Source organism: Propionivibrio pelophilus DSM 12018 (assembly GCF_059569095.1).
The window spans coordinates 225,427-283,097 of sequence record NZ_JCANUT010000001.1; the positions used below are offsets into that span (position 1 = coordinate 225,427).

Consider the following 57,671-nt stretch of genomic DNA (forward strand, 5'->3'; position numbering starts at 1 on the left):
TGCGCGCGGAATCACCCAGCGCGAAGGCGGCACGGGCCGCGACCAGCGCCGCAGGCATTTCGACCGCAGACGACGCGGCGTGAGCCCTCGCAGCAGATTTGATGGCTCGCTCATAGCGGCCCTCGAACAACAGGCGAACACTGTCGCCGAGGAGCGCCAGCGCCTTGTCACGCGCCCTTCGCGCCCTGAACTCACCGACTTTCCGGGGCAACGACAGGGTCACTGCGGCAGCGCGAACCAGCGCATAAATGACGAAGAAGGCCAGGAACAGGACAACGATCGCCAGATTCAGCGAAACTTCCCCGCGATAAGGCGGCACGATCAGCAGGAGGTAACCGTCGTTGACGTTGGCGGCCAATGAAATGCCCACCGCCAGCGCGAACAGTCCGAGCACCCAGAGCAGCCCTCTCATGGCCGTTCCTTCTCCGAACGGGCGGCCTTGATCGCCGAGAGGCTGTCGTTGAGGCTCGGCAACGCGATGTTGAGTTCGGTGGCCGACAACTGCCCGAGCACGTCCATGCCCCGCCGGACGGCGGGGGCCTGACCGTCGAAGTAGCGCCCGATCAGGGCCAGACATTGCTTGAGCTCGTTGCGATAGGTCCATTGATCCCGCGAGAGCAGCGCCAGCCGGGCCGTCAGCAGGCGCAGCTTGAGGTTTTCGCGCAGGAAGAAAATCTGGCTGGGCGCGAGCAGTGCAGGTTCCTCACGGTCAAAACGCTGTATCCGCACCAGACTGCGGACTTCCCGCCAGAGGTCGCGGGCGAGCAGTTCCCAATAGCCGAAAGTAAATGCCGACGACGCTGCCGCCTCCGCCGGCGCCGGGGGCCGTTCTTCCCGCAGCCGCCCGTCCACGGCCAGCGGGAGCGTGTCGACCGAGGTGATGACGTTTTCGATGCGCAGGTACATGCCCGGCAGATCGAGTTCCGGAACGGCGCGCAGGCGGTCGAGGTCACGCACCAGCACCTTGCGCAGGCCGATGAACTGCGGCCGGCTGCTGGCAGCGAGGCGCGCTTCGGCCGCCTGCAGCGCCAGCACCGCGCCCTGGACATTACCCGCCAGCTGCAGCTGCTGCGAAGCGAGGGTCACGCTGTGCTCGATCTCGGCCAGCGCCGATTCCTCGCTGTTGCGCGCCAGATTCTGATACAGCGCCTCCAGGACTTCCTGCTGGCTCTTCGAATCAGCCAATCGCCCCTCGAGTTCGCCCAACTTGGCATGCACGGACGCCAGTTGCTCTTGGGCCTGTTTCGCCAAGGAGCGGCTCTCGTTGGCGGTGGCGTCGCTCTCGGACAGCCGCCGGGCCAGTTCCTGCTGCGTTTCAGCCAGGCGCGCGCGGGTCTCGAACCATTGCCAGCCGGCAAGGCCAAGCGCCAGCACGGCGACGATCAACCACGGGCTGAACCAGTGTCCCCGGTTCGGGTTGTCAGGTGACGACGAGGGCGGCGACATGGTGTTCGCCTCCTTCGCTTCGGAGTCGGAAACAGCCGCCGCGTTCGGCGGTGAGGTATCAACGTTATCGTTCATGTTCAGGCCAATGGTAATTGCACAAGCCCTCGACGAGTCCGGCATCGGCGGGGCCGGTCAGCACCACGCAGGGCAATCCCAGACGTTCCGCCTCTTCGGCGATGCGCGGGTGCGGGACGAACAGCGGCAGGGCGCGGAGCCTGTCGAGGCTGTCAGTATCGAGCAGTTCCAGCAGGTTGCGCAAACCCTCGCTGGACGAAACGGTTATTGCGTCCAAGGCAGCGTCGCGCAACAGCGACACTACCGGCGCAGCATCGCGCGGCGCCGAACGGCGGTAGCAGGTCACGCAATCGACCACCGCTCCGCGCGCGCGCAGGGTTTCAGCGAGCAGTTCACGACCGCCGTTGCCGCGCAGGATCAGCACGCGCTTGCCGGCGACGGCAGCTGTCTGAAGCGGCGACAGCGCCAGCAGCGCCTCGGAATCGAAGCGGGCGGCGGGCACGATGACGCCGGAAATGCCGAAATCGGCCACCCGGCACACCGTGCCCGGCCCGATCGCCGCCGCTTGCAGCGCTTGAGGCCACGGGCGAGCGGCCAGCAGCCGCGGCAGGGAAAAATCGACGGCGTTCGGGCTGATGAAGACGACCAGCGCCACGTCATCAAGCCGTGCCATTGCGGCATCGAAGGCCGACCAGTCATCGACCGGAGAAATCCCGATCAGCGGAAAACACACCGCCTCGCCACCATGCGCAGCGAGTTGCGCCGCCAGGCCGGCGGCCTGCGCCTCCGGCCGGGTGACCAGAATCCGGCGTCCGGCGAGCGGCAGAGTCATTGGTGGGTGTTGCCCGGCAGCAACTTGTCGGCACCCCGGGCGCACAACTGCGCCGCCAGCTCGCGGCCGATGGCCTCATCGTCGCCCGCCGGGCCGCGCAGTTCGCCACTGACAACCGCGCTGCCGTCGGCCGCGGCAACGAAACCACGGAGCCAGAGTTCGCCACCATCGATCAACGCGTGGCCGCCCAGCGGCACCTGGCAACTGCCGCCCAGCGCCCGCGAGAAAGCCCGTTCAGCGCGCACGCAATGCGCGGTGCGCGGATCGTGCAGCGGCGCGATCCAGGCGGCGAGGTCGTCGCGTCCGGCCAGAATCTCGATGCCCAGCGCGCCCTGCCCCGGCGCCGGCAGCGACTGCTCCGGCGTAAGCACGGTACGGACCCGCTCCGTGAGTCCGAGACGGATCAGCCCGGCCGCCGCCAGAATGATCGCGTCGTACAGCCCCTCGTCGAGCTTGCGCAGGCGTGTGTCGAGGTTGCCGCGCAGCGGCTGGATCGTCAGATGCGGGTAGCGCGCCCGCAGTGTCGCCTCGCGGCGCAGACTGGAGGTCCCGACGACGGCCCCAGCCGGCAGTGCATCGAGGCCGGCGAAACGGTTGGAGACGAAGGCGTCGCACGGATTCTCGCGCGCGGTGATCGCCGTCAGCGCGAAGCCCTCCGGCATCTCCATCGGCACGTCCTTCAGCGAATGCACCGCCAGATCCGCCCGCCCTTCCTGCATGGCGACCTCGAGTTCCTTGATGAACAGCCCCTTGCCGCCGATCTGCGACAGCGGCCGGTCAAGGATCTGGTCGCCGCGGGTCGTCATTCCGAGGATCGCGATTTCAGCGTCAGGGTAGAGTCCCTGCAGCCGCGACTGGACATGCAGCGCCTGCCACATGGCCAGACGGGACTCGCGCGTGGCGATGACGATGCGTAAGGGAGCAGAAGGCGAACGGACCACGGCGACATCCTGATGTGCGGTAGGGAAGCGCGCGGATTCTAGCACGCCCCCTCCTCACCCCTTCTCGCCACCTGGCCTGTCAGCCTTGGCCGTAATACGCCCCGGGGCCGTGCTTGCGCAGGAAGTGCTTGTCGAGGAGATGCTGCGGCATCGGCGGCAGCCCCGGCGCCATCTGCAGGCTGAGCAGCGCCATGCGCGCGACGAGTTCGAGCACCGCGGCGTTGTGCACGGCGTCATGCGGCGTCGGCCCCCAGGCGAACGGCCCGTGGTTGGCCACCAGCACCACCGGCATGTTCTTGGGATCGATCCCGCGCTCGCGGAAACACTCGACGATGGCCAGTCCGGTTTCGGCTTCGTACGCCCCGGCGGTCTGCCGTTCGGTCAGTTGCCGCGTACAGGGCACCTCGCCATAGAAATAGTCGGCATGCGTCGTGCCCAGCGCGGGGATGCCCCGGCAGGCCTGTGCCCACACCGTCGCCCACGACGAGTGGGTGTGCACGATGCCGCCGAGCGACGGGAAGTGCCGGTACAACTCGACGTGGGTCGGCAGATCCGACGACGGCCTCAGGCTGCCTTCGATGACCCGCCCGTCGGCGTCGACAACAACCATGTCTTCGACTTTCATGGTTTCGTAGGGAACGCCGCTCGGCTTGATGACGATGGCGCCGGTTTCCGCGTCCTTGCCGCTGACGTTGCCCCAGGTGAAATCGACGAGGCCGAGCTTCGGCAAATCGAGATTGGCTTCGAGGACTTCTCTTTTCAGGTTTTCCAGCATCAGGCATAGCCTCCTTGTTTGAGTCGCTCACCGACCCATTGCCTTGCGTGGGCGATTTCCGCGAGGGGGTCGGCGGCTTTCTCGGTCCACATTTCGATCAGGAACGGCCCCGCGTAATTGAGGTCGCGCAGGGTCTTGAAGCAGTGCACGAAATCGACGGTGCCCTGCCCGAAGGGAATGTCGCGGAAGGCACCGGGAGAGTTCGGGCCGACCGGCAGCGTTTCCTTGACATGGATGCCGACGATGTCGTGAATGCCGAGACGCAGTTCGTGCTCGACATCGTTGCCCCAGGCGGTAAGGTTGCCGAGATCAGGGTAGACCTGCAGCCACGGCGAGGGCAGGCGCTCCTTGAGTGCCATGTACCGGGTGATCGAGTTCATGAACGGCGTGTCCATGATCTCCAGCGCCAAGGTCACCTGAAGGCGCGCGGCCTCCTCCAGCGCGCATTCCATTCCCTCGTAATAGCGCTCGCGCGAGTCTCGCGTCGTCGGTTCGTAATACACGTCATAGCCGGCCAGCTGGATCACCCGGATACCCGTGTCGCTGGCGAAGCGGATGGCTTTGGCCATGAACTCGGCGGCCTGGGCGCGGATCGCCGGGTCGGCGCTGCCGAAGGGTATCTTGCGGTGGCCGGAAAGGCACATCGTCGGCACGGGTACGCCGCATTCGCGCGAGACACGGAAAAAGTCGAGCCGCTCGGCGAGGCTCCAGTCAAGACGCGCCATGCGCTCGGGCGTTTCATCGACGGAGAGTTCCAGGAAGTCGTAACCGGCTGCCCGTGCCGCCTCGAACCGCTCCCGCCAGCCCAGCGCTTTCGGCAGCGCCTTTTCGTAAATACCGATCGGATTTTTCATCGTCGTCATCTGCCAGTTCATGCCACCGCCGGCATTGTATCCAGCCTCCGGGCCAGTTCGCGGAAGGTCGCATATTTCTCGCGATAGCGTGGCGCGGCATGACGATCGGGCTCAAGCCGATCGCCGCTCGGGCACATCGCCGCCATGGCGTCCACGAAGGTCGGATAGACGCCCGAGCCGACCGCCGCCGCCACAGCAGCCCCAAGACAACCGGATTCCTTGACGTTCATCACCTCGACCGGCATCTCGCTGATGTCGGCAACCATCTGCATCCACACCTTGGAGCGCGCCGGCCCGCCGGTCAGGCGCAACACCCGGTCGCGTCCGGACAGGGCCAGGATGCGTTCGAGATGCGCATGCTGTGCGAAACAGATGCCCTCATAGACCGCCTGCACGAGATCCGGCAGGCCATGCGCGTTGGCCAGGCCATAGAACCCCGAAGAAAGGTTATCGCCGAGATTCGAGGCGAACAGATACGGCAGGAACTGGACGGCACTCCCGCCCTTCTTCAGCGACGCCACCATCTCGTCGCAACGGCGGAAGGGTTGCTCGGTCCCGGCCATGAAATTGCGCACGAACCAGTCGAGGTTCGACGCCGACGTCGGACTGCCCTCATGCACGAAGTAGCGCTCCGGGATGCAGTAGCGCCCCCACGTATACGGGTAGTTGTCCCCGACGATCTGCTCGGTTACCCAGGTCGAAATGGTCCAGGTGCCCATCACCACGTTGATCTGGCGCGAATCGGCCAGTCCGGCGCAGACCGCCGCCGAGACCACGTCGAAGAAGCCGCCATAGACCGGCGTCCCCGGCAACAGGCCGGTTTCCTCCGCGGCACGCGGAGAGACGCCAGCGATGCTTTCGGTGGAACCGATCACCGGCGCCGTGCAGGCGGACATTTCCTCGATGCCGAACAGGCGGAGCAACTCGGGCTCGTACGCGCCGCGGTCGACGTTGAAGAGATTGCTGCCGGAAATGTTGGTCACCTCGGCGCCGAACTCGCCGGTAAATTTGTAGCGAATCCAGTCATGCGCCATCAGGACGCGATGGATCCGGCCATAGGACTCGGCCTCGTTCTCCTTCAGCCAGGCCAGCAGGGAGACCGGGTGCCCGGCCCACACTTGCTGGAAGGCGTACGGATACGCGGCCTTGTCGTTCCCTGCCTCCTTCCAGCGTCGGACGATCGGCAACGCCCGATTGTCCGACGAAATGATCCCGTTGCGCACCGGCTCGCCGTCCCGGTCGACGGCGTAGAGCCCCTTGCCGTGCGCGGAGAAGCTGACTCCGCGCACATCCGCCGGTGAAACACCGCTGTCGGCCAGCACCTTGCGCACGGTGGCGCACACGGACTGCCACATCGCCCGCATGTCGCGCTCGCTCCAGCCGATCTGCGGCACGATCGCCGCCTCGGACTGTGCCGCGACTGCCTTCTCCTGTCCATGCTCATCGTACAGCCCGCTCTTGATGACCGTGCCGCCGATATCCACCCCGATGAAATGTGCCACAAACTTCTCCTGTTCCAGTTCCGGATCACTCCGCATCCGGCACGATCAACACCTTGATCGACTCGACTGAATGCGCGCATTCAAACGCAGCCTTCCAGTCGGAGAGTTTATAGCTGTTCGTCACGATGCCCTTGGACGTCGCCAGGCCGCGCTCGAGGAGGTCGATCGCCACCGGGTAGGTGTAGGGCGAGAGGTGCGCGCCCCGGATGTCGAGTTCCTTGCGGTCGCCGACGACAGACCAGTCGGTCGTCGTTTCCTTGCCGAAGACGGAGAACTCGACGAAGCGGCCGAGCTTGCGGATCATTTCCAGGCCCTGCGTGACGCCGACCGGGTTGCCGGTGGCTTCGATATACACGTCGCAGCCGTAGCCGCCGGTGAGCGCCTTGACCTTGGCGATGGCGTCTTCCTTGGCCGGGTTGATGACGATGTCGGCACCGTAGCTCTTGGCGAGTTCAAGACGCTCATCGACCGGATCGACGACGATCAGCTTCTTCGGCGTCTTGAGGTGAGCGACCTGCACCATGAACAGGCCGAGCGGGCCGGCGCCGGCGATGACGACGACGTCCTCGAGACCGATATCGCCACGATTGACCGTGTGGATCGCGCAGGCCAGCGGCTCGATGATCGCTGCATCTTCAGCGGAGAGGCTGTCCGGGATCTTGTGCACGAGCGAGGTGGGCGGGAAGAGCATGTATTCGGACATGCCGCCCTCGGCAACCGTGTTCTGGAAACCGAAGATGTTATGCACTTCGCACATCCAGTACTTGCCGCTCTTGCAGAAGCGGCACTTGCCGCAGGGAACGATCTGTTCGGCGATGACGCGGTCGCCGAGCTTGACGTCGAAGTGTTCGAGCGCGCCTTCACCGGCTTCGACGACCGTGCCGAAGAATTCGTGACCCGGCACGACCGGGGTCTTGACCCACGGATCGATGCCTTCCGGCCCGCCCCAGAACATCGCGGCACCGGCGTGACACTTGTCGTCACCGGCGCAGATGCCGCAGGCGCCGATCGAGATGAGGATTTCGTTGGCCTTGGGTTTCGGGCGGGCGACGGTTTCGAGGCGATAGTCCTGCGGACCGTGGTTGATCAGTGCACGCATTTGGTCGTTGTTGGCACCCATGAGGTTTCTCCTAGTCAATTGGGTAAGTCGTGAATGTGTCGGGGCGTTCGTGGCATGGCACCGCTCCGTGGGGGGTTACGGCGCGGTGACTGCAAATCAGGGTTAGCGACGCTTGTTCCGTTCGCGGCTGATGTAGATCGCGAAGAGGATGATCAAGCCCTTGATGATGTTCTGGACGTAAGGCGACACCCCCATCATGTTCAGGCCGTTGTTCAGTACGCCGAGCATCAAAGCGCCGATGAAGGTGCCGATGATCGAGCCACGGCCGCCGGCGATCGACGTACCGCCCATGACCACCGCCGCGATGGCATCCATCTCGAAACCAACGCCTGAATTCGGCTGGCCGCTCATCAGACGCGAGCTGAGCACCAGGCCGGCCAGCGCACAGGTGAAGCCGCTCAGCGCATAGATGAACAGCTTGTAGCGGGCGACGCGAACGCCGGAAAGGCGAGTTGCTTCTTCGTTGCCGCCGATGGCGTAGATGTAGCGTCCGATCGGTGTCTTGTCGAGCAGGAGGTAGGCGAGGAAGAAGGCGATCAGCATGATGACGACCGGTGTCTGGATGCCGAACACCTTGCCACGACCGAAGAACGCGAACACCTCCGGCAGGCCGTCGATCGGGTAGCCGCCGGTGTAGATGAGGCCGATACCGCGGGCAATCCCCATCGTCGCCAGCGTGACGATGATCGGCGGCATGCCGGCATAGGCCACGAAGAAGCCGTTGAACATGCCAAAGGCGAGGCCGACACCGAGACCCAGTGCGATAGCCGCGTAGGGCGGCACTCCGGCGACCATTGAACCGGCCATCAGCGTTCCCGAGAGCGCCATGACCGCTCCGACGGAGAGATCGATACCGCCGGAGAGAATCGCGCAGGTCATGCCGATGGCGATGATGGCGTTGATCGAGACTTGCCGGGCGATGTTGAGAAAGTTGTCCGCCGAGAAGAAGTTGTCCGTCGTGACGATCATCACCAGGCACACGGCCACCAGGCCGGCGAGCGGGAAGAGGTACGTCGAGCGCTTCATCCGTGTCAGCCAGTTGGCGGGAGCAGTCGACGAGATGCTCGGCTTGGGATTCATCACATTAGTTGCCTGTTGTTGCATAGCGCATTACCTCATTGGAATTGATTTCATCGCCAGCCAGCGTCGCGACGATGGCCCCTTGCCGGAAAACTGCCACGCGATCGCACAAACCGACGATCTCGGGCAACTCCGACGATATGAAAATGATTGCGTACCCCTCGTTGGTCAGCCGGCGCATCAGCATGTAGATTTCTGCCTTGGCGCCGACGTCGATGCCGCGTGTCGGCTCGTCGAAAATCAGCACCTTGCAGTGGTGGTTGAGCCAGCGCGCGATGACGACCTTCTGCTGGTTGCCGCCGGAGAGTTGGCCGACGATCGTCATCGGGTTAGGTGCCTTGACGCCGACTTGCTTCATCATCTCTTCCGTGGTGCTGTACTCAGCCCGCTGGTTGATGAAGGGGCCGGGGCCGAGATATTTTTTCAGGTTGTTGATCGAGATGTTGTCGCGGATCGCAAAGTCGACGACCAGGCCTTCTGTCTTGCGGCTCTCGGGCAAGAGGCCGATGCCGGCTTCGAGCGCTTCCGCCGTGTCCTTCAGCGCGACCTTGTTGTCGCGGAAAAAGACTTCCTTCCGGTAGGCTGGATCGGCGCCGATCACCGCGCGCGCCAGCTCTGAACGCCCCGAGCCGACGAGTCCCGCGAAACCGAGAATCTCACCCTCGTTCAAGGCAAAACTGTTGACCGGCGCACCTTCCGAGAGTTGGACATTACGCGCCTCAAGCACCTTGCGCGGGTTCTCCTGCGGCACGGGCTTGGGCGGAAAGGCTTGTTCCAGACGGCGGCCGACCATCCATTCGACGAGCTTGTCGACGTCGGTATCCTTCACGTCGGTCGTGCCGACGTAGTTGCCGTCGCGCAGCACCGTGATACGGTCGCAGATCTCAAAGATTTCTTCGAGGTGATGCGAGATGAAAACCATCGTCACGCCATGGGCCTTCAGGTCGCGCATGATGCTGAAGAGGTGTTCGGCTTCCGACGGCGTCAGCGTCGCGGTCGGCTCGTCGAGAATCAGGATGCGCGCGTTAAGCGAAAGGGCTTTGGCGATCTCGACGAATTGCTGTTGAGCCACGCTTAGCTGGCAGACCGGCACATCCATGTCGATGTTGATGCCCAGTTTTTCGAAGAGCGCAAGCGCTTCCTTGCGCATCGCGCCTCGGGTCAGGAAGCCGAGCGAATTCGTGTACTCGCGCCCAAGATAGATGTTCTCGACCGCATTGAGATAGGGAATCAGGCTGAATTCCTGAAAGATGATCGAGACTCCCGCGGAAACGGCTTCGTTGTAGCTGGCGAATTTGTGCTCCGTTCCATCCAGGAGGATGCGTCCTTCATCCGGCTGATAAATGCCGCTGAGGATCTTCATCAAGGTCGATTTGCCCGCACCGTTTTCACCGAGCAGGGCATGAATCTCACCTTTGCCTACTGACAAATCGATATTCGTCAGCGCGTTAACTCCCGGAAAGCGCTTCGATATCTGTTCCAGTCGCAAAACCGCGTTCATGCTCATACGTGTTCCATATTCAAGAATTTCCCGGGGACTCCCCGACGCCGGGGCGCCAGGGGAGACAACCATCACCGCAACCGCCTTGCCTGCACCGTCGGGCTTGAGGCTCGACGGTGCGCAGAGAAGCGCTTGTCAGTACGGCGCAATTACCACGCGAAGGTCTTGGCGCCTTCGGCGTCGATCAGCTTGACTTCAACCGGAATGTGAGCCGGAACGTTGGCACCCCATTTCTTGGCGAGCGCCATGCCGATGGCGATGCGGATCTGGTCACGCGGATATTGAGCCGATGTGGCGATGAATTTTGAGCCCGGCTTCTGCATGGCCTTGATCGCTTCCGGGGCGCCGTCGACGCTGGTCAGCTTGATGTCCTTGCCGGACGCTTCGATTGCGGCCAGGGAGCCCATCGCACCACCGTCGTTCACGCTGAAGATGCCCTTCAGGCCCGGGTTGGCCTGGATCATGTTTTCCGTCACGGTGAGCGCCTGGTCACGCTCTTGCTTGCCGTTTTGCGTCGTCACGATCTTGATGCCGGGGTATTTCTTGAGCGCATCCTTACAGCCGCGGACGCGCTCGAGAATCGGCACAACCGGGATACCGTCGAGAATGGCGACATCGCCCTTGCCGCCCAGCGCCTTGCCCATGTATTCGCAGGCCATCACCCCGGCGTCGTAGTTCTTCGAGCCGACGAAGGTGTCGACCGGGCCCTTGGCGTTCGCATCGACGGCGGCGACGACGAGGCCGGTGGCCTTGGCGGATTTCACCGCGCCTTCAACGCCGGTGGAGTCGGTCGGGTTGAGCAGAAGAATGTCGATCTTCTTCTGGATCATGTCTTCAACGTCGCTGATCTGCTTGGCAACATCGTGACGTGCGTCGGTGATGATGACCGTTGCGCCGACCGAAGCAGCGGCTTCTTCCAGAGCCTGCTTCATCGTGACGAAGTAGGGATTGTTGAGTTCCTGGAACGACATACCGATCTTCAGCGGCGCGGCAGATGCCGACATTGCGCCACCGGCGCAGAGCAAAGCACCTACGACCAACGGAAGAACCTTTTTCATGGCTTTCATGGTGAATCCCTCATCTGTTGTTGGAAAAAAAGTTTGACCTCAACGACCTACTGCAAAAACGAACTACTGAAAAACACCTGCACAAAATTCCGGCAAAAGCGCTCCCAGGGGCAGACGCGTTTGTTGGCGCGCTACCCGAAGGCTCTGGAAATTCCGGGACGGGCTCGGGAGCCGGCTGACGTGGTGATGCCCTATGTCGCCGGTGGCGGACGGATCATGAATCTCAAGAAAGCACTCCTTCTTCGGAGAATTCGGACTCAAGAGCGCGATTCAGGCGCCGGAAACGGGCCTGGCGGGAATGAATCTCTTCAGCCCAATCCCGACGCGGGAGAATGGTCGCGGCGATGGGTGGGGCCCCACCCAACTCTGCGACGTCAAGATTTCCGCTCGCGAGACGGGCAAGATGCGCCGCACCGGTGCACGCGGCATCGAAATCCTCCGCGTGAACTACCATCGGCATGTCGCAAACAGTGGCGAGCAGTTCGCACCAGAAACGGTGGCGGCTACCGGCGCCGATCAGCGACGGCGGGCCATCGAGCTTGCTGGTCTCGGCGATGATTTGCAGCCGATCGGCGACACTGAAGGCGATTCCTTCAAGGATCGAATAGGCGAGCGCACCGGCGTCCGTTTTTTCAGTCAGACCGAAAAACGCTCCCGAAGCCCGCTCATCGCTACAGCGCACCCGTGCCTCGCTCAGGCCGGGAAGGAAAATCGGCGCGGCATGCATCTCGCTCTGCCGCGCGGCGTCGAACAACTCTTGCGGCTCATCGACCCTCATCAGGCCGGCACACCATTCGAGGCTCCGCATCCCCGCAGGGAGTCCGCTCTGCTGATGCCACAGCCCCGGGAGACAATGGCACAGGTTGCGCACTGCGCCGTCGGCAACACTCCGGGGAGCCTGTGTCGTGACACAGGCCAGGGTCGTGTGACCGAGCCTGACGAATGCCTCGCCGGCCTTCAACGCCCCAAGACCGACTGCCATCGCCGCCGGGCGGCTGGCGCCTGCTGCGACCGTCACCGGGCAATCGATGCCCCACTCCCGTTGCAAGGACGGCCGCAGCGATGCGGCTGCCGTCGAGCCTTCCTGCAGACGCGGGAGAGTCCCGCGCTTCAGGCCGATCGCCTCGATCACCCGATCCGACCAGTCGCGATGCGTCACGTCAAAGCACAGTGTCGACGAAGCATCCGACATATCGGTAACGAATTCGCCGGTAAGGCAATGGACGATAAAGTCCTTCGGCATCAGCATCCGGGCAATGCTGTCGAAGACCGAGCGCTCCTGCTTCTGCAGCCAGAGCAACTTCGGCGCGCTATAGCGGGGCAAGGCGACATTGCCGGTAATATCGCGCGAATCGACGACCAGCGCCTCGAACTCCACGCATTCGGCGCGAGCGCGGTCGTCGTCGCACAGAATGGCGGGGCGCAATACGCGGTCATGCTTGTCGAGCAGCACGACTCCCTGCGTCTGGCCGGCCACGCCGATCCCGCGCAGTTGCCGGAAGGCTTTGGGCGCTTCGGCACGAATTCCGGCGACGACATCCTGCGTGGCATGCCACCACTCCAGAGGGCTTTGCTCGCACCAGGACGATTGCGGCGCATTGCAGGCTACGCTCATTTCCATGTCGGCAACGACCCGGCCGGAAGAATCGACAAGGATTGCACGCACTCCTGCAATCCCCAGATTGATTCCGAGAAAGAAACCGGACATCGCCTCGTCTCCTTCAGGCTCAAGCCACGCGGGAGAAAATGTTCATCTGGTGCAACGCCCGGAACCGGCTTGGCGGCACACCTTTCTGCGTCAGGAAGTGGCGGTTGAAGTTCGAGACGTTGTTGTAGCCGACACGAAAGCAGATGTCCGCCACGGAAAGGTCGGTGTCGACCAACAGTTCGCATGCGCGGTGGATCCGCATGCGGTTCACATGCTGCACGAAGGACATTCCGGTGTGCTTGCGGAAATAGCGGGAAAAAGTGGTCACGCTCTGCTTGGCCAGATCAGCCACTTCCGCTTCGCGCAGATCGCTGGTCAGGTTCTGGTCAATATACGAAAGAATCTGATTGATGGTCGAGGACATGTATGCGCTGGGATCAAGCGAGAAGCGGTGGCTGGCCAGTTGCCGGCGCTGCCCGTCCTGCACAAGCAGTTCAAGCAGCGCGAGGAACAGCGTGATACGACGAATTCCCGTGGCATGAAGCAACTCCTCCATAAGGGGCCGGGCCATCCGGCCCGTCTCCACAGAGAAGACCACCCCACGCTTCGACTCGGCAATCAGCGCCTCGAACATGCGTAGCTCGGGGAAGGCCATCACGCGCTGGTTGAGGAATTCATCTGAAAACTGGGCGATCAGGTTGCGCCGCTCGACGGCTTTTCCCTCGGGGAGTTCACTGACCCAGTTATGGGGCAGATTAGGGGCCATGAACACAAGATTGCCTGGCTCGAAGCGGCCGACGAAATCGCCGACGAAATATTGCCCGGACGTTTCGGTGATCAGCTGGATTTCGAATTCCGGATGAAAATGCCAGCGGACTGTCCGGAACGGATAGCCATGCCCCCACACCTTGAACGATTCGTGCTGTGCAACATCGACCACTTCCAGATCCGGTTTCATTCGTACCCCTCTCTTGAATCGGCCGTTCGGCCTGTCGGACTCGCGTGCTCCGTCTTGCGGAACCGGGTCGTTTTGTTGTGGTGCGACTTTATGACGGGAAAACAGGCTTTTCAACCACGAGGAGAACCGCGCGTTGATACTATTTTGCCGCCCGTGGAGTCGAACTGCCGGGCAGCGTCACCCCCATCACGAACTCACCTGTTTCGCATACAACTTAACCAGCGGCCACTGCCTCCGGCTCACCGGCAGGCGTTCGGGGATACCATGCAACAGCGCCTGCCACTGCGCCTCCTCGCCAGCACATTTCTCGAAGCCGGCGATGGCGTCCCGGGCGACCAGTACGCTGCGATGCTAACGAATGAAACACCAAAGAATTCGCGCTCGAGGTGAGCCAGTAACTCATCCGGCAGATACTAGCGCACCACCGTTAACGCCGTCACGCACTTCAGGTCAAACACAAGGCGGTGCAACGCCCAGCGGACACGCCGGTTTTTACGTGCCGCCACCCGACGCTGAGCACAAACCCGCGAGAGCAGGGAATCATGGCATTGAGTTCGAGGGCCTGAGACGCATGACAATGCGTAGGCCGTCACGAAGATGATGGCAGACTGACTTTCCAGCCGCCCGAGGCGGCGAGCAAAGGCTACAGGAAACGTGCCCGACTCGCCGGAGGGGTGGATGTAAACGTCATAACCCAAGGGCTCATGTGACGAAATACATTGCAGCTTCGTTAATCTCCCTGTTCGCTGCAACAATAATGTCCCGCTGTTCCTCATGCAGGACGTGCACATTGCTCGGCCCGACGCCTTCATCTATGAGCACGGCGTCGAGCCGTAGCGGGCTCGTGCTGGTCGCATGGACGTAGAAGAGCTGCTGTTTGCCCCGACGACACCCACCAACAAAAACGGGCTTCCCGGCCAGCGTCGTCCCAACGACGACGTGGTAGAACTCGGTGACTTCCGGATGTTCGAAAATCTTCTCGAATTTACCGCCAATCTTCTTGTACACCCGAAAATACGACCCATGAAATGACTCGATCGTGGCAAATTCGAGCTCACCATCGCCATCGATGTCTATCGCGGAAATGTCGCTGATCGGCCAATCCATGAACTGCCGTACACTCCATTCACCATTTGGCGATGAGGGCGGCGTAACTTCGAATGCGCCTTCCTCACACGTCACCAGCCCACGCATCACCCCATCTTGAACGAGACGGCTGTATCCATGATTTTTGGTCAGCCCCTTCTTCAGGACCCTTACCTCAAGCGCCCCAGGACCGGTATATTCGCCGACCCAGATCTGCCCGGGATGTGCCCAGTCGGCGATGGATTCCTTCTTCGTCGCCAGGGTGCATCCGATGAAATAGTGCCGGCCACCGACGGTCAGAAGATCGAAGCGGTGAACATAGGGGAGATCCAGGACATCCGTTACCGCGTATCCGCCGGACTCCAGCGGACTCACATGGACGATTTTGGCCCCATCCCACTGATACATCCGGTAGAACTTCTGCACGGCGAGAAATTCCCCGTTGGTTCCGGGAATCGGGACGATCGACATTGTCCCGCCGGGCCCCTCCCAGACCACGTGACACTCGTCGTAGTCAGCCCCTGACCACGCCAAGCATGGCCCTTTGGCTTCCGAGGCAAGCAGGATATTGGTCTTGCCGTCGATCATCAGGCTGTTGACGGCATAGCAGCTGTCCAGCGTGGCGAGTCGATGTTTCGTAATGTTCATTTCCCGTCCTTCACTGAACCCTGATGCCCTGCTCGTCGATATAGTCGCGGATGATGCCTTCGATGTCCTTGTCGCCGACAAACCCGAGCTTGAGCGCGCGTTCGGTGGAATACCACGCTGGCCATGTCTTGACGATGGCCTGAACACGCGCATCCGGTTTCCATTCGACGAGATCCGCCACCTTGTCGCCGGCCAGCTTGCGCAGAGCACTGACCATCTCGTTAACCGAGGTAGTGATGCCAGGAAGGTTGAGCACGCGATTGAGCCCCCACGCCGAAGATGGCAAGTCGTGGGCGTGAATGAAGGCGTCGACCACCTTGCCCGGCGACAGTATCCACACGCATGTCTCCGGATCCACAGGACATGGGGAAACCACTCCGGCCAGCGGTTCGCGGATGATGCCGCTGGCGAACGATGACGCCGCCAGATTGGGTTTGCCCGCACGAACCGAAATCGTCGGAAGGCGGATCGAGCGCCCGTCGATGAAGCCCTTGCGGTTGTAGTCGGTGGTCAGATACTCACAGCACACCTTCTGCGCACCATAGGAAGTCTGCGGATTCGGCGTGGTGGAATCGGTCACGACGTCCGGCAGATCTCCGCCGAACGCCGCGCAGGTACTGGCAAACACATAGCGCGGTGGGTGCGCTTGGGTACGGCAGCTTTCCAGCAATGCGCGTGTTCCGTCCATATTGACCTTGTAGCCAAGCTCAAAATCCGCTTCCGCGCCGCCGCTCACCACCGAGGCGAGGTGAAAGACCGACTCTGTGTTGCCCCCCATGACCTCCTTGAGTAGCTCTTTGTCGGTCAAATCGCCTTTGACGCATTTCAGGCGAGGGTCGGTCTGTAGCGGGAACGCCATGTCGAGCAATACGATCTGCGAAATGCTTTTCTGATTGCCGTCGGCATCGGCGAGTGTCCCTCGTTCAAGCAGCGCCTGCGCCAATCGATAGCCGATGAATCCACCGCCACCAGTAATTAATACTTTCATTTTTTTCTCCTAAGAAAAGACAAAATATGCAAATGTCATCACAACAAGCCGCACAAAAGTCGCCACGCTGTCGCGTGGCGACCGAAAGGCCGTATCACAAGCCCAGAATGCCGGGAATAAACAGTGTTATCGAAGGAATGAACGTAATCATCAGCATCACCATGAAAATCACGGCATAAAAAGGCGCCGATGACCGAACCAATTTATCCATCGGAATGTTGCATATGGACGAGATGCTGAACAGGCAGACCCCGTATGGGGGTGTCACCAACCCGAGAGCAAAACCGCACACCATGATGACCAGAAAATGCGTCGGGTCGATACCCATGCTGACCGCCACCGGCAGAAAAAGTGGTGCAAAGATAATGGTGGCAGGCCCCGCATCCAGCGTCATGCCGATGATCAACAGGAAGATGTTGATCAGGATCAGGAAGCCGACGGTACCGCCCGGCACGCCTGCCAGGAGTTCGGCCATGAACTTCGGCACGTTTTCAAAAGCGATGATCCAATTGGCCATGGCACTCGACGTAGCGATGAACAGGATCGCCGAGGTCAGGACTGCCGTACTCTTGGACGCCTCCACGAGATCGGACCATTTCAAACGCCGGAACACCAGCATATCGACGAAAAGAATGTACAGCACCGCCACCAACGCTCCCTCGGTTGGCGTCACGACACCGGAAAAGATGCTCCCCAGAATAATGAGTGGCGCGACCAGGGCAGTCCAGCAGGTAGTCAGCTTGCGGAACACGTTTTTCACCGAAAACGGGATGCTGGTGCCATATCCGCGCCTTTTCGAAATCACGTAATTCGGCACGAACAACAAGGCGGTAATCAGAATCCCCGGCAAAATTCCTCCCGCCAGGGCCCGGCCCACGGACTGTAACGTCGACGCCGCAGCCAGGACGATTAGGATACTGGGGGGGATGATGACAGCCAGGCACGAAGCCGTAAGCGTCAGGCCGGCCGCGTAATCTTTCGGGTACCCATCGTTGACCATGCGCGGAACCATGATGGTGCCAAACGTTGCCGTATCGGCCAGCGACGAACCGGAAATCCCTCCGAAGATCATGCTCCCGGTAATCGTCGCCGCACCGAGACCACCCTTTGCCCAGCCGACCAGGGATGTCGTGAAATCGATCAGATTCCGCCCCATGGTCCCCCGTTCCATCAGGTTTCCTGCCAGGATGAACAGCGGGACGGCAAGCAGGACAAATGAAGTGGATGCCTCGCTGAACATCTGCGGGATGATCATCATGTTCGGTACCGGCTGGTAGATCAGCATGACGAGAATGGCCGAGAGTCCCAGCGACACGGCAATCGATGTCCCCAAAAGCAGGAAGACAACGGCAAGAACCAGCATTGTGATACTCATCACCGGCATGATCACACTCCTCCTTCGCTGCCATAGGAGGCGAAATACTTTGTCTCCTTGTCAGTAAAAATCCGGTATTCCTTGATACACAACCTGATGATGGTCGCCACACAACCAATCAGGATCGGCAAACGTACCCAGAACATGCTGATCTGCAGAATGGTGGATTTGGCTCCCAGGACAAGGTAATAGTCGAGAACCTGCATCGTAAACGCTGCCAACAACACCAGATAAGCAATGAAGATCGCGTTGTTGAGCAAGACCACGATTTTCTGGATCCGGTGCGGCAACCGGCGGACCACGAGGTCAAAACTGACATGCGCTCCACTGATGATGCCTACGCTGATATTCAGCCAGATCAACGCCCCCAGCAGCATTTCACTAACTTCCAGCGTCCAGGAAATTGTGTTTCCGGGCAGGACCCGGCTCATGATTTGCAGGAAAACGACAATCAGGATAACGAACAGAAGTAAATAACCAACGGTCCCGTCCAGATTTTTCAGGAAAGTCAAAACCCTTTTCACATCAACACACCCTTTCTACCAGACGTGGGAACGCTGGCGAGCGGCAACAACTCACAGTGAATTAACTGAAGAAGGGCGGGGCGGCGAACGCCCCGCCCATTCCGGGTCTATTTCCGTTGCTTGACGATCTCGTCCTGATAGGACTTCCAGTCTGCTGCTCCGACCACCTTCTCGAAATCCGCGTATACCGGCGCCATCATCTTGGCAAACGCTTGCTTTCCGGCGTCATCCATGTCATAAAACTTGACACCCGCCTTTTCCATGTTCTTGCGTGACGTAACCTGGTATGTCGTATCTTCGTTGATGTTGACCTTGACCCACTCCTGCCCGGCCTTCTTGAAAATCGACTGCTCATCGGGGGTCAGCTTGTCCCAGATGGCCTTGTTGATGACCACCAGGGAAGCATCGCCAATGTAGTTCCAGATGGTCATGAATTTGGCCACTTCGTGGGTTTTGAAGTCATAGACGACCGGCACCGAATTGTCCTCACCCACGACCGTTCCCAATTGAATCGCCGAGTAAATTTCACCGGAAGACATTGGTACGGGTTTCGCACCCATCGACTCGAAGATTTTCACGAACATGGGGTTCTGGGGAACCCGGAACTTCATGCCGCTGATGTCAGCGGGCGTCTTGACCAATTTGGTTTTGTTGATGAGCTGGCGGAATGGCCGCGGCGCGATGGCCATCACCACGAGATTCTTTTCCTCGAACTTCTTCAGCCACTTCTGGAGGACAGGCGGGTTGGCCTGAAGAAACCGGTCAAGGTGATCAAAATCCTGGAACAAGAAGGGCAGGTTGATTCCACCCAACTCCGGAACAATTGACGCAAGCGCCGTGACGCTTTCAATGGCGATGCCATTCGTTCCTGCCTGCGTCTGCTCGAACATGACCCGCCAGTTCTTCTGGTTCAACACACCGTTGCCGAAGACATCAACCTTGAACTTGCCTTTAGCCTCCTTGTTGATCGTGTCTGCCATCACAAGTGCCCCTTTCTGCCAGGGACTCTCGAGAGAAGATGTATGCGACACCGAAATCTTGATCGGATCAGCTGCCTGCGACGGCGCGGCCAACATACAAAGCATCAATGCAGAAACAATACTGAACGTACGTTTGATCATTTCAACTCCCCAGTCTAATGGTTGTTTGGCATTCAGTTCGGTTCCCCCCGCAAATCGCCAGCGGTTAAAAACCTGTACTGATTTTCAGCAGGTACCCCCATCATTACAATTCATAGTTTCTTATATCCTGATAACCATAGGTAATTGCAGTGATTAACTCCCTCAATCTGATCGCCAACCGCCTACGGATGCGCCACTTGAGATTGCTGATGGTCATCGATGAGCACGGATCGCTACGTAAAGCAGCCGAGGTGATGTCACTGACTCAGCCAGCGTTAACCAAGTGTCTGCATGAAATCGAGGAACTGGTTGGCGAACCGTTGTTCGCAAGAACCCCCAAGGGCATCAAGCCAAATACGTTTGGAGACGCGCTGATTCGCTACGCCCGCCTCGTACACACCGACCTGGGTGGCTTGCACAAAGAATTGACCGCGCTCAAATCTGGCAGTCTGGGCAACGTGCATATCGGTGGAATCCAAGCTCTTTCCAACAGCCTGCTACCCTCAACCGTCGCCTTCTTGAAGAAGGAACATCCATTACTCGGGATTACCGTAGAGATCGAAACGAGCGATCAGCTTATAAAATCGCTGGAGCAGGACGAGATCGACATCGTCATCGCGCGCATCCCCGAGGGCTATCCGTCCGAAAACCTGGATTTTGTACCCTTTGGCGCTGAGGTCATTGTCCCTGTCGCTCGTTCTGATCATCCTGAAATGCACAATAGCGAAATAACGCTAGAAACATTGAAGAAATATTGCTGGGTAATCCAGTCACAACCCGCCCCGCTTCGGATGATTTTTCATCAACTGTTTCTGGATGCCAGGACAAGCATTCCGACCAGTACGATAGAGACGTCATCAACGCTACTATCGTTAGCCTTGCTGAAAGAGTCAGACATGGTCTCGTTACAACCGGTATCGCTGATCAACTACTACGAAAGCATGGGAATCATCGGACGGCTACCGATTTCCCTGTCAATTCATATGAATTCCTATGGTCTGATAACCAGAAGAAACAGAATCCCGACTGCTGCAATGCAGGTGGCCAAGCAAGCATTCATGGAGCACGCGCTTGCAAGCAACGCTCAAAGTAGCCTTGGCGCCCCAGCAGGGACTCGATAAAACTACGGCAGACTTCTCTCGGAAAACAGGAACCCTGCATCTGCCTTACGAACTCACGTGCCTCGCATACGACTTGACCAGCGGCCATTGCCGTCTGCTGACCGGCAACCTTTCGGGGATGCCACGCAACAGCGCCTGCCACTGCGCCTCCACCTCCTCGCCGCCACACTTCTCGAAACCGGCAATCGCATCGCGAGCCACCAGCACGCTGCGATGCAGGCGGATGAAGCGCTCGGAGAACTCCTGTTCAAGATGTGCCAGCGACTCGTCCAGCAGGTACTCGCGCACAGCCGTCCGCGCCATCACGTACTTCTGGTCGGCCTTGAGATAGAGAATGTCGTGTACCGAAATCAGCAGCATGCGGCCGCGCTCGTTGCAGGAGAGGTGGCTTCGCGCCCCTTGCTGCAGTTCGGCCAGAACCTGTTGCGGCGCAGGCCGACTGCTCCGGACTTTCTGCAGCGCAGCCGCCAGCCGCGGAGAACGGACCGGCTTGACCAGGTAGTCGATGGCATTGAGTTCGAAAGCCTGGACCGCATAGCTGTCGTAGGCGGTCACGAAGATGATGGCCGGCGGATTTTCCAGCCGTCCGACGTGGCGAGCCAGTTCAATGCCGTCCATCTTCGGCATGCGAATGTCGACCAGCATCACGTCCGGCCGGCGCTCCTTCAGCGACTCGGCGGCGACGACACCGTTGCTGGCCTCGGCAATCACCTCGTTCGGTACCTCGACGGCGATATCGGCCAGCAGGTCGCGCAGACGCACGCGCGCCAAGGTTTCGTCATCAACGATCAGCACGGAGAGGGTCGGCGACTGGCTTGCGGTCATGATTTCCGGCACGGCAGGGTGATATGCACTCGGTATTCCCTGATTCCTTCGGGAGAAATGGCTTCGCCCGCCTCCAAGCGAGCTTCGAGATCATAGTACAACGTCAAGCGTTCACGAATATTCGCCAGCGCCATGTGATTGCCTTTCACCGAATCTCCACCGCACGGATTGGCGAGGTCGATGTGCAGTTCGTCGCCGCGGCGGGAAAAGGCGATGCGCACGGTACCGGGCTCACCGGACGGTTCGATGCCGTGATAGACGGCGTTTTCGAGCAGCGGCTGCAACATCAGCGGCGGCACCTTTACATCGGCCGGCACGTCGCTCACCTCCCACGCCACCCTCAGCCGGTCGCCAAGCCGAAGTTTCTCCAGTTCGAGGTACTGGCGACAAAGCGCAATTTCGTCGCCGAGCGGCAGCAACTCGCGATGATCACGCATCAGCACCCGGAATAGATCCGCCAGTTCTTCCAGCGCCGACTCGGCCCGCTGCGGATCGGACCGGATCAGCGACAGTACGGCGTTCAGGCTGTTGAACAGAAAATGCGGCCGGATGCGCGCCGTCAGCGCCTGCAGCCGCGCTTCGTTCACCGCCGGGGCCAAGCCGCGCGCGCGCAAGTCGAAATAGAACAACATCCCCGCCGCAGCGAAGCCGCCGAGCAGGCCGGCACGGGCGACACGCAAGCCACCTCCTTCGTCGAACCCCATGAAGTGCCAGTAATCGACCAGCAGCATCGATGTCACGGCCGAGAGAAGGCACACGGCCAGTTGTCCGTAATACGCCGGCAGCTGGCGAATTGCCTTGGCGAGCAGCGCCAGCAGGCACAGGTTGAGCAACAACAGCGGCTGCACCGAAGCCGCCACGTCGACGTAGCGCTGCACCCAGTCGCCAAGATCACGGCCCTGCACCAACGCCGCCACCAGCGCGAACAGGTTGACGCCCAGCAGGATGCGCAGCATCACGCCGAGATTGCGGAAATCCGGAAGCGGCTGGCCTGCGAGGTTATGCTTTATACTTGCCATCTCTTCGAGTGGAGCCTGTCCAGGTTCCCGAATTCTAGCCCAAGCCCTTGCTTTCATCATGAACCCCACCACACCTTCGTCGCCCTCGCAGTACACTTGGGCCGGCCGTTTTTCCGAGCCGATGTCCGATCTCGTCAAACGTTATACCGCCTCCGTCGATTTCGACCAGCGCATGTGGCGGCAGGATATCCGCGGCTCGCTGGCGCACGCCAGAATGCTTGCCCGGCAAGGCATCATCTCCGCGGCCGACCTCGCCGACATCGAGCGCGGCATGGCGCAGGTCGTTGCAGAGATTGAAGCCGGCGCCTTCGAATGGTCGCTCGACCTCGAGGACGTCCATCTCAATATCGAGAAGCGCCTGACCACGCTCGTCGGCGATGCCGGCAAGCGCCTGCACACCGGCCGTTCGCGCAACGACCAGGTCGCCACCGACATCCGTCTCTATCTGCGCGACGCGATCGACGACATCCTGGCGCTGCTCAAGAATTTCCAGGGCAGTCTGCTCGATCTCGCCGAACGTGAAGCGGCGACGCCGATGCCCGGGTTCACCCATCTGCAGGTGGCGCAACCGATCACCTTCGGCCACCATCTGCTGGCCTGGTTCGAGATGACCCGGCGCGACGCCGAACGTTTCGCCGACGTAAGAAAACGCACCAATCGCCTGCCGTTGGGCGCCGCCGCCCTGGCCGGCACCACCTACCCGATCGACCGCGAATTCGTCGCCGCCGAACTCGGCTTCGAGGGTGTCTGCGAGAATTCGCTCGACGCCGTTTCCGACCGCGACTTCGCCATCGAATTCTGCGCGGCAGCTTCCCTGCTGATGATGCACATTTCGCGCATGTCCGAAGAACTGGTGCTGTGGATGAATCCGCGCTTCGGTTTCGTGAAGATCGCTGACCGCTTCTGCACCGGCAGTTCGATCATGCCGCAGAAGAAAAACCCCGACGTGCCCGAACTCGCCCGCGGCAAGACCGGGCGTGTCTATGGCCACCTGACCGCGCTGCTAACACTGATGAAGGGCCAGCCGCTGGCCTACAACAAGGACAATCAGGAAGACAAGGAACCGCTGTTCGATGCCGTAGACACCGTTACCGACACGCTGCGCATCTACGCCGACATGATTCCCGGCATCTCGGCTCGCCCCGATAACATGCGCGACGCCCTGCGCCAGGGCTTCGCCACGGCGACCGATCTCGCCGACTATCTGGTGCGCAAGGGACTGCCGTTCCGCGACGCGCACGAAGCCGTCGGCATCGCCGTGCGCCGTGCCGAGGAACTGGGTGTCGACCTGCCGGAACTGCCGCTCGACGTCCTCAAGAGCTTCTCGCCGCTGGTCGGCGACGATGTTTTCTCGGTACTGACCGTCGAAGGTTCACTGGCTTCGCGCAAGCACGTCGGCGGCACCGCCCCGGAACAGGTCAAATCCGCCATCGCCCGCGCCCGTCAGCGTATGTAGCCCTCGGCGATGAACAGGATCGGGAAATACGATCTCGTCCGCGTCCTCGGCAGCGGCGCGACCTCCACGGTCTATCTGGGCCATGACCCGTTCGCGCAGCGCCAGGTCGCCATCAAGGTCGCCTTTCCCGAAATTCTCCGCCACCCGGAGCGTGGCCGGCTATACACCCACCTATTCATGAACGAGGCGTCGCTGGTCGGCAGGCTGGCGCACCCGCACATCGTGCAGATCTACGACGCGGTGGTTGCCGAGGAACTCTGTTACATCGTCATGGAGTACGTTCAGGGCGGCACGCTGGAAGAATGCTGCAAGGAAGACAAACTCCTGCCGGCCGAGCGCGTTGTGGAGATCGCCTTCAAATGCACGCGCGCGCTCGATTTCGCGCACCGCATCGGCGTCACGCATCGTGACATCAAGCCGGCAAACATCCTGTTCGTCGGCGACGACCCCGCCAGCGGAGACATCAAGATTTCCGACTTCGGCGCGGCGATCGTCGACCACCCGGACCGCACGCAGGTCTCCGGCGTCGGCTCGCCGGCCTACATGTCGCCGGAGCAGGTACGCGAGCTGACGCTCGACCACCGCACCGACATCTACTCGCTCGGCGTGGTCATGTACCAGTTGCTCACCGGGCAACTCCCCTTCCAGGCGAGCAACAACTACAACATCGTCTACCAGATCATCAATACCGAGCCGACGCCCCCGTCGCGGCTACGCAAGCAACTGCCGAAGGTGCTGGACACGATCGTCGCCCGTGCCATGCACAAGGATGTCGATGCGCGCTATCCATCCTGGGAGGAATTCGCCCACGATCTCGCCAACGCCTTCCGGCAGGAAAAAGGAAGCGCCACGAACGTCCTCTCCGAATCGGAGAGATTCGACACCTTGCGGCGACTGAGCTTTTTCGAGGACTTCTCCGACGTCGAACTGTGGGAAGTCCTGCGCTTCGCCCACTGGAGCAGCGTCCCTCCCGACCAAATCGTGATGCGGGACGGCGACAGCGGCGACTTCTTCTGCTTTCTCGTTGACGGAGAACTCAAGGTCACCAAGAACGGCAGGATGCTCAACCTGCTGACCATCGGCGATTGTTTCGGCGAGATGGCCGTCATCAGCAAAAGCATGCAGACCCGCGGCGCCGACATTGCCGCGCTGTCCGCATCGACGATCGTCACCGTCGAAGGCGACGCTCTGCGCCGGGCGTCGGAAAGCTGCCGCATGCATTTCTACCAGGCGTTCCTGGAGGTGATGGTCAGCCGACTCGCGCTGGCCAACGCCCGCCTGGCTGCGCTTTAGCGCCAGTTCGCGCGACTCAGTGGCCGCACCACGGGGAAACCCCGTCGCGACCACGCAGATCGGGACGTTGCTGCGTCGTCCGCACCCTGCCGGTCGTCGCATCGAAAAGCACATCGAAATACGCCTGCCGGTTCCAGCTATCACAGAAGAGCCACGACCAGACCAGTTCGTCACGCGCCTTGAAATAAGCGATGTTCTGTGGAGACACGGGGCCGAGCAGGCGCAGAACACTGACCAGATCGCTTTCGCCGCTCCGGATGCGGCCGAAATGCTCCATGTCGAGCACTTTCTCGATCCGTTCGAGCCTGCCGTCCGGCGCGATGAACACCATGAAGGTCTGTGTTCCCGCGGGCCCGCGCGGATAAGCCAGTTGCTCGCGCCCATCGGGATCCTTCCAGGTCATCGCCGGAATGCCCATCGACGCAATCACTTCCGGTAACGAGGAATCACCCGGCTTCAGGTTGCTGCCACCATACCCCGCACAGCCGGAGAGGAACGCTGCGACCAGACATCCGGCCATCAGTTTCCTGAAAGAGGACAACGCAAAATGGGACATATCGAATTCCTGAGACAACACCAAGGACGGAAATTCTACACGCGCGCTTTCCGCTTGCATCCTTGCGGAACACGAGCACGATACAAAAACAATAACTAATCATTTAATGAAAAAACTTTAACTTTTAATAACACAACAAGCCATCTAAACTGCGTCCAGACCAACATAACGCTCGTTCCCCACGACTGAATCAACAATGCCGAAAGAGAATCCAAGCTCGCGCAACCCCCTGCAAGCGGTCATCTTCGACGTCGACGGCACACTGGCGGAAACCGAGCGCAACGGCCATCGCGTCGCGTTCAACCATGCCTTTGCCGAATTCGGGATGAACTGGCACTGGACGCCCGATGAATACGCGACGCTTCTCGGCATCGCAGGCGGAAAGGAGCGAATGCGCCACTACGCGGCCCGCTACGCCCCGCACCTGTTGCAGCAACGCAGCTTTGCCGACCAGGTGGCTCGCGTGTATCGCAGGAAAAGCGAAATTTATTCGTACATCGCGCTGGCCGGCAGCATCCCTCTGCGCCCGGGCGTTCGCCGGCTGATAGACGAACTGCACGCAGCAGGCGTCCGTCTGGCCATCGCCACGACGACGGCGCCGGCCAGCCTGAACAGCCTGATCGTGGCAAACTTCGGCTGCCCCATGGAATCGCTGTTCGAAGTCATCGGCGCCGGCGATCAGGTTCCAAACAAGAAGCCGGCACCGGACATCTATGCCTGGGTGCTGGAAAAGCTGGGATTGGCCGCGAACGCCTGCCTCGCCATCGAAGACACCCATATCGGCCTGAACGCCGCGCGTTCCGCCGGCCTGCCGGCAATCGTCACGCCAAGCGAATACTCCTCCGGAGAAAACTTCTCCGGCGCGCTGACGGTGGTCGCGGATCTGGGCGAGCCGGACGCACCGGCACGCCACGTCGCCGGACACCCTCTCACTGAAACGCACGTCAATCTGCATCAGCTTCGAACCTGGCATGACTGGCACGTCGGTGCCCGGATATGCTAGAAAACGTCACAGGAAAACAGACTCACTCAACGGAGATCACCATGGACCAATCAAGCCGCTACGCCGCTCTCGATTTGCACGAGGAAGATCTGATTCGCGACGGCCAGCACATTCTGGTGGCCTACAAGATGAAGCCCAAGACCGGCGTCGGCTATCTCAGTGCCGCGGCGCACTTTGCGGCGGAATCGTCTACCGGCACAAACGTCGAAGTATCGACTACCGACAACTTCACCAAGGGACTCGACGCGCTCGTCTATTTCATCGACGAAGCCAGCGAAGACCTGCGCATCGCCTACCCGATCGACCTCTTCGACCGCAACATGATCGACGGCCGTTTCATGCTCGTTTCGTTCCTGACGCTGGCGATCGGCAACAACCAGGGAATGGGCGACATCGAACACGCGAAGATGATCGACTTCTACGTGCCGCCGCGAGTCATCCAGATGTTCGACGGCCCGGCCAAGGGTATCGCCGACCTGTGGCGGATCCTCGGTCGCCCCGTTCATGAAGGTGGCTACATCGCCGGCACGATCATCAAGCCGAAACTCGGCCTGCGCCCGGAACCGTTTGCCGAGGCCGCGTACCAGTTCTGGCTCGGCGGCGACTTCATCAAGAACGACGAACCGCAGGGCAATCAGGTCTTCGCACCGATCAAGAAAACCCTGCCGCTCGTTTACGACGCCATGAAGCGAGCGCAGGACGAAACCGGCGAAGCCAAGCTGTTCTCAATGAACATCACCGCCGACGACCACTACGAGATGTGCGCCCGCGCCGACTTCGCGCTGGAGACCTTCGGTCCCGACGCCGACAAGCTGGCTTTCCTGGTTGACGGCTATGTAGGCGGCCCGGGCATGGTCACCACCGTGCGGCGCCAGTATCCCGGGCAGTTCCTGCACTACCACCGGGCCGGACACGGCGCCGTCACCTCGCCGAACTCCAAGCGCGGCTATACCGCCTTCGTCCTCGCCAAGATGAGCCGTCTGCAAGGCGCCTCCGGCATGCACGTCGGCACCATGGGACACGGCAAGATGGAAGGCGAAGGCGAGGACAAGAAAATCGCCTACATGATCGAGCGGGATGTCTGCGACGGACCGATCTACCACCAGGAATGGCAGGGCATGAAACCGACCACGCCGATCATCTCCGGCGGCATGAACGCGCTGCGCCTTCCCGGCTTCTTCGAGAACCTCGGGCACGGCAACATCATCAATACCGCCGGCGGCGGTTCGTACGGCCACATCGACTCGCCGGCGGCAGGCGCCCGCTCACTTCGTCAGGCCTACGAATGCTGGAAAACCGGTGCCGATCCGATCGAATGGGCGCGCGAGCACCAAGAATTCGCCCGCGCCTTCGTATCCTTCCCTGCCGACGCCGATGCGCTTTACCCCGGCTGGCGCCAGAAACTTGGCGTCACCGCCTAGGCGGCAACGCTCACGCCTTCAGGATTTCCGGATGAGCCAATTTTTCGAGATACGCCGGCGCGAATTCGAGGACGAACGCCCAGAAAGCGGCCAGCGCCGGCGTCATCCTCTTGCCCTTGTGCCGGACCATAAACCAGCGACGCATCACCGGCGCACCTTCGACCTGCAGGATGGCCAGATGACCGGCACTCAATTCCAGGCCGAGCGTATGCTGGGACAGGAAGCTGATGCCCAGCCCGGCCACCACGGCCTGCTTGATCGCTTCGTTGCTGCCCATCTCCATGACGATATTGGGCTCCAGCGAGCGCAGGCGGAAGAACTCCTCCATCGCCGAACGGGTGCCCGATCCCGCCTCGCGCACGATCATCGGCTCATCGATGATGTCGCCGATGGCCAGTTTCGCACGCTTGGCCAGCGGATGATCGGCACAGCAGACGATCACGAACGGATGCGGTGCAAAATTCACCGCCTCGGCGTCCATGTCGGCCGGCGGACGCCCCATGATCGCCATGTCGACCTCGTTGGCCTCCAGCAAGCGCGCCACTTCCTCGCGGTTCTGCACCAGCAGGCGAACCCGCACGTCCGGATGCGCCTTGCGGAACGCCGCCAGCAGTCCGGGCGCGAAGTATTCGGACGTACTCGTCACGGCGATCGACACCCGCCCGCCCTTCAGCCCTTTCAGCGCCAGCAGCGACTCGTCCGCGTCCTTGAGCAAGCGCAGGATCTGGCGCGCATGATCGAGCAGCACCTCGCCGGCATCGGTCAAATAGACCCGCTTGCCGATCCGGTCGAACAGGATCGAGTTAGAGACTTCCTCCAGTTGTTTGATCTGCAGGGAAATGGCAGCATGCGTCAGGTGCAGTTCTTCAGCGGCGCGGGCAAACGACAAATGCGTTGCCGCGACGGTAAAGATCTGGAGTTGTCGGATGGTGATGTTCTTCATTAACAAGCTATCGCTAAACGAATAGCAAAGAATAATTAACTACCGTTTTCTATCACGAGAATACAATCCGTACAACATGAATCTGTAGTTTCTCTTCGCTTTTCAGGAGTATCAGCATGCGTTTCGGACGTACCAACGTTAACAAGTACCTGGTCGGCGAGCAGCGCCGGAACCCGGCCATTGCCGGCGAGTTTTCCATGCTGATCAGTGACGTGGTGCGCTCCTGCAAGGCCATCTCGCAAAGCGTCTCGCTGGGCAAACTGATTCTGCGCGAGCGGTACGGCACGACCGACCTCAAGGAAATGGCCAACGAGCTGTTCCTCCATCATTGCGACTGGGGAGGCCATCTGGCGGCGATTTCCTCCGCGGAGATGGACTCGATCTACACCCCGCCGTCCGACGAGCGCCGGGGCAACTACCTGCTGCTTTTCGACGCACTGGACGGGTCGTCGAACATCGACATCAACCTCACCGTCGGCAGCATTTTCTCGGTATTGCGCTGCCCGGAGGCGGAGCGCGATGCGTCGATCGAGGATTTCCTGCAGCCCGGCGCAGCGCAAGTCGCCGCCGGCTATGCGCTGTACGGATCATCCACGATCATGGTCTTGACGATCGGCAACGGAACGCACGGGTTCACCCTCGACCGGGAAATCGGCGAGTTTCTGCTGACTCACCCGAACCTGGACATCCCGCCGGACACTCAGAGCTTCGCCATCAACACCTCGAAAGAGCGCTTCTGGGAACCGCCGATCCGGCGCTACGTCGAGGAATGCCTGGCGGGACAGAGCGGGATTCGCGGCAAGGATTTCAACATGCGCTGGGCGGCCTCGATGGTGGCCGACGTGCACCGCATCCTGATGCGCGGCGGCGTCTTTCTCTACCCGCGCGACACTCGCGATCCGGAAACGCCCGGGCGCACCGACCTGCTACACAAGGCCAACCCGATGGCCATGCTCATCGAACAGGCAGCCGGCTGGGCTTCGACCGGTTACGAGCGGATCAGCGGCATCGTTCCGACCGACATGCACCAGAAAACTCCGGTCATTCTGGGATCACGCAACGAAATCGAACGGATCGAACGCTACCACCAGGAATTTTTGAACGGCGAGGACAAACCTTTTAGTTCACCGCTGTTCTCCACACGAACCCTCTTCCGAACGAACTGACCGGAATTCCCTTTTCGCCCCAGGAGACGCTGCATGTCGATCAAACACCCCATCATCGCCATTACAGGCTCATCGGGTGCAGGCACCACCTCGGTTACACATTCATTTCAGCACATCTTCCGGCGCGAGAAGATCAATGCGGAAATCATCGGTGGTGACAGCTTCCATCGCTACAACCGCGCCGAAATGACCAAAAAAATGGGCGAGGAAGAGGCGGCAGGAAACCATCATTTCAGTCACTTCGGGCCGGAAGCCAACCTCCTGAGCGAACTCGAGGATCTGTTTCGCGAATACGGCGAGACCGGCCAGGGGAAACGCCGGCACTACATTCACGACAACGAAGAAGCCGCGCGCCTGGGAGCCGCGCCCGGAACATTCACCGAATGGGAACCGCTTCCTGAAAACACCGACATGCTGTTTTACGAAGGACTGCACGGCGCAGCCCAGACCGGCGAGCTCGACATCGCCAGGCATGTCGACCTGCGTGTTGGCGTCGTCCCGATCATCAACCTGGAGTGGATCCAGAAAATCCATCGCGACAAGGCGGTGCGCGGCTATTCGACGGAAGCGGTCATGGACACCATCCTGCGCCGCATGCCCGATTACATCAACTACATCTGCCCGCAGTTCTCACGAACCCACGTCAATTTCCAGCGCGTGCCGACCGTCGACACCTCCAACCCGCTGATCGCCAACGACATCCCGACGCTGGACGAAAGCTTCCTGGTCATCCGCTTCGACGACCCACGCGGAATCGACTTCCCCTACCTGCTGAGCATGCTGCACGATTCGTTCATGTCGCGCCCGAACATCATCGTCTGCCCCGGCGGGAAAATGGGATTGGCCATGCAGATCATCTTTACTCCGATGATCATGCAGCTGATGGACCGGAAGCGCCGGGCCCGCTGATCTGATCTACGCCGAGCGCTTCGCCTTGCGCTCGTGCCACCAGCCGACGACTACGGGGATCAACGAGACGATGATGATGCCGACAATAACCAGACTCAGGTTCGCCTTCACCCAAGGAAGATTGGCAAAGAAGTAGCCGGCCAGGGTCAGCGACACAACCCACGCAACCGCTCCAATCAGGTTGAAGGTCAGAAAGCGCACGTAATTCATGGCGCCGACACCGGCGACAAAAGGAGCGAAGGTGCGCAGCAGGGGCAGAAAGCGTGAAATCACCAGCGTCTTGCCACCGTGTCGTTCATAAAAGACCTGCGTCTTCAGCAGCGCACTCTTGTTGAAAATGCGCGAGTTCTGCCATTGAAACACACGCGGCCCGATGAAGCGGCCGATCTGGTAATTGACCATGTTGCCCAAGGCCGCCGCCGCAATCAGCGTTCCGAGAAGGATGCCGAGATCCATCCCGCCCAGCGCGGCCAACCCGCCGGCAACGAACAAAAGTGAATCGCCCGGCAGGAAAGGCGTCACCACGAATCCGGTCTCACTGAAAATGATCAGGAAAAGAATCGCATAGACCCACACGCCATAGCTTTCGACCAACACCGCCAGATGTTTGTCGAGATGCAGCACGATATCGAGGAAGGTGGCGAGATACTCCATTGTTTTGTCCAAGGCGGGGAGAAAGGCGTGATTCTAATGGGATTCAGGCAGACCCAAGGCAATCACAGACCGTCACAGAACAAACAAGGAAGCGCCACAGACGCCCCTGCTGCACGCACCTATAATGCAAACGTTGCTTCAGCGTCCCCCGCTGACAATGTTTGACCCTCCCTGACCCATCGCAACGATGGGACTTTCAATCCCGTGCCACACCGGCGCGGGATTTTTTTATGCTCGCTCCGCAGCAGCCCGCATTACCGATCAGGTTGCGATCAGATCGCTGACCTGCCAGGATTCTCGGCAACCAGTTTGGCCAGTTCGACCGCTGTCTTCACCCCCATCTTGTCGAACAGGCTGGCGCGATGCACCTCCACGGTTCGCATGCAGACCTGCAATTCATCCGCGATCACCTTGTTCAACTTGCCAAGAAGAATCCGGTCCATGACCTGCCGCTCGCGGGGAGTCAGCTGGGCCAGACGCTGATTGACCGAATCGGCCGATGCCGCAGCGACACGCCGCGCCTCGTCGAGCTTGAACGCCTCGACGACCCGATCGACCAGCAGGTTGTCGTTGCAGGGTTTCTCGACGAAATCGAAGGCTCCGTTCTTCAGCGTCGACACCGCCAAGGGCACATCGCCATGCCCGGTCAGAAAGATCACCGGTATCAGACACCCGCGCTCGAGCAAGCGGTCGAACAACTCGTTGCCGCTCATCTCCTCCATGCGGATATCGAGCAGGATGCAACCGGCAAAGGACGGATTCCAGGCTTCGAGAAACAATTCGGCCGACGCGTAGGTGCGACAAGGCACCCCGCGCGACTGCATCAGCCAGCTGAGAGAGTCGCGAATGGCTTCGTCATCATCGACGATATAGGCAAACTGAGTCATGACTGGACCACAGGAAGAGAAATAACCACGACAGTACCACCCTCCGGATTTTCTTCAACCCACAAACGACCACGATGAAACTCGATGATCGAGCGGCAGATATTCAGCCCCATTCCCATCCCGTGCGGCTTCGTCGTGAAAAAAGGCGTAAACAGGTTTTCCAGGACTTCGGCGGGCATGCCCGCCCCGCGGTCGGAAACGTAAATCTGCACCTGCTGTTCGTCTGGCTGAAAGAGTTGCAAGGTGAGGCAGCGGCGCTCGGGCGGCATTCCCGCAACGCTCATCGCCTCGATCGCATTGCGCATCACGTTCAACAGCACTTGCTCGAGCATGACGCGATCCCCCATCAGCTCGCCGTGGACTGCGGGAAACTCCTTGATGATGCGAACGCCCGCGAGCCGCGCCGCCGACTCGATCAGGCCAACGCTGTCCTCGATCACCTCGATGAGGTTGCAGGGAGCGAGCTTCGGTTCGCTCTTGCGCACGAAGTCATGCACCCGCCGGATGATCTTTCCCGCCCGCTGCGCCTGCACGCCGAGTTTGCCAAGCGCATCCTTGAGTTCGTCCGGCGAAAAAACGCCCGACTCGATCTTGTTCAGGCAACCGGCCGTGTAGCTGGTAATGGCGGCAAGCGGCTGGTTCAGCTCATGCGCCAGCGTCGACGCGAGTTCCCCCATGGTCACCAGCCGCGACGTAAACTGCAGCTTCTCCTGCTGCTGCCGGGCCAGCTCTTCCGCCCGCTTGCGCTCCGTCACATCGACGATCGAGGCCATCCAGCCCGTGTGCAGACCGTCCGCATCGATCAGCGGCGCCTCGTACACCAGCGCATCGAACCGTTTTCCGTCCTTGCGCATCAAGCGGACCTCAGCCCCCTCCCGAGGGGCGTTTCCGGCAATGACCATATCATTGATCACCGCTGATTTTTCCTGATCTTCAGGCGCCCAGAACGGCATCGGCGGACTGGCGCCGATCAATTCGTCCTCGCTGAATCCGACCATCTGGCAGAACGCCGGATTGACATACGTGATCCGCCCGGCCCGGTCGCGCGCGCGCATGCCAACCGTCAGCGAATCCTCCATGGCCTTGCGGAAGGCGTATTCGGCGCGGTACGCCTGTTCGGCGGCAAGGCGCCGCTGTATATGCCCCCGCATGGCCCACAAGCTCAACAGGACAGCCACGGCAAGGGCGATCACCAGCGTCGTCAGCAATATCTCGACAAAACTGCCGGCGGCGCGATAGGCATCGACGCGGAGAACGATCCCGTAACCCGGAGGATCCACGGGAATCGCATAATTGATCGGAGCAATCGCACTGCCGGTCCGCATCTTGCTCGCCAGTACGCTCCCGTCTTCATCGACGATGCGCACCTGGTACTTCTCGGCGAACCACCACGGAACCAGATGCTTCAAGAGGGAATTGAACGAATAGACGGCAACCAATGCCCCGTCGTATTTCCCGTCGACAAACACGGGAACATACATCTCGAATTGCCAGCCACCGGGGGTTGAATAAGCGTCTGTATAGGTCGGTTTTCCGAGTTTGCGCGACATTTCCAGCGCAAGGGAATGCCGCTCCTCGCCGAGGCCGTCAATCCCTAGACGCGGAAGTTTCACCGCAGGCTCATAATCGACCACGCCGCCCGACGGCCCCAGCCACATGATCTGATGAACATCCGGATTGTTCCTCAGCAGGTAGCGGGCACGCTGCCTGAAGAGGCTCCGGCTGTCCCTCTCCTGCGCCAGCTCCGTAGACAACTGCTCGAAAAATTCGGCGTTGCCTTCCAGATGAAAGTTGATCCCCTGCTCGAGCCAGAGGACATCGGCGATCAGTGTCGTTCGCTGCTCTTCGGCCTCGCTCTCGAACAAAACCCAGAACAGCGCGACGAGCAAAACCAGCAGCAGCCCCATCGCCACCTTGAGCGCGATCAGGTACCAATTCGACCAGCGTGGCAACACATGCCGCTCGGGGATGCCGTTTCTGCGCTTTGCTTTTGCGAATGCGGAAAAAGCCATTGATACCAGGCGAGGCTGCCTGCTCCATACCGACAGGAAGTTGTGGAGTATGCCTCAGACGCGCTCCAGCGCGATACCGGTACTGGAACGGCACCAGTTTCCAAACGGACCGAGACAAAAAAATGGAGGGGGTTCCCGCTCCCCCTCCGTCATGGAAAAACGAATCAGTGCAGCTATTCAGCTACCCTCATCGGGACGTTTTCCTTACTTGACCGGGAAGAACGGCCACACCATCGGGATCACGATCAGGGACACGATCATGCAGATTATTGTCAGCCCTGTCCCGCACTTCACGTAATCGTTGAAGCGATAACCTCCCGGCCCGAGCACCAGCGTGTTCGGCGGCGTTCCCACCGGCGTGGAGAAGGCACACGACGCAGCGACGGCGATCGCCATCAGCACGGCGTGCGGGCTGGCGCCAACGCCTTGCGCAATCGAGATCCCGATCGGAGCCAGCAAGGCGGCACACGCGGTATTCGACATGAACTGGCTCAGACCGGCCGAGAGAACGAACAACGCGGCCGTCAGCATGTACGGGCTGGGATTGCCGCCTAACAGACCGACCACCCACTCCGCGATCATTTTCCCTGCACCGCTCTTGTCCATGGCCGTGGCGATGGGCATCATCCCGGCGAACAGGAAAATCGTCACCCAGTCGATTCCCGTGTAGGCCTGCTTCTCGGACAGGCACTTGGTGATCACCAGGACCAGTGCGCCAATCCCTGCGGCCACCTCAAGCGGCACTCCCTTGATATCAAGCGCCATGACCGTTACCACGGAGACCAGCACCGCGGCAGTAAGCCACTTCTTGCTCGGATCACTGGTCGACGCCTTAGCTTCGGCCGCGGCATCCGCATCGACTTCGACATCAGCTGCGGAAATATCCACCTTCGGCAGCAAACGCTTGCCGATCGTCAGCATGTAGATAATGCCGACAACCGTCAGTGGAACCCCGATCCAGGCAAATTCGAAGAAGCCAAAGGGGCGCAAGCCCGCGGCCTTGAGCGCACCCGCGGCAATGATGTTCGGCGGAGTGCCGACCAGCGTGATGATGCCGCCCAAGCCCGCAGCGAAGGCCAGCGGCATCATTTGCCGGGATGCCGGAATCTTTGCAGCCGAACAAATCCCCAGCACCACCGGAATCAGGCACGCGGTCGTTCCTGTATTCGAAGTGAAACCGGACAGCCCACCGGCAGCAACCATCACGCCGATCATCAAGCCGCTTTCACTCGTCCCGGAAAAGCGCACGACGGTTTGCCCCAGTTTCTGAGCCAGGCCGGTATGGAACATCGAAGCGCCGATGACGAACATCGCGGCAAAAAGAACTACCGTCGAATTCGACAAGCCCGAAAACACGCTCTTGACCGGTATCACCCCAAGCAGCCCGAGCACAATGGCGCCGCCCATGGCGGTAACTGCCAGGGGAATTGCTTCGGTAATGAAAAGAATTGCCACGCAAGCAAGAACGATGAGCGTCTTGCTTGCCGGCGACATGGGCGCCGCCTGACTCGAACCAAGTCCTAACCAGGCCAGGGCAATTCCGCCCACCACGAAGGCAATGGCCCACGGGAGCCATTTCCTGTTTCCAACGGTACTTGCAGCCGATGACATAAACCCCTCCCAAAAGAGAAATGTTCCGCACAAAGACGCGGAAAAAATGGGCGCTCCCAATCTCCGCTCTTGGATCGATCTTGTTATTCCGGCGGAGTCCGACGCTTGGTTGTACTATCGGCGCAGCCACCCGCTCTCGCAATTGTGGAAATCCGCACAAGCAGAGATCAGGAGACAGAGGCGCACGGATACGGCGATAATCCGCCACAGGCTCCGGCGTGCTCGCCTCTGTTCGCACTGCGACAACATCCTTGTCCGGAATCAACTGCAGCAATCCGCAATTGCCTTTCAAGCTCTGTTGTCATAACTATGTAAATGTCTGATTCTGAATAGTGACGCCGGCCAATGATGCGAATACCCCGCCCCTTGTTTTTTTTGTTGCTGCAGGCCTTCGTGATGGTGCCCGTTGCGGCGGCCCAGCCACCGATCGTCATCAAGTTCAGCCACGTCGTTGCAGTTGACACGCCGAAAGGCAAGGCTGCCGATTATTTCGCCCGACGCGCTGGCGAACTGACAGACGGTGCCGTGCGCGTCGAGGTCTACCCGAACTCGACGCTCTACAAGGACAAGGACGAAATGGAGGCGCTGCAACTCGGCGCAGTCCAGATGCTGGCCCCATCGCTCGCCAAGCTCGGCCCGCTGGGAATCAAGGAGTTCGAGGCATTCGACCTGCCGTACCTCTTCGATAGCGTGACGATGCTGCACCGGGTCACGCAAGGCAACCTCGGAATCGCCCTGCTGAAGAAGCTCGAACCCAAGGGAATCAAGGGTCTGGCGTTCTGGGACAACGGGTTCAAGTCGTTTTCGGCGAACCGGCCGCTGAAAACGCCGGCCGACTTTCACGGCCTGAAAATGCGCATCCAGTCGTCCAAGGTCATCGAATCGCAGATGCGTACACTCGGCGCGCTGCCGGTGGTCACGGCGTTCTCCGACGTGTATATGGCCCTGAAAACCGGCGTTGTCGATGGCACGGAGAACCCGCACTCGAATTTCTATACGCAGCGGATGTTCGAGGTGCAGAAGCACATGACGATCACCGAGCACGGCTATCTCGGCTATGTGGTCATCGCCAACAAGCGCTTCTGGGAGAGTCTGCCGCGCGGTGTCCGCAACCAGCTCACCCAGGCCATGGACGAGGCGACGGACTACGCCAACCGGATCGCACAGGAAGAAAACGACAAGGCACTGGCCCGGATCATCGAGACCGGCAAGACAAAGGTCTACATTCCGACGGCGGCAGAACGCCTTGAGCTCAAGAAGGAAATGGTCAAGACGCACAAGGAAATGGCCTCGCGCATCGGCCAGAACATCATCGAGGCCATCTACAGCGAGACAGGATTCAAGCCGGAGTAACCGTGAGCCCTGCCGGTATAATCGGCGGATGCTCACCCCCCCCCTCACCCTCCCCCGCGCCCCGATCCAGCGGCTACCCGACCTGCTGATCAGCCAGATTGCCGCCGGCGAAGTCGTCGAGCGCCCCGCGTCGGTACTCAAGGAACTGCTCGAAAACGCTCTGGACGCCGGCAGTACCGCCATCCAGATCCAACTCGAAGAAGGCGGGGTCAAGCTGATCCGCATCTCCGACGATGGCTGCGGCATCGCCCGTGACGAACTGGCGCTGGCCCTGACCCGCCACGCCACCTCGAAGATTGCCTCGCTCGCCGATCTGGAAAACGTCGCCACGCTCGGATTCCGCGGCGAGGCGCTGGCCTCGGTGGCCTCGGTCGCTCGCCTGACATTGACCAGCCGTCTGGCCGGATCGGCACACGCCTGGCGGCTCTCGACCGAGCCGGGCGCGGCCCCCGAACCGGCCGCTCTGCTGGCAGGAACGGTCGTTGAAATGCGCGACCTGTATTACAACACGCCGGCCCGGCGCAAGTTCCTCAAATCGGAAGCCACCGAATTCGCCCATTGCGCCGAAGCGGTCAAGCGCATCGCCTTGGCGCATCCGACCGTCGCCTTCACGCTCTCGCACAACGGGCGTGTTTCGCTGCATCTGGCGAAGAGCGCCCCGGCCGGTCGCGCCGGCACCATTCTCGGCGAGGACTTTCTGGCCGAATCGCGGCCGCTCGATACCGGCGCCGGTCCGCTGCGCCTGTCCGGGCATTGTGCGACACCGGCCCATTCGCGGCCGCGCAGCGACGCCCAGTACTGCTACGTCAATGGCCGCTTCGTGCGCGACAAGCTGCTGACCCATGCGCTGCGCGAGGCCTATCAGGACATGCTGCACGGCAGCCGCTACCCGGCCTACTGCCTGTTCCTCGAAGTCGACCCGGCGATGGTCGACGTCAACGTTCATCCGGCCAAGACTGAAGTACGCTTCCGCGAAAGCCGTGCCGTGCACCAGTTCGTTTTTCACGCCGTGCAAAAAGCGTTGTCGAACCCGCTCGCAGCAACGCTTCCCGCGACACCCGCGGCGCCGGTCGATGTTGCCCCCCAGCCCCTCGCGCCCACTCCGGAAAAGGCTCCGACATCCACGGCAAATTCATCGCACGCCTGGACACCGCGCTACCAGACCCCACTGCGCGTCGCGGAACCCGCAACCACGGCCTACTATGCCTTCAGCCGCTCGGCATTCGAAGCGACACCCCGGCCAAACGCCGCCACGCCACCCGCAGTCGACGAACCTGACACTGCGCCACCACTCGGCTACGCGCTGGCCCAGCTGCACGGCATCTACATCCTCGCCCAGAACGCTTCCGGGATGGTGCTCGTCGACATGCACGCAGCGCACGAGCGGATCCTCTACGAGAAGCTCAAGAACGCGCTCGATCAGCAGAAGATCGCCACGCAGGCCCTGTTGATCCCGGCGGTTTTCAGTGCAGAGGCGCTCGACGTCGCCTCGGCCGAGGAGCACGCCGACTCGCTCAACGACATCGGCTTCGACATTGCCCCGATGGGCCCGACGCAGCTTGCCGTGCGCGGTGTCCCGGCCCTGCTCCAGGCGGCCGACCCCGCCGCCCTCGCCCGCAGCCTGCTGGCCGAACTGCGGGAACATGGCGTCAGCCAGCTGCTGACCGCGCGCCGCAACGAACTCCTCGCGACCATGGCCTGCCATGGCGCCGTACGCGCCCGTCGCCAGCTATCAATCCCCGAGATGAACGCCCTGCTGCGACAGATGGAAGCCACGGAGCGTGCCGACCAATGCAACCACGGCCGGCCGACCTGGACCCAGCTCTCCATGCAGGAACTCGACTCGCTGTTCCTGCGCGGACGATGAAAAAGCCCCCTCCAGCCATCCTGCTGATGGGCCCGACCGCCTCGGGCAAGACAGCCGCCGCCTTGTGGCTGGCCGAACGTTTCCCGGTCGAACTCATCAGCGTCGATTCAGCGCTCGTGTTTCGCGACATGGATATTGGTACGGCCAAGCCCGATGCCGCCACCTTGCAGGCCTTTCCTCATCATTTGATCGACCTGATCACCCCGGAGGGGGCCTATTCCGCCGCCCGCTTCCGCAACGAAGCGCTGGCGATCATGAGGGAAATCATCGCGCGCGGAAAAATTCCGCTCCTCGTCGGTGGCACAATGCTCTACTTCAAGGCACTGCTCGACGGTCTCGCCGAACTTCCGCAGGCGGATCCCGCCATCCGAGCCGAAATCGACGCGCTCGCCGCTGCTCACGGCTGGCCGGTCGTACATGCTGAACTCGCCCGCGTCGACCCGACGACGGCGGCCCGCCTGCATGCAACCGACGCCCAACGCATCCAGCGCGCCCTGGAAATTTTCCGGATCGCTGGCCAGCCGATGTCGGAACTGCTCGCCGCCGGACGCGGGGAACCTCCTCCCTTCGATTTTCTCTCGCTCGGCCTGCAGCCCTCCAACCGCGGAATACTGCACGAACGCATCGCCGTACGTTTCGACGCAATGCTCGCCGCGGGATTCGAAGACGAGGTCTCGGCATTGCGGAGCAAGTACACACTCTCTCTGGACCTGCCGTCAATGCGCTGCGTCGGCTATCGCCAGGTATGGGAAGCGCAGGACGGGATCATCCCGCGCGAGGAGATGCGCGATCGCGGAATCTACGCGACCCGCCAGTTGGCCAAGCGGCAGATCACCTGGATGACCAACACGCTGAAGCCGGAACCATACGACTGTCTCGCCTCGACGAGCAGCGACCGGATCGGCAAACGCATCGCCGCATTTCTCTCCGCATCGGCATAGGGGGCAGCCCTTATAGGCTGCGCCCCTGCCACACCACCCGGCGTGCGGGTCCGCACCGGGCGGTTGGAGTGGTTGAGGTCACACACAGGCGTACCCTCCCGTGCGCTCCCGGTTTCCCCAATTCGAGTTCGGCAAGATTGGTTGTCTCGCTGCCAAGCCGTCGCAGGCTTCACCCACGCCGATTTCGTGGCGAGCTTCACTCTGTGAACATATGAGACTCCCCGCTCTCGATAACTCGGTGGTTATCCCTCCCACTCCTTCGGCCCTTCACCCCTTACCGGCAGCTACTATGGCCTCTGCTTCTCGCTCCGGCTCATCACCGTCGGCCTTTCAGCCATGAGGCGAGATCTCCCCGGGTAAGAACGCACTCCTTCTCTGCACAACCGCCGGATTTACGCCGCTTCGCCTTGATCACGAGAGCTTCGCGGACATTGGCCCGCTCGCCCCGCTCGGCAGCGCCTTCTATCCGGTTCTTGTCCATCGGCTCGCAGATTACGATCCACGCTTCCTCCCCACGCTCGGTCACCCTCCACGCAGTTGCGCTTCACTTCGTTCGTCGTGATCAACTTACGGCGGGACTTGCACCCGCAGGAGTGCGCCCGTGCCGGGCGCACCAATTGAAAAAGCCCATGCAGAAATTGCATGGGCTTCTGGGACTCATCCCCGGCACACCTGGCCGGAGTAATCGGCTTCACGCCGTCTGGGTACTACACAATCATCTGTAGGTGTTGCCTTGCAATGATCTCCCATCAAGTCTCCAGCTAACACGGCGGGTACTGCCACTTCGTGCCGGACTTGCCGCTTATCACGGCACGATTTCAATATACCCCCCGGCACGCGAAAAAGCCACCCCTCCAACACACCTTCGCGCATTACGCACGACACCTTCCTGGCGCCCTAAAGATCAGCCGCTTTTCTCCGTTAGATCAATCGTCTAAACATGAATTTACACCCCTGCCATGCGTGTTCCGGACGATATCCTGTTCCGCCCGTACGAAGACCGAAGGCGCCAGACTTCGGCCGACGAACAAGGCACGCCGCCAGTTGACAGTTCACCGGCCAGCGGAGATGCACTGGCGCGCGAACGCCGCCGCGCCCCGCTTGTCCGCGAAACGCCCAACGACGATAAGAGCCAACAGAACGCACCGAAAGAGGAACGACGCCGGCAGGAAGATCGCCGACAGCGCCAGCAGAATGTGTTTCTCGATACACGCAGCCGTACCGACAGGCGACGCTCGTCGATTTACCCGAACGTCAACGTTAAAGCCTGATCGAAGGATGATCAGCGCGAAACGATCAGGCGCAGCCCCAGCGCGACAAATACCGTCCCGGCCAGACGATCGAGCCAGAGTCCGGCTCGGCCATGTCGTTGCAGCCATTGACCGACTCGCCCGGAAAAATAACCGAGCAAGCCGAACAGCACCGCCGCCTGGATGGTAAAGACGATGCCGAGTTGCGCCGTCTGCCAGTCGATGCCGCCTCGATCGGTGATCAGGAACTGCGGCAGGAAGGAAAGGAAGAACAGGATGACCTTGGGGTTGATTGCGTTGGCCAACAACCCCTTGGCAAACAGGCGAAAGAGCGTCTCACCGTTCCCCTGCGCAGCGACCGGACTGACCTGCCCGCAACTACGCAAGGCATGAATGCCGAGCCAGATCAGATAAAGCCCGCCGCAGACCTTTAGCGCAGTAAAGGCCACTGGCGAGGCGGCAATCAGCGCACTGACGCCAAGTACCGCCAGGAGGGTATGGCTCAGGCAGCCCAGCCCGCAGCCAAGGCCGAAGGCGATGCCCTGCGCCCGCCCGCGCGAGATGCCGAAGCCGAGCACCATCAGGTTGTCCGGCCCTGGCGACGCGGTGATCAGCACCGCGGCAGCGAGGAAACCGAAGAACTGTTCCGGCGCCAGCCACATGGGCGATCGCTCAGACTACGATGGTTTGTGCCTCGCCGTCCTGACGCACTTCGATCCGGCCGATCTCCAGCGCCGGCTCGCCGGCAGCGCGCAGCAACTCGAGCGCCTGTTGCGCATGCTCCTTGGCAACGACGACGCACATGCCGATGCCGCAGTTGAACACGCGATGCATCTCGCTCTCGGCCACATTGCCGGCGCTCTGCAACCACTGGAAGAGTTTCGGGCGCTGCCAGGTCGACTGCTCGATCACTGCCTTGACGCTGGCCGGCAGCACGCGCGGCACGTTTTCGGTCAGGCCGCCGCCGGTGATATGCGCCATGCCCTTGACCGGCAACTCGGCCATCAACGCCTGCATCGGCTTCACGTAGATGCGCGTCGGCGCCATGATCGCGTCGGCCAGCGTGCGCTCGCCGTCGAACGGCGCGTCGAGATCGGGCTTGGCGACGGAAAGGATCTTGCGCACCAGCGAATAGCCGTTGGAGTGTGCGCCGGACGACGGCAAACCGAGGACCACGTCGCCGGGAACGATGTCCTGGCCGGTAATGATCTTCGACTTCTCGACGACGCCGACCGCGAAGCCGGCGAGGTCGTACTCGCCGGCCGGGTACATCCCCGGCATTTCAGCCGTCTCTCCGCCGATCAGCGCGCACCCGCCCTGCTCGCAGCCCTTGGCGATGCCCTGGATGACGCTTGCCGCGGTGTCGACATCGAGCTTGCCGCAGGCGAAGTAATCGAGGAAGAACAGCGGCTCGGCGCCCTGCACCAACACGTCGTTGACGCTCATCGCCACCAAGTCGATGCCGACCGTGTCGTGGCGGTTGAGATCGAAGGCCAGCTTGAGCTTGGTGCCGACGCCGTCCGTCCCGGAGACCAGCACCGGCTCCTGGTAGCGCTTGGGCACCTCGAACAGCGCACCAAAACCGCCGAGACCGCCCAGCACGCCTTCGCGCAGGGTTTTCTTGGCAAACGGCTTGATGCGTTCGACGAGGGCATCGCCGGCGTCGATATCAACACCGGCGTCACGATAGGAGAGCGATTGCTGAGTCATCTTGGAATCCCGGAGGAGGCTTGAGCGCACGGCGGTGATAAAATCCGTGTCTCGTTGCGAAAAGCTTGAATTTTATCCGAAATCCCGGCCCGGCGCGCGGCCGCCCGCCGCCGCCAGAGCCCTCCCCGATGCGTCAACTGATCCTCGACCTGCTGCCGGAAAACCCGCCCAGCCTCGCCAACTTCGTTCCCGGTGGAAACGCCGAAGCGCTCGCTGCGCTCGCCGGTTGGCTGACACCGGAATGCCGTGAGCCCTCGCTGCTGCTGTGGGGCGAAGCGGGGTCCGGCAAGACGCACCTGCTGCACGCCAGCGGGGCGCGCTATTTCGACGCCGCCGGGACGCCCGACCTGCCCGGCACCGAAGCACTCGGCGACGCAGCGAACCGCATCGCTGTCGACAACGTGGAAGCGCTCTCGGAAACCGGCCAGATCGCCCTGTTCAACCTGTTCAACCGCTTGCGTGCCGCCGGCGGCCACCTGCTGACCGCCGCCAGCCAGCCGCCGCAACACCTGGCCCTGCGCGAAGACCTGCGCACCCGGCTCGGCTACGGACTGGTCTTTCGCCTGACCACGCTGACCGACGACGAGAAACTGACCGCCCTCGCGGCACAGGCGGCTTCGCGCGCCCTGCGCCTGCCGGCAGGCGCACTCGACTACCTGCTGGCGAGAGCACCGCGCGACATGCGCCAGCTGATGTCCGTCCTCGTCGCCCTCGACCGTTACTCGCTGGAACACAAGCGGCCGATCACCCTGCCGCTGCTGCGCGAAGTGCTCCAGCATTCCCCTTACTGAGGAAACACCATGCAACTGGCCCTGTTCGATCTCGACAACACCCTGCTGTCCGGCGACAGCGATTTTGAATGGGCGCAATTCCTGATTATCAAGGGCGTACTCGACCCCGAGGTGCATGAAGCCAGGAACGATTACTTCTACGAGCAATACAAGGCCGGCACGCTCGACATCCATGAATTCCTCGATTTCCAGCTGCATCCGCTGGCCCGCCACCCCCGCAGCCAGCTCGACGCCTGGCATGCCGAATTCATGGATACACGCATCCGGCCGATGATCGGCGACAAGGCGCGCGACCTGGTCCGCCGGCACCGCGACCGGGGCGACCTCTGCGCGCTGGTGACGGCAACCAACAGCTTCGTCACCGGGCCGATCTGCCTCGAACTGGGCGTCAACAACTTGATCGCCACGATTCCGGCGCAGGAAAACGGAGAGTTCACCGGCAAGCCGCGCGGCCTGCCAGCCTTCCGCGAAGGCAAGATCACCCGCGTCGAGGCCTGGCTGGAATCGATGGGATTCTGGTGGAGCAACTTCGAGCGCAGCTGGTTCTACAGCGACTCGCTCAACGACCTGCCCTTGCTCTCGCGTGTCAGCGACCCGGTCGCCGTCGACCCTGACCCGACCCTCTTGGCCCATGCTCGAGACGCCGGCTGGCCGGTGCTGAATCTGCACACTAGCGTCGGCGCCTGACCCCAATGGCCTACAAGCACCTGATTACCGGTGAGAAATTCGGCTATCATCAGCCTTTTTGTCGCCCTCAAAAGCAAGAACAACTCAGCGATGATTCGTAAATTCATATCCCGAGTTCTCGGGCGCAAATCCGCAGGCGAGCATGCGGAAATCCCTCACAGCAAACACGGCATCCGCCGCGACGCCATCAGCAGCGGCAGCCGACGCACCGTGGAAACCCTGCAGGAAAACGGTTACAAGGCGTTCGTCGTCGGAGGCGCGGTGCGCGACCTGCTCGCCGGCATCAAACCGAAGGATTTCGACGTAGCCACCAATGCCACGCCCGAGCAGGTCCGTCAGTGCTTCCGGCGCTCGCGCATTATCGGCCGGCGCTTCCAGATCGTGCATGTCATGATGGGACAGGAGACTATCGAGGTCACCACCTTCCGGGGCCATCACGGCCAGCAGGACGGCCATCGCGCGCAAACCGATGAACAGGGCCGCGTGTTGCGCGACAACGTCTTCGGATCGCAAAAGGAGGACGCCGCGCGCCGCGATTTCACCGTTAACGCCCTGTACTACGACCCCGTCGCCGAAACAGTGGTCGATTACCACAACGGTCTCGCCGACCTGAAACAGAAAACGCTGCGCATGATCGGCGACCCGACCACGCGTTATCGTGAAGACCCGGTACGCATGCTGCGTGCGGTGCGCCTCGCGGCCAAGCTCGACTTCTCGATCGACGGCGCGACTCGCGAACCGATCGGCGAACTGGGCTGCCTCATCGAAAACGTCCCCCCTTCCCGCCTGTTCGACGAGATGCTCAAGCTGCTCACCTCAGGGCACGCGGTAAAGTGTCTGCAACGGCTACGCGCCGAGGGGCTGCACCATGGCGTGCTGCCATTGCTCGACGTAATCCTCGAACAGCCCCTCGGCAAACGCTTCGTCACCCTGGCGCTGGAAAACACGGACAGGCGAGTTCATGAAGGCAAGCCGATCTCGCCCGGATTCCTCTTCGCCACGCTGCTCTGGCACGAAGTCCTCGGCCGCTGGGAAGGACTCAAGGCTGGCGGATCCCGCCCAATTCCAGCGCTGTTCCAGGCGATGGACGACGTACTCGACGTTCAGGCGGAGAAGCTCGCCATCACCCGCCGCGTGGCCGGCGACATCAAGGATATTTGGTCGCTGCAGCCGCGCTTCGAACAGCGTTCCGGCAAACGCCCGTATGGCCTGCTCGAACAGCAACGCTTCAAGGCCGGTCTCGATTTCCTCTTGATGCGCGCCCAGTCGGGCGAGGTGCCGGACGAACTCGGGCAATGGTGGCTCGACTTCCTCGCCGGCGACGGCGAAGCGCGCGCGGCGATGCTCCTGCCGCAAAAGCCGGACGAAGCCAAGAAACGCCGTCGCCGCAAGCGCAAGCCCGTCGCGGCGCGAGCCGAACCTGCTGTGTAATCCGATCGCCGATGCCTCTTGCTTTTGTCGCGCTCGGCGCCAATCTTGCCGACCCGGTACGCCAGGTTCAGGCCGCACTCGATTCGCTGGCACACCTGCCGGACTGTCATCTGCTGTGCGCCTCCTCGCTGTACCGCACGGCGCCGATCGACGCCGCCGGACAGCCGGACTTCATCAACGCCGTCGCCCTGGTGGAAACCACGCTTTCGCCACGTGCGCTGCTGGCCGCGCTGTTCGACATCGAGGCGCAGTTCGACCGCCGCCGCGATTTCCGCAACGCCCCGCGCACCCTTGATCTCGATCTGCTGCTTTACGACGACCTCGTGCTCGACAGCGCCGACTTGCAGCTGCCTCACCCGCGCATGCACCTGCGCGCCTTCGTGCTGGAACCGCTCCTGGAAATTTCCCCCGCCTGCACCATTCCCGGACGCGGCTCGGCGGTGGCCTGGCGACCGGCCGTGAGCATGCAGGCTATCGACAAGCTCGTCGCATGACCCCGAGCCATCGCGCCAAAACTGACCATTCGCCGACAGCCCTGTGTATCCTTGACGCCGTTTGGCCCAGCCGCGGTAACTAGCGCGGCACATCCCGCAACGTCACTCAGGAGACCCGCATGTTCGGTAGCAAGAAAAAAATTCGCGAACTTGAGCGCAAGATCATCGATCTCGGACAAGAGAACCTGTCCCTGCGCGAGCGCCTTGCCGACGCCGAGCGACAATGCGAAGAAAGCAGGCAACGCTGCGCCGGCACGGAACAACACAACAGGGAAGTGCAAAAGCTGTTCGCCTCATTGCGCTCCTATCGCGAGTCGCTCGTCGAATCGCAACAGACCCTGGCAACGCTGGCCAACAATCTGCTGGAAGAGCGCAAGGGCAGCATTGAAGCCGGCGCCATGGCCAGCAACAGTCGGGATGCGGTGCATGCAATCAGCCAGGATCTCAACCAGCTGGCCAGCAACTCGCGCAATGCGATGGAAAAGGTCACCAGCCTGCGCAGCAGCGCCGAGCAGATCGGCGGCATCATCAACCTGATCAAGGAAATTGCCGACCAGACCAACCTGCTGGCGCTCAACGCGGCAATCGAAGCCGCCCGCGCAGGCGAGGCCGGCCGCGGCTTTGCCGTGGTGGCCGACGAGGTGCGCAAGCTGGCTGAGCGAACCACGCGTGCAACCACCGACATCTCGCAACTGGTCTCGACCATCCAGAGCGAAACGTCCTCGGCAAACAGCAGCATCGGACAACTGGCCGAACATTCGGAATCGTTCAGCGCGCAGGGGCAGCAGGCCTCGGACAACATCAGCGGCATCACCGACGTGGCGCTGCGCATGGAGCGCACGATCGCCGTCGCCGCCCTGCGCAGCTTCGTCGAACTGGCCAAGATCGACCACCTGGTGTTCAAGTTCGAGATCTACCAGATCTTCATGGGCCTGAGCGAAAAGCAGCCGGAGCAGATCGCCACCCATACCACCTGCCGCCTCGGCCACTGGTACTACGAGGGCGAGGGCAAGACGCGCTTCGCGCACCTCGACGGTTATCGCACGATGGAAACACCGCACGTCGAAGTGCATCGCCACGGTCGCGCCGCCGTGGAAGCCTATGTAGCGGGTGATTTTCCTGCCGGCATCGCCGCCATCGAGCAAATGGAACAGGCCAGCGAGGGCGTTCAGGAAAGCCTTGAGCGCATGGCCCGGCACGGCGAAAAATCGCCGGAGACGCTTTGCCAGACAAACTGACGCACTTCTGTCCTGACATGCCACAACAACGCAACCTGCTTTCCTCCGCTCGCCATATCGTCATTGAAGGCCCGATCGGCGTCGGCAAAACCAGCCTGGCGCGGCGTCTGGCCGAACATCTCGACGCCGACCTGCTGCTCGAACAGCCCGAGGCCAACCCATTCCTCGCCCGCTTCTACCAGAACCAGCAGCGCTACGCCCTGCAGACGCAGCTCTGCTTCCTCTTCCAGCGTCTCGACCAGATGCGCGATCTGGCACAGCCGGACCTGTTCCCGCGCTCGGTAATCAGCGACTACCTGATGGAAAAGGAACTGCTGTTCGCCCGCCTGACCCTGAGCGACGACGAATACCAGCTCTACCGCCAGATCTACGACCGCGTCTCCCGCGAAGCGGCCGTCCCGGACCTGGTCATCTACCTGCAGGCACCGCCGGAGATCCTGATCTCCCGCGTGCGCAAGCGCGGCGTCGAGATGGAACGCAAGATCAGCGACGACTACCTGACCGGGCTGGGTGAGAGCTACACGCGCTTCTTCCACGACTACACCGCTGCGCCGGTGATGATCGTCAATTCGGAACACCTGAACTTCGTCGAAAGCCCCGACGACTTCCTGCTTCTCGTCCAGCGTATCGAAGCGATGCGCGGACACCGCGAATATTTCAACCGAGGTAACTGAACAATGTCCGCACAATCCGTCACCCGGCGTCTGACCCTGCTCGACATGGCGAAGATGAAGGCCGCCGGCGAAAAAATCGCCATGATCACCTGCTACGACGCCAGCTTCGCGCAAGCCTGCGACGCCGCCGGCATCGACAGCATTCTCGTCGGCGACTCGCTCGGCATGGTCGTGCAGGGGCACGACTCGACGCTGCCGGTCACCGTCGAGCACATCGCCTACCACGTCGCCTGTGTCGCCCGCGGCTGCAAACGGCCGCTGATCATCGGCGACCTGCCCTTCGGCAGCTTCCAGGAGAGCCCGCAGATCGCCTACCGCAACGCCGTCACGCTGATGGCCGCCGGCGCGCAGATGGTCAAGCTCGAAGGCGGCGTCGAAATGGCCGAGACCACCCGCTTCCTCACCTCGCGCGGCATCCCGGTCTGTGCCCACGTCGGCCTGACGCCGCAGTCGGTGCACCAGCTCGGCGGCTATCGCGTGCAGGGCAAGAGTGATACCGGCGCCATGCAATTGCTCGCCGACGCCCAGTCGCACCAGGACGCCGGCGCCGCGCTGATCGTCCTCGAAGCCATTCCCGCCGCACTCGCCGGCGAGGTGACGGACAAGCTGACGACACCGACCATCGGCATCGGCGCCGGCAAGGACTGCTCGGGCCAGGTGCTGGTACTGCACGACATGCTCAACGTCGCGAGTGGCCACAAGCCCCGCTTCGTGCGCAACTTTATGGCCGGGCAGGATTCGATCACCGGCGCCATCGGCGCCTACGTCACTGCAGTCAAGGACGGCAGCTTCCCAGCCCCCGAACATTGCTACTGAAAATCATGGAAATCCATTCATACATCGCCGACTCCCGCGCCGCACTGAAGAACCGCGGCCGCATCGTCTTCGTCCCGACCATGGGCAACCTGCACGAGGGGCACATCTCCCTGATGCGCCAGGCGCAGGCTCACGGCGACACGGTCGTCGCCAGCATCTTCGTCAACCGCCTGCAATTCGGGCCGAACGAGGACTTCGACAAGTACCCTCGCACCTTCGAGGCCGACTGTGCGAAGCTGCGCGAAGCCGGCGTTGGCGTCCTGTTCGCGCCGACGGAAGCCGACCTCTATCCCGAACCGCAGCAGTATCAGGTCGACCCGCCAGAGATCCAGAACCTCCTCGAAGGCGAATTCCGTCCCGGCCACTTCCGTGGCGTCGCCACGGTCGTGCTCAAGCTGTTCAACATCGTCCAGCCGCAGGTCGCCATTCTCGGCAAGAAGGATTACCAGCAGCTGATGATCCTGCGCAACATGGCCCGGCAACTGGCCCTGCCGGTGGAGATCATCGGTGGAGAGACGGTGCGCGCGGAGGACGGACTCGCGCTGTCATCACGCAACGGCTACCTGACGCCCGCCGAGCGTGCCGAAGCACCGCACCTCAACCGCGTACTGCGCCGCATCCGCGAGGCGATTCGCTCCGGCGACCGGGACTATGCGCGACTGGAGAGAGAAGCGATCGCCGAACTCGACGGCCACGGCTGGAAAACCGACTACGTCGCCGTGCGCCGGCAAGCCGATCTGCAGTTGCCGGCAGTCCCCGATGATGCGCTGGTCGTGCTTGCCGCCAGCCGGCTCGGTACACCGCGGCTGATCGACAATCTGGAAATCTGAGAAGTCACGAGGACTGGATCGAAGTAACCGAAAGATGTAAAAAGGGCGCAAAAAACTGACGGCTACGGCGCTGCGCTTCCCTCGCGCGGAGCCCCGCCCTCCTCTTCGCCAGCCTCCTCCGTTTTAGCTGTCAGGCCAAGACGCTGCATCTGGATATCCGCCAAGGCGCTGTAAAGCGGCGGGCTGAACAGGCGCGAGACCAGCGATGCGAGCATGGACACGGCCATCAGGCTGATCACCATCTCGTGCCCGTCGATCATTTCCATCACGATGATGAACGACGTCAATGGCGCCTGCGTCACCGCCGCCAGGAAGCCCGCCATGCACAGGGCATAGATCGACAGCGCACCGACTGACCCGAGCAGGAAATGCACGTCGGCGCCGATGCCGACGCCTACAGCCAGACTCGGGGCGAAAATACCGCCAGGAATGCCACTGAGGAAGGAGAAAACGGTCGCGGCGAACTTTACCGGTGCGTAATACCACGGCAGGTTCATCAAGCCTTCGAGCGTACTCTGGGTGTAGAGGTAACCCGAACCATGCGCGGCGCCGTTGGTAATAGTCCCAAGCAGTGCCACCATCAGTCCGCAAAAGCCGGCCCAATAGTACGGATGCTGCCGACGAAAAACGCTCAAACGGTCCTTGCCTGGTCTTGCCGCAAGGACAAAAATCCGGCTGAACAGTCCGCCGGAAATTCCGCAAGCCAGCGCGCAAATGAAGACCGGCCAGAGAATGTGGTAGTCGATGCTCTCAACCGCCAGTCGCCCGAAGTAGATGTAGTTGCCCTGGATCGAGATCGAAATCAGGCCGGCCAGCACGATCGCCGAAATCAACACACCGTTGGTTTTTTCCTCGAAGCGCTTGCCGAGCTCCTCGATCGCGAAAACGATCCCGGCCAGCGGCGTGTTGAACGCCGCCGCGATTCCCGCGGCCCCCCCGGCCAGGATGAGATGCTTGGCGAAGCGAGGTGAACGCTTGGGCAGAAAGCGCCGGAAAGCATACATCATGCTAGCCCCCACCTGAACCGACGGCCCTTCACGCCCGATCGAGAAGCCGGCGGCGAGCCCGGCAACGCCGAGAAGCACCTTGCCGACAGCAATTCGGACGGAGACAAAGAAACCGATCTTCTCGCCTTCGGCCTCATCCCGCAGCGCGGCAATTACCTGAGGAATGCCACTACCTTCTGCGCCGGGAAAGAACTTGCGGGTCAGCCAGGCGATCGCCATTCCAACCGCCGGACACAGCAGCAGCGTCATCCACCAGAACCGACGGATTCCTTGATTGAAATAGTCAATTGCGTGTTCTGTAAGACGGGAGAAAGCGACGACGACCAATCCGGTGACCACAGCCGCCAGCCAGATTACCGCCCGCTCTTTCCACGCTTTGCGATCAGCGAGGCGATGACGGGATAAAACGGTGAGCATTTCGGAAAAAAACCAGTGTTTTTGGGGGGAACAGCGAATTATACGCCTGAGCCTTGGCGCCCCGGACACGGGGAGGAATTCGAACAGACGAACTAAAAGAGCAGTTGACTGCCAAACAAGTATCGATAATAGTATCGATAATATTCGACCATTGCAGTACAGCTTTTCGTTCCGGTTCATCACACATCGAACAACACGGAGAGGTCTGGCATGAAAGATGGAGAATTGCAGCGACTGTGCCGGGAGATCCGCGCCGACATCATCAGGATGATCGGCCGCGTAAAGTCCGGCCATCCCGGCGGATCGCTTTCCTGCGCCGAAATACTGGCGACGCTCTATTTCAGGGAAATGCGCGCGGATCCGGCCATACCACCCGAACACCGCGACAAATGCGTCCTTTGCAAGGGGCACGCCGCCCCGGCGCTTTACGCCGTTCTGGCCCACCGCGGCTATTTCCCGCGCGAGGAATTGGAAACGCTGCGCCAGCTGGGCTCCCGCCTGCAGGGCCACCCCGACATGAAGAAAACCCCCGGCGTCGACGCCTCGACCGGCTCGCTCGGACAAGGATGCTCGATCGCGGTCGGCATGGCGCTCGGCGCACGCCTCAAGGACTCCGCACAGAGAATTTTCGCCGTGGTCGGCGACGGCGAAATGCAGGAAGGGCAGTTCTGGGAAGCGATGATGTCGGCAGCGCACTTCGGGTTGACCAACCTCACCGTCATCCTCGACCACAACGGCCTGCAGATCGACGGTGCCAACGACGATGTGATGAATCTGGGCGACATCAAGGCCAAGTTGTTAGCCTTCGGCTTCGACGTCATCGAGGCCGACGGTCACGACACCGCCCAATTGCTCGATGCCTACGCCAGAAAAACGGACAAGCCGAAGTTCATTCTGGCGGAGACGGTCAAGGGCAAGGGCGTTTCCTTCATGGAAAACCAGGCGGGCTGGCACGGCAAGGCGCCCAGCGCGGACGAAGCCCAGCTGGCGCTGGCGGAACTGGAGGCTTGAGATGAGCACACTCAACATCAGGGGAACAAAAGCAATCCGGGTCGCCTACGGCGAGGCACTGGCGGAACTCGGCGGCGAACGCCCCGACCTTGTCGTACTCGACGCCGACCTGGCCCATGCGACCACCACCTGCGTCTTCGGCGAGAAGTATCCGGAGCGCTTCTTCAATCTCGGCATCGCCGAACAGAACATGATGGGTGTCGCTGCCGGCCTGGCGATCAGCGGCCTGACGCCGGTTGCCAGCACTTTTTCCATCTTCGGAGCCGGGCGCGCCTTCGAGCAGGTACGCAACAGCATCTGTTACCCGCATCTCAACGTCACGCTGGCGCTCACGCACAACGGCCTGACCGTCGGCGAGGATGGCGGCAGCCACCAGAGCATCGAGGATATTTCTCTGATGCGCAGCATTCCCGGGATGACCGTGCTCGTTCCCTGCGACGCCATCGAGATGCGCAAGGCGCTGCGCGCAGCCATCGACCACCCCGGGCCGGTTTACATCCGCGTCACCCGCCCGCCGGCGCCCTACTTCACCGAGGACGACGCGCCCTTCACCATCGGCAAGGCCAACACCCTGCGCGAAGGGAGCGACATCACCCTCATCGCCACCGGGTTGATGGTGTGTCAGGCGTTGCTCGCCGCGGAGCAGCTGGAGAAGGACGGGATCAGCGCTGCGGTGATCAACATGCACACGATCAAGCCGATCGACAGCGAAGCGATCATCGCTGCGGCGAAAAAGACCGGCCACCTGATCACCGTGGAGGACCATTCCATCATCGGCGGACTCGGCTCCGCGGTGGCGGAGGTTCTCGCCGAAAGTTGCCCGGCACGTCTGCGCCGCATCGGCCTTCAGGACTGCTTCGGCCAATCCGGGACGCCCGATGCACTGCTCGAACACTACGGCCTGACCGCCCCGCACATCGCCGAAAACGCACGCAAATTCCTGGGAGAGAAAGCATGAACACAAACAAGGTGAGTGTCGCCGGCTTCGAGGGGGAAGGATTGAAACGTGTCGTCGAAAGCGGCGACTGGTTCGTCGGCATCAAGAACTGGAAGCCGGCCAACGACGCAGCCCATTTCGACAACATGGAACGCCACATGCAGACCGATGAGGTCTTCGTCCTGCTCGAAGGCGGCTGCACGCTCCTCGTCGACCACTCGCCCGACAACAACTGCTCGGACATCCGCTGCGTCCCGATGGAAAAAAACAAGGTATATTGCATCCACCCATCGGTCTGGCATAACACCATTACCACCAAGGACGCCAAACTGATCCTTATGGAAAACAGGAACACCTCCATGGACAACAGCGAGGTCCGGACACTGTCATCGGGAGAGATCACCGCTCTGCGCAAGCAACTCTGAGCCGGGCCGGCGGAAAAAAAAGAGAACGGGACGGAAAAGGGATGTCCACACGCAAGGAAACCTCGAGCAAGGTCGACGAGCTATACAAGCGGCTGAAAAAGCAGATCGTCATGTCCGAACTGCAACCCGGCCAGCAACTGGTGGAGCTTGAACTCGCCGGCACCCTCGGCTGCAGCCAGAGCACCGTGCGCGAAGCCTTGCTGCGCCTTCAGGAAGACGGACTGATTCAGCGCCAGGGCTATCGCGGCACCACCGTAGCGCCGATCAGCCCGGTCGAGTCCGAGATCTTTCTCGAACTGCGCCGGATGCTCGAGATGCGCGCCGCGCGACTCTCGCTGGAACACCTGACGGACACCAAGCTCGGCATCCTGCGCGGCATCGTCGACGCCATGGAACAGGCCGCACAGGCGGACGACGGATACGCGCTGTTCGAGAAAGACCTCGAATTCCACATGCAGCTGTTCGAGATCGCCAACCTGCCGGCGCTGACACCGGTACTGATGCGCTGCTCGGTCGTCAATCACCGCAACAAGATCGCCCAGTCGGGGAATCGCCGCGCCCTGCTCGAAACCGCGCAGCGGCATCGCAACATCATCGCAGCACTGCAGGCCGGCGACGCGGACATTGCGGTGGAAATCGTCGGCCACCACGTCTCGAGCATCTTCGGCACCAAAGACAACGGCCCCGCGGCCGACCTCGCGCCGGAAAACCGGATGTCCGGGCCGATGCGCGACCTGTTCGTTCGCATGTCGATCGACGAGGCGAAATTCCCGGACGTCACCACCCTGCCGGCAGAGGAAGGCCGAAAGATCTTCGAGATACGTCATGCGCGCTGGAACCGGATCGACACCTCCCGCTACGATATCGAGCACTTCGAGATTCCGCGGAATCCGTTTTCCCGGCACCCGTCGCAGCCCATTCCTGCCGTGCGCATCCAGACGGCAAAAACGGAAGCGAGGGGAAGGCTGCTATATCTGCACGGTGGCGGCTGGACATTCGGCAGTATTGCGTCGTTCATGGGCATCATGGCGCGCCTTGCCGAGCGCACCGGCTTCGCCGTCTACGGCATCGAGTACGCCCTGGCGCCGGAACGCCCGTTTCCCTACGGCCTCAACGATTGCACCTGGGCCTGGCGCTGGCTGCGCGGACAGGACACTTCCGGACTCCACTGGCTTGTTGCGGGCGACTCCTCAGGGGCAAACCTCGCCCTGGCGATGATGCTCGACCTGCGCAGCCTCGACGAATTACTCCCGGACGGCGCAGCCTTGATTTACGGCGCATACAGCGACGCAAGGGAGACCGAATCGCAACGCCTTTTCGGTCAGGGAGCCTTTGGGCTGACGACAGCCCGGATGACCTGGTTTCGCAACAACTACCAGGCGGGAGGGATTCCCGATTTCGCACGGCAACGCATGTTTCCGGTCGAAGCGGACCTGCACAACCTCCCCCCGCTGCTCATCGTCGCCGCGGAACTGGACCCGTTGCGCGACGACAGCATCCTGCTGGCGCGAAAGCTTGCGCAGACCAACACCCCGTTCGAGTTCAGACAAGTCCCGGGCGTGATCCACAACTTCCTGCACTGGAGCGAAGCGCTCCCGGAAGCCGTCGCTACCCTGGACGCCATCGCTGCTTTCATGCAGGCGCGCAACAGCAAATAGTCATTGTTTCAACCCAAAGCAACCAAGGAGCAGGAAAACAGCATGCGGTAAATCTCAAACCAACCAGAATGGGGGTCCAACATGTTCAAGAAATCCACACTCGGCATCGTCCTCGCCACCGCGCTTTCAGGATTCGCCGCCAGCCACGCCTGGGCGCAATCCACCGTAAACTTCTGGTACCACTTCGACAATCCGGAAAGCATCAAGCTGATGGACGAACTGGTCGCCAGCTTCGAGGGCAAGAACCCGGGCATCAAGGTCAAGGCGGAGAACATCCCCTGGAACAACTACTACGACAAGCTGTTCACCTCGATCGTCGGCGGCAAGGCCCCTGACGTGGCGATGGTCAAGCTGGCGCAGCAGCCGCAGCTGATCGAAATGGACGCCCTCGAACCGATCGACAAGCGGGTCGCATCATGGCCCGGAAAGGACGATCTCGGCGACAACCTGCTGAACATCAACAAGGGCCCGGACGGCAAGCAATACTATCTGCCGCTGCAGTATGTCGTGGTTTATCTGTACTACCGCGCCGACCTCTTCGCCAATGCCGGGCTGCAACCACCGGCCACCTGCGAGGATTTCCTCGATGCGGCGAAGAAGCTCACGCTTCCGGCCAGCGCCAATAACGGCGTCGAACTCTTCGGTTTCGGGATGCGCGGCGGCAAGGGCGGCTACGACAACTGGGGACCGTTCGTGCTCTCGCAATCCGAGCTGACCCCGGGCGGAATGACCACGCCGAAAGCGATCGCTGCCAACAACTGGTACGTCGATCTGTTCCGCAAGGAAAAAGTCGCACCGCCTTCGGCCCCGAACGACGGTTTCAATGAAATCATCAGCACCTTCAAGTCGGGACGCACGGCAATGATCTTCCACCACATCGGCTCTTCGAAGACGATGGTTTCCGCGCTCGGCGACAAGGTCTCGGCCGTCCCGGCGCCTTCCTGCAACGGTGGCCGCTGGACCTCGTTCGGCGACGAATCGACGGCGCTGTTCAAGGCTTCGAAGAACAAGGACGCCGCCTGGAAATGGATGAGTTTCCTCAGCGAAGGCGACAACAACGTGAAGTTCAACCAGGCCACCGGCCAGATGACGGTGACCCGCAGCGGTGCCGAGAAAGCCGCCTTCGAACCGCGCTTCATCAAGGCCACCGTTGACTCGCTGCCGTTCGCCAGAACCCTGCCGGCTGTGCCGCAAACCGCCGACTTCGTGAACACGGTGTGGCCGGTCAACATGCAACGCGCGCTCACCGGCGAGATCACGCCCGAGCAGATGATGACGACGATCGAGAAGCACTACACAACCAAGTAAAAAAACGCTGAGCTCCGTCACCCCGGCGCAGACCGGGGTCCAGTTCGTTCTCCGAAAACCTGGATTCCGGCTTGCGCCGGAATGACGGATTCATCAGCCTGTATCGAAACCGACAGAAGGGAGACCATGAGCCACCGTTCCAGCCTCCGCCGCATGCCCTACTGGCTCCTGTCGCCCGCCGTGCTGGCCACGCTGATCGTCGTCTTCTACCCGATGCTGCAGGCGGGCATCACCAGCCTCTATTACGAAGTCCTGTGGAAGCCGAAGGCCACCCGCTTCATCGGCCTCGACAACTTCATCGCCATCGCCCGCGACCCGGTCTTCTGGGCCTCGCTCGGACGCACCGCGCTGTGGATCGGCATCACCGTGCCGCTGCAGCTGGCACTCGGCTTCGTCACCGCGCTGCTGCTCAACCAGCAGTTCCGCTGGCGCACACTGGCGCGCAGCCTGATCCTGATTCCCTGGGCGC

The 57,671-nt window shown here is 61.4% G+C and carries 55 protein-coding genes (2 of these 55 only partly in view); 25 read left to right on the forward strand and 30 right to left on the reverse strand.

The window, feature by feature from the left end; all coding sequences use genetic code 11:
- From BO74_RS01070 to BO74_RS01155, 18 genes are all read right to left on the reverse strand, one after another.
- Positions 1 to 412, reverse strand: the 5' portion of a protein-coding gene (locus BO74_RS01070) for a heme biosynthesis HemY N-terminal domain-containing protein (RefSeq protein ID WP_496439385.1). The gene continues 314 nt to the left of window position 1, outside the view; only the first 412 of its 726 coding nucleotides appear in the window; it begins with the start codon at positions 410 to 412; its stop codon lies off the left edge, out of view.
- Positions 409 to 1,521, reverse strand: coding sequence for a uroporphyrinogen-III C-methyltransferase (locus BO74_RS01075; RefSeq protein ID WP_496439386.1), 1,113 nt, complete (start codon positions 1,519 to 1,521; stop codon positions 409 to 411). Before BO74_RS01075 ends, BO74_RS01070 begins: the two co-directional genes overlap by 4 nt.
- Positions 1,511 to 2,293, reverse strand: coding sequence for a uroporphyrinogen-III synthase (locus tag BO74_RS01080; RefSeq protein ID WP_496439387.1), 783 nt, complete (start codon positions 2,291 to 2,293; stop codon positions 1,511 to 1,513). The genes BO74_RS01075 and BO74_RS01080 overlap by 11 nt, the downstream gene beginning before the upstream one ends.
- Entirely contained in the window at positions 2,290 to 3,279 is a 990-nt protein-coding gene (gene hemC / locus BO74_RS01085) for a hydroxymethylbilane synthase (RefSeq protein WP_496439388.1), read from the reverse strand. The genes BO74_RS01080 and hemC overlap by 4 nt, the downstream gene beginning before the upstream one ends.
- A 34-nt stretch (positions 3,280 to 3,313) precedes the next feature.
- Positions 3,314 to 4,009, reverse strand: a complete 696-nt coding sequence (locus BO74_RS01090) for an L-ribulose-5-phosphate 4-epimerase (protein ID WP_496439390.1) — start codon at positions 4,007 to 4,009, stop codon at positions 3,314 to 3,316.
- Positions 4,009 to 4,884 (reverse strand): L-ribulose-5-phosphate 3-epimerase, encoded by an 876-nt coding sequence (locus BO74_RS01095; RefSeq protein ID WP_496439391.1) that lies wholly within the window; start codon positions 4,882 to 4,884, stop codon positions 4,009 to 4,011. Before BO74_RS01095 ends, BO74_RS01090 begins: the two co-directional genes overlap by 1 nt.
- Positions 4,881 to 6,365, reverse strand: coding sequence for an FGGY-family carbohydrate kinase (locus BO74_RS01100; RefSeq protein ID WP_496439393.1), 1,485 nt, complete (start codon positions 6,363 to 6,365; stop codon positions 4,881 to 4,883). The genes BO74_RS01095 and BO74_RS01100 overlap by 4 nt, the downstream gene beginning before the upstream one ends.
- A 25-nt stretch (positions 6,366 to 6,390) precedes the next feature.
- A complete protein-coding gene (locus BO74_RS01105) occupies positions 6,391 to 7,485 on the reverse strand; it encodes a zinc-binding dehydrogenase (protein ID WP_496439394.1) in 1,095 nt (364 codons plus the stop codon).
- A 102-nt stretch (positions 7,486 to 7,587) separates the two neighbouring features.
- Positions 7,588 to 8,565, reverse strand: coding sequence for an ABC transporter permease (locus BO74_RS01110; protein WP_496439395.1), 978 nt, complete (start codon positions 8,563 to 8,565; stop codon positions 7,588 to 7,590).
- 4 nt (positions 8,566 to 8,569) lie between these two features.
- A complete protein-coding gene (locus BO74_RS01115) occupies positions 8,570 to 10,072 on the reverse strand; it encodes a sugar ABC transporter ATP-binding protein (RefSeq protein ID WP_496439397.1) in 1,503 nt (500 codons plus the stop codon).
- A 143-nt stretch (positions 10,073 to 10,215) separates the two neighbouring features.
- Positions 10,216 to 11,133 (reverse strand): ABC transporter substrate-binding protein, encoded by a 918-nt coding sequence (locus tag BO74_RS01120; RefSeq protein ID WP_496439399.1) that lies wholly within the window; start codon positions 11,131 to 11,133, stop codon positions 10,216 to 10,218.
- A gap of 223 nt (positions 11,134 to 11,356) precedes the next feature.
- On the reverse strand, positions 11,357 to 12,841 hold the full coding sequence (locus BO74_RS01125; protein ID WP_496439400.1) for a xylulokinase: 1,485 nt from the start codon (positions 12,839 to 12,841) through the stop codon (positions 11,357 to 11,359).
- Between the two features lie 19 nt (positions 12,842 to 12,860).
- Entirely contained in the window at positions 12,861 to 13,853 is a 993-nt protein-coding gene (locus BO74_RS01130; protein WP_496439402.1) for a helix-turn-helix domain-containing protein, read from the reverse strand.
- Between the two features lie 588 nt (positions 13,854 to 14,441).
- The gene (locus BO74_RS01135) at positions 14,442 to 15,473 is read right to left on the reverse strand and encodes a hypothetical protein (protein WP_496439403.1); all 1,032 of its coding nucleotides are present in this window, start codon (positions 15,471 to 15,473) and stop codon (positions 14,442 to 14,444) included.
- A 10-nt stretch (positions 15,474 to 15,483) separates the two neighbouring features.
- Positions 15,484 to 16,461, reverse strand: coding sequence for a D-erythronate dehydrogenase (gene denD / locus BO74_RS01140; RefSeq protein ID WP_496439405.1), 978 nt, complete (start codon positions 16,459 to 16,461; stop codon positions 15,484 to 15,486).
- A 94-nt stretch (positions 16,462 to 16,555) separates the two neighbouring features.
- A complete protein-coding gene (locus BO74_RS01145) occupies positions 16,556 to 17,845 on the reverse strand; it encodes a TRAP transporter large permease (protein WP_496439467.1) in 1,290 nt (429 codons plus the stop codon).
- A gap of 2 nt (positions 17,846 to 17,847) precedes the next feature.
- Entirely contained in the window at positions 17,848 to 18,348 is a 501-nt protein-coding gene (locus tag BO74_RS01150; RefSeq protein WP_496439406.1) for a TRAP transporter small permease, read from the reverse strand.
- A gap of 119 nt (positions 18,349 to 18,467) precedes the next feature.
- Positions 18,468 to 19,481, reverse strand: coding sequence for a TRAP transporter substrate-binding protein (locus tag BO74_RS01155; RefSeq protein WP_496439407.1), 1,014 nt, complete (start codon positions 19,479 to 19,481; stop codon positions 18,468 to 18,470).
- 149 nt (positions 19,482 to 19,630) lie between these two features.
- On the opposite strand from BO74_RS01155, the gene BO74_RS01160 reads away from it, so the two are divergent.
- Positions 19,631 to 20,602: a LysR family transcriptional regulator gene (locus tag BO74_RS01160; protein ID WP_496439409.1), complete on the forward strand. Its 972-nt coding sequence runs from the start codon at positions 19,631 to 19,633 to the stop codon at positions 20,600 to 20,602.
- Between the two features lie 45 nt (positions 20,603 to 20,647).
- Here the strand turns inward: BO74_RS01160 and BO74_RS01165 are convergent, their stop codons facing one another.
- Together BO74_RS01165 and BO74_RS01170 are read right to left on the reverse strand one after the other, a co-directional pair.
- Positions 20,648 to 21,427 (reverse strand): LytR/AlgR family response regulator transcription factor, encoded by a 780-nt coding sequence (locus BO74_RS01165; RefSeq protein ID WP_496439410.1) that lies wholly within the window; start codon positions 21,425 to 21,427, stop codon positions 20,648 to 20,650.
- Complete coding sequence (locus tag BO74_RS01170) at positions 21,424 to 22,446, reverse strand: sensor histidine kinase (protein ID WP_496439412.1); 1,023 nt, start codon at positions 22,444 to 22,446, stop codon at positions 21,424 to 21,426. Before BO74_RS01170 ends, BO74_RS01165 begins: the two co-directional genes overlap by 4 nt.
- Positions 22,447 to 22,504: 58 nt before the next feature.
- On the opposite strand from BO74_RS01170, the gene argH reads away from it, so the two are divergent.
- Together argH and BO74_RS01180 are read left to right on the forward strand one after the other, a co-directional pair.
- Complete coding sequence (argH, locus tag BO74_RS01175; RefSeq protein WP_496439413.1) at positions 22,505 to 23,902, forward strand: argininosuccinate lyase; 1,398 nt, start codon at positions 22,505 to 22,507, stop codon at positions 23,900 to 23,902.
- 9 nt (positions 23,903 to 23,911) lie between these two features.
- On the forward strand, positions 23,912 to 25,195 hold the full coding sequence (locus BO74_RS01180) for a protein kinase domain-containing protein (protein WP_496439414.1): 1,284 nt from the start codon (positions 23,912 to 23,914) through the stop codon (positions 25,193 to 25,195).
- 16 nt (positions 25,196 to 25,211) lie between these two features.
- Here BO74_RS01180 and BO74_RS01185 read toward each other — a convergent pair whose 3' ends face one another.
- A complete protein-coding gene (locus BO74_RS01185) occupies positions 25,212 to 25,751 on the reverse strand; it encodes a hypothetical protein (protein WP_496439415.1) in 540 nt (179 codons plus the stop codon).
- A 196-nt stretch (positions 25,752 to 25,947) separates the two neighbouring features.
- On the opposite strand from BO74_RS01185, the gene BO74_RS01190 reads away from it, so the two are divergent.
- Together BO74_RS01190 and BO74_RS01195 are read left to right on the forward strand one after the other, a co-directional pair.
- Positions 25,948 to 26,754 carry an HAD-IA family hydrolase gene (locus tag BO74_RS01190; RefSeq protein WP_496439416.1) on the forward strand — a complete coding sequence of 269 codons (807 nt, stop codon included), beginning with the start codon at positions 25,948 to 25,950 and terminating at the stop codon, positions 26,752 to 26,754.
- A 41-nt stretch (positions 26,755 to 26,795) separates the two neighbouring features.
- Positions 26,796 to 28,175, forward strand: a complete 1,380-nt coding sequence (locus BO74_RS01195; RefSeq protein ID WP_496439417.1) for a ribulose-bisphosphate carboxylase — start codon at positions 26,796 to 26,798, stop codon at positions 28,173 to 28,175.
- A gap of 10 nt (positions 28,176 to 28,185) precedes the next feature.
- On the opposite strand, the gene BO74_RS01200 is transcribed toward BO74_RS01195, so the two are convergent.
- Complete coding sequence (locus BO74_RS01200) at positions 28,186 to 29,118, reverse strand: LysR family transcriptional regulator (RefSeq protein ID WP_496439418.1); 933 nt, start codon at positions 29,116 to 29,118, stop codon at positions 28,186 to 28,188.
- Between the two features lie 116 nt (positions 29,119 to 29,234).
- Here BO74_RS01200 and BO74_RS01205 point away from each other — a divergent pair, with 116 nt between their 5' ends.
- Together BO74_RS01205 and BO74_RS01210 are read left to right on the forward strand one after the other, a co-directional pair.
- A complete protein-coding gene (locus BO74_RS01205; RefSeq protein ID WP_496439419.1) occupies positions 29,235 to 30,284 on the forward strand; it encodes a class 1 fructose-bisphosphatase in 1,050 nt (349 codons plus the stop codon).
- 33 nt (positions 30,285 to 30,317) lie between these two features.
- Positions 30,318 to 31,193: a phosphoribulokinase gene (locus BO74_RS01210; RefSeq protein WP_496439420.1), complete on the forward strand. Its 876-nt coding sequence runs from the start codon at positions 30,318 to 30,320 to the stop codon at positions 31,191 to 31,193.
- Between the two features lie 6 nt (positions 31,194 to 31,199).
- Here BO74_RS01210 and BO74_RS01215 read toward each other — a convergent pair whose 3' ends face one another.
- The 4 genes from BO74_RS01215 to BO74_RS01230 all read right to left on the reverse strand — a co-directional run bounded on the left by BO74_RS01215 (position 31,200) and on the right by BO74_RS01230 (position 36,357).
- The gene (locus tag BO74_RS01215; RefSeq protein ID WP_496439422.1) at positions 31,200 to 31,847 is read right to left on the reverse strand and encodes a DedA family protein; all 648 of its coding nucleotides are present in this window, start codon (positions 31,845 to 31,847) and stop codon (positions 31,200 to 31,202) included.
- A gap of 272 nt (positions 31,848 to 32,119) precedes the next feature.
- Positions 32,120 to 32,734, reverse strand: coding sequence for a response regulator transcription factor (locus tag BO74_RS01220; protein WP_496439424.1), 615 nt, complete (start codon positions 32,732 to 32,734; stop codon positions 32,120 to 32,122).
- Positions 32,731 to 34,689 carry a PAS domain S-box protein gene (locus BO74_RS01225; protein ID WP_496439426.1) on the reverse strand — a complete coding sequence of 653 codons (1,959 nt, stop codon included), beginning with the start codon at positions 34,687 to 34,689 and terminating at the stop codon, positions 32,731 to 32,733. The genes BO74_RS01220 and BO74_RS01225 overlap by 4 nt, the downstream gene beginning before the upstream one ends.
- 261 nt (positions 34,690 to 34,950) lie before the next feature.
- Positions 34,951 to 36,357 carry an SLC13 family permease gene (locus BO74_RS01230; protein ID WP_496439428.1) on the reverse strand — a complete coding sequence of 469 codons (1,407 nt, stop codon included), beginning with the start codon at positions 36,355 to 36,357 and terminating at the stop codon, positions 34,951 to 34,953.
- Positions 36,358 to 36,753: 396 nt separating this feature from the next.
- On the opposite strand from BO74_RS01230, the gene BO74_RS01235 reads away from it, so the two are divergent.
- Genes BO74_RS01235 through miaA form a run of 3 tightly spaced genes read left to right on the forward strand, consistent with a single transcriptional unit; the run spans position 36,754 to position 40,518 of the window.
- Positions 36,754 to 37,710, forward strand: a complete 957-nt coding sequence (locus tag BO74_RS01235; RefSeq protein WP_496439468.1) for a TRAP transporter substrate-binding protein — start codon at positions 36,754 to 36,756, stop codon at positions 37,708 to 37,710.
- Positions 37,711 to 37,738: 28 nt separating this feature from the next.
- On the forward strand, positions 37,739 to 39,577 hold the full coding sequence (mutL, locus tag BO74_RS01240) for a DNA mismatch repair endonuclease MutL (protein ID WP_496439429.1): 1,839 nt from the start codon (positions 37,739 to 37,741) through the stop codon (positions 39,575 to 39,577).
- The gene (gene miaA, locus BO74_RS01245; RefSeq protein WP_496439431.1) at positions 39,574 to 40,518 is read left to right on the forward strand and encodes a tRNA (adenosine(37)-N6)-dimethylallyltransferase MiaA; all 945 of its coding nucleotides are present in this window, start codon (positions 39,574 to 39,576) and stop codon (positions 40,516 to 40,518) included. Before mutL ends, miaA begins: the two co-directional genes overlap by 4 nt.
- A 316-nt stretch (positions 40,519 to 40,834) precedes the next feature.
- Here the strand turns inward: miaA and BO74_RS01250 are convergent, their stop codons facing one another.
- The gene (locus tag BO74_RS01250; protein WP_496439433.1) at positions 40,835 to 41,044 is read right to left on the reverse strand and encodes a hypothetical protein; all 210 of its coding nucleotides are present in this window, start codon (positions 41,042 to 41,044) and stop codon (positions 40,835 to 40,837) included.
- 433 nt (positions 41,045 to 41,477) lie between these two features.
- Here BO74_RS01250 and BO74_RS01255 point away from each other — a divergent pair, with 433 nt between their 5' ends.
- The gene (locus tag BO74_RS01255) at positions 41,478 to 41,789 is read left to right on the forward strand and encodes a hypothetical protein (protein WP_496439434.1); all 312 of its coding nucleotides are present in this window, start codon (positions 41,478 to 41,480) and stop codon (positions 41,787 to 41,789) included.
- A gap of 11 nt (positions 41,790 to 41,800) precedes the next feature.
- Here the strand turns inward: BO74_RS01255 and BO74_RS01260 are convergent, their stop codons facing one another.
- Both BO74_RS01260 and purM read right to left on the reverse strand, forming a co-directional pair.
- Entirely contained in the window at positions 41,801 to 42,430 is a 630-nt protein-coding gene (locus tag BO74_RS01260) for a LysE family translocator (RefSeq protein ID WP_496439436.1), read from the reverse strand.
- 10 nt (positions 42,431 to 42,440) lie between these two features.
- The gene (gene purM, locus BO74_RS01265) at positions 42,441 to 43,478 is read right to left on the reverse strand and encodes a phosphoribosylformylglycinamidine cyclo-ligase (RefSeq protein WP_496439438.1); all 1,038 of its coding nucleotides are present in this window, start codon (positions 43,476 to 43,478) and stop codon (positions 42,441 to 42,443) included.
- A 128-nt stretch (positions 43,479 to 43,606) separates the two neighbouring features.
- Here purM and hda point away from each other — a divergent pair, with 128 nt between their 5' ends.
- From hda to panC, 8 genes are all read left to right on the forward strand, one after another.
- Positions 43,607 to 44,269, forward strand: a complete 663-nt coding sequence (gene hda, locus BO74_RS01270; protein WP_496439440.1) for a DnaA regulatory inactivator Hda — start codon at positions 43,607 to 43,609, stop codon at positions 44,267 to 44,269.
- Between the two features lie 9 nt (positions 44,270 to 44,278).
- Positions 44,279 to 44,956, forward strand: coding sequence for a histidinol-phosphatase (locus BO74_RS01275; RefSeq protein WP_496439441.1), 678 nt, complete (start codon positions 44,279 to 44,281; stop codon positions 44,954 to 44,956).
- Positions 44,957 to 45,046: 90 nt separating this feature from the next.
- Positions 45,047 to 46,387, forward strand: coding sequence for a polynucleotide adenylyltransferase PcnB (gene pcnB, locus BO74_RS01280; protein ID WP_496439442.1), 1,341 nt, complete (start codon positions 45,047 to 45,049; stop codon positions 46,385 to 46,387).
- Positions 46,388 to 46,398: 11 nt separating this feature from the next.
- Entirely contained in the window at positions 46,399 to 46,881 is a 483-nt protein-coding gene (folK, locus tag BO74_RS01285) for a 2-amino-4-hydroxy-6-hydroxymethyldihydropteridine diphosphokinase (protein ID WP_496439444.1), read from the forward strand.
- Between the two features lie 119 nt (positions 46,882 to 47,000).
- Complete coding sequence (locus BO74_RS01290; protein ID WP_496439446.1) at positions 47,001 to 48,119, forward strand: methyl-accepting chemotaxis protein; 1,119 nt, start codon at positions 47,001 to 47,003, stop codon at positions 48,117 to 48,119.
- 35 nt (positions 48,120 to 48,154) lie between these two features.
- Positions 48,155 to 48,793 (forward strand): deoxynucleoside kinase, encoded by a 639-nt coding sequence (locus BO74_RS01295; RefSeq protein ID WP_496439469.1) that lies wholly within the window; start codon positions 48,155 to 48,157, stop codon positions 48,791 to 48,793.
- Positions 48,794 to 48,796: 3 nt separating this feature from the next.
- Positions 48,797 to 49,609 carry a 3-methyl-2-oxobutanoate hydroxymethyltransferase gene (gene panB, locus BO74_RS01300; RefSeq protein ID WP_496439447.1) on the forward strand — a complete coding sequence of 271 codons (813 nt, stop codon included), beginning with the start codon at positions 48,797 to 48,799 and terminating at the stop codon, positions 49,607 to 49,609.
- A gap of 5 nt (positions 49,610 to 49,614) precedes the next feature.
- Positions 49,615 to 50,439, forward strand: a complete 825-nt coding sequence (panC, locus tag BO74_RS01305) for a pantoate--beta-alanine ligase (protein WP_496439449.1) — start codon at positions 49,615 to 49,617, stop codon at positions 50,437 to 50,439.
- Positions 50,440 to 50,501: 62 nt separating this feature from the next.
- Here panC and BO74_RS01310 read toward each other — a convergent pair whose 3' ends face one another.
- Positions 50,502 to 51,863 (reverse strand): chloride channel protein, encoded by a 1,362-nt coding sequence (locus BO74_RS01310; RefSeq protein WP_496439450.1) that lies wholly within the window; start codon positions 51,861 to 51,863, stop codon positions 50,502 to 50,504.
- A gap of 210 nt (positions 51,864 to 52,073) precedes the next feature.
- On the opposite strand from BO74_RS01310, the gene BO74_RS01315 reads away from it, so the two are divergent.
- From BO74_RS01315 to BO74_RS01340, 6 genes are all read left to right on the forward strand, one after another.
- Positions 52,074 to 52,874, forward strand: a complete 801-nt coding sequence (locus BO74_RS01315) for a transketolase (protein WP_496439452.1) — start codon at positions 52,074 to 52,076, stop codon at positions 52,872 to 52,874.
- 1 nt (position 52,875) lies between these two features.
- The gene (locus BO74_RS01320; protein ID WP_496439453.1) at positions 52,876 to 53,832 is read left to right on the forward strand and encodes a transketolase family protein; all 957 of its coding nucleotides are present in this window, start codon (positions 52,876 to 52,878) and stop codon (positions 53,830 to 53,832) included.
- Complete coding sequence (locus tag BO74_RS01325; protein ID WP_305072851.1) at positions 53,829 to 54,236, forward strand: glucose-6-phosphate isomerase family protein; 408 nt, start codon at positions 53,829 to 53,831, stop codon at positions 54,234 to 54,236. Before BO74_RS01320 ends, BO74_RS01325 begins: the two co-directional genes overlap by 4 nt.
- A 41-nt stretch (positions 54,237 to 54,277) precedes the next feature.
- Positions 54,278 to 55,894: an alpha/beta hydrolase fold domain-containing protein gene (locus BO74_RS01330; RefSeq protein WP_496439454.1), complete on the forward strand. Its 1,617-nt coding sequence runs from the start codon at positions 54,278 to 54,280 to the stop codon at positions 55,892 to 55,894.
- Between the two features lie 81 nt (positions 55,895 to 55,975).
- A complete protein-coding gene (locus tag BO74_RS01335; RefSeq protein WP_496439455.1) occupies positions 55,976 to 57,202 on the forward strand; it encodes an ABC transporter substrate-binding protein in 1,227 nt (408 codons plus the stop codon).
- Between the two features lie 126 nt (positions 57,203 to 57,328).
- Positions 57,329 to 57,671, forward strand: the 5' portion of a protein-coding gene (locus BO74_RS01340) for a carbohydrate ABC transporter permease (RefSeq protein WP_496439457.1). Its footprint extends 539 nt past the window's final position; 343 of the gene's 882 nt are visible here — the first part of the coding sequence; the start codon lies at positions 57,329 to 57,331; its stop codon lies beyond the right edge, outside the window.

Coding starts and splice junctions, on each gene's coding strand:
- BO74_RS01075 (WP_496439386.1), bottom strand. CDS start 1,521: ATGAACGATAACGTTGATACCTCACCGCCGAACGCGGCGGCTGTTTCC.
- BO74_RS01080 (WP_496439387.1), bottom strand. CDS start 2,293: ATGACTCTGCCGCTCGCCGGACGCCGGATTCTGGTCACCCGGCCGGAG.
- BO74_RS01090 (WP_496439390.1), bottom strand. CDS start 4,009: ATGCTGGAAAACCTGAAAAGAGAAGTCCTCGAAGCCAATCTCGATTTG.
- BO74_RS01095 (WP_496439391.1), bottom strand. CDS start 4,884: ATGAACTGGCAGATGACGACGATGAAAAATCCGATCGGTATTTACGAA.
- BO74_RS01105 (WP_496439394.1), bottom strand. CDS start 7,485: ATGGGTGCCAACAACGACCAAATGCGTGCACTGATCAACCACGGTCCG.
- BO74_RS01110 (WP_496439395.1), bottom strand. CDS start 8,565: ATGAATCCCAAGCCGAGCATCTCGTCGACTGCTCCCGCCAACTGGCTG.
- BO74_RS01115 (WP_496439397.1), bottom strand. CDS start 10,072: ATGAGCATGAACGCGGTTTTGCGACTGGAACAGATATCGAAGCGCTTT.
- BO74_RS01120 (WP_496439399.1), bottom strand. CDS start 11,133: ATGAAAGCCATGAAAAAGGTTCTTCCGTTGGTCGTAGGTGCTTTGCTC.
- BO74_RS01125 (WP_496439400.1), bottom strand. CDS start 12,841: ATGTCCGGTTTCTTTCTCGGAATCAATCTGGGGATTGCAGGAGTGCGT.
- BO74_RS01135 (WP_496439403.1), bottom strand. CDS start 15,473: ATGAACATTACGAAACATCGACTCGCCACGCTGGACAGCTGCTATGCC.
- denD (WP_496439405.1), bottom strand. CDS start 16,461: ATGAAAGTATTAATTACTGGTGGCGGTGGATTCATCGGCTATCGATTG.
- BO74_RS01145 (WP_496439467.1), bottom strand. CDS start 17,845: ATGCCGGTGATGAGTATCACAATGCTGGTTCTTGCCGTTGTCTTCCTG.
- BO74_RS01155 (WP_496439407.1), bottom strand. CDS start 19,481: ATGATCAAACGTACGTTCAGTATTGTTTCTGCATTGATGCTTTGTATG.
- BO74_RS01165 (WP_496439410.1), bottom strand. CDS start 21,427: ATGACCGCAAGCCAGTCGCCGACCCTCTCCGTGCTGATCGTTGATGAC.
- BO74_RS01170 (WP_496439412.1), bottom strand. CDS start 22,446: ATGGCAAGTATAAAGCATAACCTCGCAGGCCAGCCGCTTCCGGATTTC.
- argH (WP_496439413.1), top strand. CDS start 22,505: ATGAACCCCACCACACCTTCGTCGCCCTCGCAGTACACTTGGGCCGGC.
- BO74_RS01180 (WP_496439414.1), top strand. CDS start 23,912: ATGAACAGGATCGGGAAATACGATCTCGTCCGCGTCCTCGGCAGCGGC.
- BO74_RS01185 (WP_496439415.1), bottom strand. CDS start 25,751: ATGTCCCATTTTGCGTTGTCCTCTTTCAGGAAACTGATGGCCGGATGT.
- BO74_RS01190 (WP_496439416.1), top strand. CDS start 25,948: ATGCCGAAAGAGAATCCAAGCTCGCGCAACCCCCTGCAAGCGGTCATC.
- BO74_RS01195 (WP_496439417.1), top strand. CDS start 26,796: ATGGACCAATCAAGCCGCTACGCCGCTCTCGATTTGCACGAGGAAGAT.
- BO74_RS01200 (WP_496439418.1), bottom strand. CDS start 29,118: ATGAAGAACATCACCATCCGACAACTCCAGATCTTTACCGTCGCGGCA.
- BO74_RS01205 (WP_496439419.1), top strand. CDS start 29,235: ATGCGTTTCGGACGTACCAACGTTAACAAGTACCTGGTCGGCGAGCAG.
- BO74_RS01210 (WP_496439420.1), top strand. CDS start 30,318: ATGTCGATCAAACACCCCATCATCGCCATTACAGGCTCATCGGGTGCA.
- BO74_RS01215 (WP_496439422.1), bottom strand. CDS start 31,847: ATGGAGTATCTCGCCACCTTCCTCGATATCGTGCTGCATCTCGACAAA.
- BO74_RS01220 (WP_496439424.1), bottom strand. CDS start 32,734: ATGACTCAGTTTGCCTATATCGTCGATGATGACGAAGCCATTCGCGAC.
- BO74_RS01230 (WP_496439428.1), bottom strand. CDS start 36,357: ATGTCATCGGCTGCAAGTACCGTTGGAAACAGGAAATGGCTCCCGTGG.
- BO74_RS01235 (WP_496439468.1), top strand. CDS start 36,754: ATGGTGCCCGTTGCGGCGGCCCAGCCACCGATCGTCATCAAGTTCAGC.
- mutL (WP_496439429.1), top strand. CDS start 37,739: ATGCTCACCCCCCCCCTCACCCTCCCCCGCGCCCCGATCCAGCGGCTA.
- miaA (WP_496439431.1), top strand. CDS start 39,574: ATGAAAAAGCCCCCTCCAGCCATCCTGCTGATGGGCCCGACCGCCTCG.
- BO74_RS01255 (WP_496439434.1), top strand. CDS start 41,478: ATGCGTGTTCCGGACGATATCCTGTTCCGCCCGTACGAAGACCGAAGG.
- BO74_RS01260 (WP_496439436.1), bottom strand. CDS start 42,430: ATGTGGCTGGCGCCGGAACAGTTCTTCGGTTTCCTCGCTGCCGCGGTG.
- purM (WP_496439438.1), bottom strand. CDS start 43,478: ATGACTCAGCAATCGCTCTCCTATCGTGACGCCGGTGTTGATATCGAC.
- hda (WP_496439440.1), top strand. CDS start 43,607: ATGCGTCAACTGATCCTCGACCTGCTGCCGGAAAACCCGCCCAGCCTC.
- BO74_RS01275 (WP_496439441.1), top strand. CDS start 44,279: ATGCAACTGGCCCTGTTCGATCTCGACAACACCCTGCTGTCCGGCGAC.
- pcnB (WP_496439442.1), top strand. CDS start 45,047: ATGATTCGTAAATTCATATCCCGAGTTCTCGGGCGCAAATCCGCAGGC.
- folK (WP_496439444.1), top strand. CDS start 46,399: ATGCCTCTTGCTTTTGTCGCGCTCGGCGCCAATCTTGCCGACCCGGTA.
- BO74_RS01290 (WP_496439446.1), top strand. CDS start 47,001: ATGTTCGGTAGCAAGAAAAAAATTCGCGAACTTGAGCGCAAGATCATC.
- panB (WP_496439447.1), top strand. CDS start 48,797: ATGTCCGCACAATCCGTCACCCGGCGTCTGACCCTGCTCGACATGGCG.
- panC (WP_496439449.1), top strand. CDS start 49,615: ATGGAAATCCATTCATACATCGCCGACTCCCGCGCCGCACTGAAGAAC.
- BO74_RS01310 (WP_496439450.1), bottom strand. CDS start 51,863: ATGCTCACCGTTTTATCCCGTCATCGCCTCGCTGATCGCAAAGCGTGG.
- BO74_RS01315 (WP_496439452.1), top strand. CDS start 52,074: ATGAAAGATGGAGAATTGCAGCGACTGTGCCGGGAGATCCGCGCCGAC.
- BO74_RS01320 (WP_496439453.1), top strand. CDS start 52,876: ATGAGCACACTCAACATCAGGGGAACAAAAGCAATCCGGGTCGCCTAC.
- BO74_RS01325 (WP_305072851.1), top strand. CDS start 53,829: ATGAACACAAACAAGGTGAGTGTCGCCGGCTTCGAGGGGGAAGGATTG.
- BO74_RS01330 (WP_496439454.1), top strand. CDS start 54,278: ATGTCCACACGCAAGGAAACCTCGAGCAAGGTCGACGAGCTATACAAG.
- BO74_RS01335 (WP_496439455.1), top strand. CDS start 55,976: ATGTTCAAGAAATCCACACTCGGCATCGTCCTCGCCACCGCGCTTTCA.